54 protein-coding genes and 1 pseudogene are annotated in these 55,874 nt (G+C 68.6%); 41 read left to right on the top strand and 14 right to left on the bottom strand.

Annotated features, from left to right (window positions below; all coding sequences use genetic code 11):
- The first annotated feature begins 10 nt into the window (after positions 1–10).
- The 3 genes from HV742_RS20950 to HV742_RS20940 all read left to right on the top strand — a co-directional run bounded on the left by HV742_RS20950 (position 11) and on the right by HV742_RS20940 (position 3,486).
- Positions 11–802 carry an enoyl-CoA hydratase/isomerase family protein gene (locus HV742_RS20950; RefSeq protein WP_175146273.1) on the top strand — a complete coding sequence of 264 codons (792 nt, stop codon included), beginning with the start codon at positions 11–13 and terminating at the stop codon, positions 800–802.
- A gap of 5 nt (positions 803–807) precedes the next feature.
- On the top strand, positions 808–2,349 hold the full coding sequence (locus HV742_RS20945) for a malonate--CoA ligase (RefSeq protein WP_175146272.1): 1,542 nt from the start codon (positions 808–810) through the stop codon (positions 2,347–2,349).
- Positions 2,350–2,511: 162 nt separating this feature from the next.
- On the top strand, positions 2,512–3,486 hold the full coding sequence (locus HV742_RS20940; protein ID WP_049072725.1) for a Bug family tripartite tricarboxylate transporter substrate binding protein: 975 nt from the start codon (positions 2,512–2,514) through the stop codon (positions 3,484–3,486).
- A 27-nt stretch (positions 3,487–3,513) separates the two neighbouring features.
- Here HV742_RS20940 and HV742_RS20935 read toward each other — a convergent pair whose 3' ends face one another.
- Entirely contained in the window at positions 3,514–4,470 is a 957-nt protein-coding gene (locus HV742_RS20935; RefSeq protein ID WP_059272160.1) for an aldo/keto reductase, read from the bottom strand.
- A 242-nt stretch (positions 4,471–4,712) separates the two neighbouring features.
- Between HV742_RS20935 and HV742_RS20930 the strand changes: the two genes are divergently transcribed.
- On the top strand, positions 4,713–5,684 hold the full coding sequence (locus tag HV742_RS20930; protein WP_049072728.1) for an ABC transporter substrate-binding protein: 972 nt from the start codon (positions 4,713–4,715) through the stop codon (positions 5,682–5,684).
- A gap of 28 nt (positions 5,685–5,712) precedes the next feature.
- Here HV742_RS20930 and HV742_RS20925 read toward each other — a convergent pair whose 3' ends face one another.
- Positions 5,713–5,865: a hypothetical protein gene (locus HV742_RS20925; protein WP_155755470.1), complete on the bottom strand. Its 153-nt coding sequence runs from the start codon at positions 5,863–5,865 to the stop codon at positions 5,713–5,715.
- Positions 5,866–6,074: 209 nt separating this feature from the next.
- Between HV742_RS20925 and HV742_RS20920 the strand changes: the two genes are divergently transcribed.
- Together HV742_RS20920 and HV742_RS20915 are read left to right on the top strand one after the other, a co-directional pair.
- Entirely contained in the window at positions 6,075–6,965 is an 891-nt protein-coding gene (locus tag HV742_RS20920; RefSeq protein ID WP_049072730.1) for an ABC transporter permease, read from the top strand.
- Position 6,966: 1 nt separating this feature from the next.
- On the top strand, positions 6,967–7,761 hold the full coding sequence (locus HV742_RS20915) for an ABC transporter ATP-binding protein (protein WP_026384195.1): 795 nt from the start codon (positions 6,967–6,969) through the stop codon (positions 7,759–7,761).
- Positions 7,762–7,863: 102 nt separating this feature from the next.
- On the opposite strand, the gene HV742_RS20910 is transcribed toward HV742_RS20915, so the two are convergent.
- The 4 genes from HV742_RS20910 to HV742_RS20895 all read right to left on the bottom strand — a co-directional run bounded on the left by HV742_RS20910 (position 7,864) and on the right by HV742_RS20895 (position 13,133).
- Positions 7,864–8,568 carry an aspartate/glutamate racemase family protein gene (locus HV742_RS20910; protein WP_302478804.1) on the bottom strand — a complete coding sequence of 235 codons (705 nt, stop codon included), beginning with the start codon at positions 8,566–8,568 and terminating at the stop codon, positions 7,864–7,866.
- Between the two features lie 28 nt (positions 8,569–8,596).
- Positions 8,597–9,847: an NAD(P)/FAD-dependent oxidoreductase gene (locus HV742_RS20905; protein ID WP_175146271.1), complete on the bottom strand. Its 1,251-nt coding sequence runs from the start codon at positions 9,845–9,847 to the stop codon at positions 8,597–8,599.
- Positions 9,848–9,984: 137 nt separating this feature from the next.
- Positions 9,985–11,622, bottom strand: coding sequence for an NAD(P)-binding protein (locus HV742_RS20900; protein ID WP_175146270.1), 1,638 nt, complete (start codon positions 11,620–11,622; stop codon positions 9,985–9,987).
- Complete coding sequence (locus HV742_RS20895) at positions 11,622–13,133, bottom strand: polyamine aminopropyltransferase (protein ID WP_175146269.1); 1,512 nt, start codon at positions 13,131–13,133, stop codon at positions 11,622–11,624. The genes HV742_RS20900 and HV742_RS20895 overlap by 1 nt, the downstream gene beginning before the upstream one ends.
- A gap of 96 nt (positions 13,134–13,229) precedes the next feature.
- On the opposite strand from HV742_RS20895, the gene HV742_RS20890 reads away from it, so the two are divergent.
- From HV742_RS20890 to HV742_RS20855, 8 genes are all read left to right on the top strand, one after another.
- Entirely contained in the window at positions 13,230–13,616 is a 387-nt protein-coding gene (locus HV742_RS20890; protein WP_049072739.1) for a DUF350 domain-containing protein, read from the top strand.
- 43 nt (positions 13,617–13,659) lie between these two features.
- Positions 13,660–14,700: an SPFH domain-containing protein gene (locus HV742_RS20885; protein ID WP_049072741.1), complete on the top strand. Its 1,041-nt coding sequence runs from the start codon at positions 13,660–13,662 to the stop codon at positions 14,698–14,700.
- 13 nt (positions 14,701–14,713) lie between these two features.
- Complete coding sequence (locus HV742_RS20880) at positions 14,714–16,183, top strand: DUF4178 domain-containing protein (protein ID WP_175146268.1); 1,470 nt, start codon at positions 14,714–14,716, stop codon at positions 16,181–16,183.
- 3 nt (positions 16,184–16,186) lie between these two features.
- A complete protein-coding gene (locus HV742_RS20875; RefSeq protein WP_162876642.1) occupies positions 16,187–16,357 on the top strand; it encodes a hypothetical protein in 171 nt (56 codons plus the stop codon).
- Positions 16,354–16,704 carry an adenosylmethionine decarboxylase gene (gene speD / locus HV742_RS20870; RefSeq protein WP_049072743.1) on the top strand — a complete coding sequence of 117 codons (351 nt, stop codon included), beginning with the start codon at positions 16,354–16,356 and terminating at the stop codon, positions 16,702–16,704. The genes HV742_RS20875 and speD overlap by 4 nt, the downstream gene beginning before the upstream one ends.
- 126 nt (positions 16,705–16,830) lie before the next feature.
- Positions 16,831–17,589, top strand: a complete 759-nt coding sequence (modA, locus tag HV742_RS20865) for a molybdate ABC transporter substrate-binding protein (RefSeq protein ID WP_068950406.1) — start codon at positions 16,831–16,833, stop codon at positions 17,587–17,589.
- Between the two features lie 31 nt (positions 17,590–17,620).
- Positions 17,621–18,304, top strand: coding sequence for a molybdate ABC transporter permease subunit (gene modB / locus HV742_RS20860; RefSeq protein WP_175146267.1), 684 nt, complete (start codon positions 17,621–17,623; stop codon positions 18,302–18,304).
- Positions 18,301–18,987, top strand: a complete 687-nt coding sequence (locus tag HV742_RS20855; RefSeq protein ID WP_175146266.1) for an ATP-binding cassette domain-containing protein — start codon at positions 18,301–18,303, stop codon at positions 18,985–18,987. The genes modB and HV742_RS20855 overlap by 4 nt, the downstream gene beginning before the upstream one ends.
- Positions 18,988–19,077: 90 nt before the next feature.
- On the opposite strand, the gene HV742_RS20850 is transcribed toward HV742_RS20855, so the two are convergent.
- Positions 19,078–19,872 carry a TOBE domain-containing protein gene (locus HV742_RS20850; protein WP_049072749.1) on the bottom strand — a complete coding sequence of 265 codons (795 nt, stop codon included), beginning with the start codon at positions 19,870–19,872 and terminating at the stop codon, positions 19,078–19,080.
- A gap of 199 nt (positions 19,873–20,071) precedes the next feature.
- Here HV742_RS20850 and HV742_RS20845 point away from each other — a divergent pair, with 199 nt between their 5' ends.
- From HV742_RS20845 to HV742_RS20790, 12 genes are all read left to right on the top strand, one after another.
- Entirely contained in the window at positions 20,072–20,668 is a 597-nt protein-coding gene (locus tag HV742_RS20845; RefSeq protein ID WP_175146265.1) for a DUF4136 domain-containing protein, read from the top strand.
- Between the two features lie 19 nt (positions 20,669–20,687).
- Positions 20,688–21,884: a DUF3734 domain-containing protein gene (locus HV742_RS20840; RefSeq protein ID WP_175146264.1), complete on the top strand. Its 1,197-nt coding sequence runs from the start codon at positions 20,688–20,690 to the stop codon at positions 21,882–21,884.
- A 151-nt stretch (positions 21,885–22,035) separates the two neighbouring features.
- Entirely contained in the window at positions 22,036–22,497 is a 462-nt protein-coding gene (locus HV742_RS20835; RefSeq protein ID WP_407061245.1) for a winged helix-turn-helix domain-containing protein, read from the top strand.
- Positions 22,498–22,768: 271 nt separating this feature from the next.
- Positions 22,769–24,013, top strand: a complete 1,245-nt coding sequence (locus HV742_RS20830; protein ID WP_049072751.1) for an efflux RND transporter periplasmic adaptor subunit — start codon at positions 22,769–22,771, stop codon at positions 24,011–24,013.
- Between the two features lie 63 nt (positions 24,014–24,076).
- Positions 24,077–27,298 carry an efflux RND transporter permease subunit gene (locus HV742_RS20825; protein ID WP_049072752.1) on the top strand — a complete coding sequence of 1,074 codons (3,222 nt, stop codon included), beginning with the start codon at positions 24,077–24,079 and terminating at the stop codon, positions 27,296–27,298.
- On the top strand, positions 27,295–28,782 hold the full coding sequence (locus HV742_RS20820) for an efflux transporter outer membrane subunit (RefSeq protein ID WP_059272139.1): 1,488 nt from the start codon (positions 27,295–27,297) through the stop codon (positions 28,780–28,782). Before HV742_RS20825 ends, HV742_RS20820 begins: the two co-directional genes overlap by 4 nt.
- Complete coding sequence (gene pdxJ / locus HV742_RS20815; RefSeq protein WP_054503224.1) at positions 28,779–29,519, top strand: pyridoxine 5'-phosphate synthase; 741 nt, start codon at positions 28,779–28,781, stop codon at positions 29,517–29,519. Before HV742_RS20820 ends, pdxJ begins: the two co-directional genes overlap by 4 nt.
- A gap of 35 nt (positions 29,520–29,554) precedes the next feature.
- A complete protein-coding gene (gene acpS, locus HV742_RS20810; RefSeq protein ID WP_175146263.1) occupies positions 29,555–29,992 on the top strand; it encodes a holo-ACP synthase in 438 nt (145 codons plus the stop codon).
- 38 nt (positions 29,993–30,030) lie between these two features.
- A complete protein-coding gene (gene nagZ / locus HV742_RS20805) occupies positions 30,031–31,086 on the top strand; it encodes a beta-N-acetylhexosaminidase (protein ID WP_049072757.1) in 1,056 nt (351 codons plus the stop codon).
- A complete protein-coding gene (gene uvrC, locus HV742_RS20800; protein WP_049072758.1) occupies positions 31,049–32,878 on the top strand; it encodes an excinuclease ABC subunit UvrC in 1,830 nt (609 codons plus the stop codon). Before nagZ ends, uvrC begins: the two co-directional genes overlap by 38 nt.
- 79 nt (positions 32,879–32,957) lie before the next feature.
- Positions 32,958–33,530 (top strand): CDP-diacylglycerol--glycerol-3-phosphate 3-phosphatidyltransferase, encoded by a 573-nt coding sequence (pgsA, locus tag HV742_RS20795; RefSeq protein WP_049072759.1) that lies wholly within the window; start codon positions 32,958–32,960, stop codon positions 33,528–33,530.
- A gap of 197 nt (positions 33,531–33,727) precedes the next feature.
- Positions 33,728–35,014: an MFS transporter gene (locus HV742_RS20790; protein WP_059272135.1), complete on the top strand. Its 1,287-nt coding sequence runs from the start codon at positions 33,728–33,730 to the stop codon at positions 35,012–35,014.
- Between the two features lie 118 nt (positions 35,015–35,132).
- On the opposite strand, the gene HV742_RS20785 is transcribed toward HV742_RS20790, so the two are convergent.
- Entirely contained in the window at positions 35,133–36,209 is a 1,077-nt protein-coding gene (locus HV742_RS20785; RefSeq protein WP_054416395.1) for a tartrate dehydrogenase, read from the bottom strand.
- 139 nt (positions 36,210–36,348) lie between these two features.
- Between HV742_RS20785 and HV742_RS20780 the strand changes: the two genes are divergently transcribed.
- Both HV742_RS20780 and HV742_RS20775 read left to right on the top strand, forming a co-directional pair.
- Entirely contained in the window at positions 36,349–37,257 is a 909-nt protein-coding gene (locus HV742_RS20780) for a LysR substrate-binding domain-containing protein (RefSeq protein WP_049072764.1), read from the top strand.
- Positions 37,258–37,607: 350 nt separating this feature from the next.
- Entirely contained in the window at positions 37,608–38,612 is a 1,005-nt protein-coding gene (locus HV742_RS20775; RefSeq protein ID WP_049072765.1) for a cytochrome-c peroxidase, read from the top strand.
- A gap of 72 nt (positions 38,613–38,684) precedes the next feature.
- On the opposite strand, the gene queF is transcribed toward HV742_RS20775, so the two are convergent.
- A complete protein-coding gene (gene queF, locus HV742_RS20770) occupies positions 38,685–39,509 on the bottom strand; it encodes an NADPH-dependent 7-cyano-7-deazaguanine reductase QueF (protein WP_059273064.1) in 825 nt (274 codons plus the stop codon).
- Positions 39,510–39,831: 322 nt separating this feature from the next.
- On the opposite strand from queF, the gene aceA reads away from it, so the two are divergent.
- A complete protein-coding gene (gene aceA / locus HV742_RS20765; RefSeq protein WP_020929020.1) occupies positions 39,832–41,151 on the top strand; it encodes an isocitrate lyase in 1,320 nt (439 codons plus the stop codon).
- A gap of 117 nt (positions 41,152–41,268) precedes the next feature.
- Here the strand turns inward: aceA and HV742_RS20760 are convergent, their stop codons facing one another.
- Positions 41,269–42,171 carry a LysR substrate-binding domain-containing protein gene (locus tag HV742_RS20760; RefSeq protein ID WP_175146262.1) on the bottom strand — a complete coding sequence of 301 codons (903 nt, stop codon included), beginning with the start codon at positions 42,169–42,171 and terminating at the stop codon, positions 41,269–41,271.
- A gap of 141 nt (positions 42,172–42,312) precedes the next feature.
- On the opposite strand from HV742_RS20760, the gene HV742_RS20755 reads away from it, so the two are divergent.
- Genes HV742_RS20755 through HV742_RS20745 form a run of 3 tightly spaced genes read left to right on the top strand, consistent with a single transcriptional unit; the run spans position 42,313 to position 44,050 of the window.
- Positions 42,313–42,858 carry a sugar ABC transporter gene (locus tag HV742_RS20755; protein WP_175146261.1) on the top strand — a complete coding sequence of 182 codons (546 nt, stop codon included), beginning with the start codon at positions 42,313–42,315 and terminating at the stop codon, positions 42,856–42,858.
- A 43-nt stretch (positions 42,859–42,901) separates the two neighbouring features.
- Entirely contained in the window at positions 42,902–43,192 is a 291-nt protein-coding gene (locus HV742_RS20750; RefSeq protein ID WP_437340596.1) for a hypothetical protein, read from the top strand.
- Between the two features lie 18 nt (positions 43,193–43,210).
- The gene (locus HV742_RS20745) at positions 43,211–44,050 is read left to right on the top strand and encodes an MBL fold metallo-hydrolase (protein ID WP_175146259.1); all 840 of its coding nucleotides are present in this window, start codon (positions 43,211–43,213) and stop codon (positions 44,048–44,050) included.
- Positions 44,051–44,070: 20 nt separating this feature from the next.
- Here HV742_RS20745 and HV742_RS20740 read toward each other — a convergent pair whose 3' ends face one another.
- A complete protein-coding gene (locus HV742_RS20740; RefSeq protein WP_175146258.1) occupies positions 44,071–44,859 on the bottom strand; it encodes an AraC family transcriptional regulator in 789 nt (262 codons plus the stop codon).
- A gap of 124 nt (positions 44,860–44,983) precedes the next feature.
- Between HV742_RS20740 and HV742_RS20735 the strand changes: the two genes are divergently transcribed.
- Positions 44,984–45,748: an alpha/beta fold hydrolase gene (locus HV742_RS20735; protein WP_063584005.1), complete on the top strand. Its 765-nt coding sequence runs from the start codon at positions 44,984–44,986 to the stop codon at positions 45,746–45,748.
- 28 nt (positions 45,749–45,776) lie between these two features.
- On the opposite strand, the pseudogene bioD reads toward HV742_RS20735, so the two are convergent.
- The 3 genes and pseudogenes from bioD to bioF all read right to left on the bottom strand — a co-directional run bounded on the left by bioD (position 45,777) and on the right by bioF (position 49,051).
- A pseudogene (bioD, locus tag HV742_RS32545) lies at positions 45,777–47,205 on the bottom strand (dethiobiotin synthase).
- Positions 47,202–47,867 (bottom strand): alpha/beta fold hydrolase, encoded by a 666-nt coding sequence (locus HV742_RS20725; RefSeq protein WP_175146257.1) that lies wholly within the window; start codon positions 47,865–47,867, stop codon positions 47,202–47,204. Before HV742_RS20725 ends, bioD begins: the two are co-directional and overlap by 4 nt.
- Positions 47,867–49,051, bottom strand: coding sequence for an 8-amino-7-oxononanoate synthase (gene bioF / locus HV742_RS20720; RefSeq protein ID WP_175146256.1), 1,185 nt, complete (start codon positions 49,049–49,051; stop codon positions 47,867–47,869). Before bioF ends, HV742_RS20725 begins: the two co-directional genes overlap by 1 nt.
- Positions 49,052–49,165: 114 nt before the next feature.
- Here bioF and HV742_RS20715 point away from each other — a divergent pair, with 114 nt between their 5' ends.
- The 8 genes from HV742_RS20715 to HV742_RS20680 form a co-directional block, all read left to right on the top strand.
- Complete coding sequence (locus HV742_RS20715) at positions 49,166–50,434, top strand: adenosylmethionine--8-amino-7-oxononanoate transaminase (RefSeq protein WP_068980057.1); 1,269 nt, start codon at positions 49,166–49,168, stop codon at positions 50,432–50,434.
- Positions 50,435–50,618: 184 nt separating this feature from the next.
- Positions 50,619–51,593, top strand: a complete 975-nt coding sequence (locus HV742_RS20710) for a P-type ATPase actuator domain-containing protein (RefSeq protein WP_049072778.1) — start codon at positions 50,619–50,621, stop codon at positions 51,591–51,593.
- Complete coding sequence (gene ccoS / locus HV742_RS20705; protein WP_006390533.1) at positions 51,590–51,751, top strand: cbb3-type cytochrome oxidase assembly protein CcoS; 162 nt, start codon at positions 51,590–51,592, stop codon at positions 51,749–51,751. The genes HV742_RS20710 and ccoS overlap by 4 nt, the downstream gene beginning before the upstream one ends.
- Positions 51,752–51,961: 210 nt before the next feature.
- Positions 51,962–53,449, top strand: coding sequence for a cytochrome-c oxidase, cbb3-type subunit I (gene ccoN / locus HV742_RS20700; RefSeq protein ID WP_049072779.1), 1,488 nt, complete (start codon positions 51,962–51,964; stop codon positions 53,447–53,449).
- Positions 53,450–53,459: 10 nt separating this feature from the next.
- Complete coding sequence (gene ccoO, locus HV742_RS20695; RefSeq protein WP_063581321.1) at positions 53,460–54,188, top strand: cytochrome-c oxidase, cbb3-type subunit II; 729 nt, start codon at positions 53,460–53,462, stop codon at positions 54,186–54,188.
- Complete coding sequence (locus HV742_RS20690) at positions 54,188–54,364, top strand: cbb3-type cytochrome oxidase subunit 3 (RefSeq protein WP_080977556.1); 177 nt, start codon at positions 54,188–54,190, stop codon at positions 54,362–54,364. The genes ccoO and HV742_RS20690 overlap by 1 nt, the downstream gene beginning before the upstream one ends.
- A complete protein-coding gene (gene ccoP / locus HV742_RS20685; protein ID WP_063584012.1) occupies positions 54,361–55,314 on the top strand; it encodes a cytochrome-c oxidase, cbb3-type subunit III in 954 nt (317 codons plus the stop codon). The genes HV742_RS20690 and ccoP overlap by 4 nt, the downstream gene beginning before the upstream one ends.
- 74 nt (positions 55,315–55,388) lie before the next feature.
- A partial coding sequence (locus tag HV742_RS20680; RefSeq protein WP_175146255.1) for a 4Fe-4S binding protein occupies positions 55,389–55,874 on the top strand: 486 nt, incomplete at its 3' end.

Raw genomic sequence — 55,874 nt, 5'->3', positions numbered from 1 at the left:
GCGAGGGGACATGACGGACAACACGGCAGGCCGTGTGCTGCTGCAACGCGACGGGCAACTGGCCTGGGTGACGCTGTCGCACCCGGGGCGCCTGAACGCCATCACCGTGGGCATGTGGCGCGAACTGCGCGACGTCTTCACGCGCATCGCCGCCGACGACGCGCTGCGCTGCGTGATCGTGCGCGGCGAGGGCGGCAATTTCGCCGCGGGCGCGGACATCCGCGAGTTTCCGGCCGAGCGCGCCGATGCCGCGGGCGTGCAGCGCTATCACCGCGAGATACTGGCGCCCGCATTGATGGCCGTGGCGCAATGCCCGCAGCCGGTGGTGGCGCAGATCGAAGGCGTGTGCGTCGGCGGCGGGCTGGAGATCGCCTGCCAGTGCGACCTGCGCATCGCCGGCGAATCGGCGCGCTTTGGCGTGCCGATCAACCGGCTGGGCTTTCCCATGGCGCCCGACGAGATGCGCGGCCTGCTGGCATTGGCCGGCCGCGCCGCGACGCTGGCCATTCTGCTCGAAGGCCGCGTGTTCGGCGCCGCCGAGGCGCGCGACCTGGGATTGCTGACGCGCATCGTGGCCGATGCCGAGGTGGCCGCGCAGGCCCGGCGCAGCGCCGAACGCATCTGCCAGGGCGCGCCGCTGGCCGCCCGCATCAACAAGCGCCTGTCGGCGCGCCTGGCGCAGGGCGGCGCCTTGACCGAAGCCGAATACCAGGATTATTTCTCCTACGCCGAGAGCCGGGACCACAAGGAGGGCGTGCGCGCTTTCCTGGCCGGCGTAGACCCCCACTTCTCCGGAGACTGAAAACGGTGAGCAACGCCAATCTATACGCTGTGCTGGAGGGCGGATTCCCCGCCGATCGCAAACAGGTCGCGCTCGAAACCCCCGAGCTGGCCTACACCTGGGACGACATCGACCGCGCCACGGCCTGCCTGGCCAACCTGCTGGCCTCGCTCAAGCTGCCCGAGGGCGCGCGGGTCGCGGTGCAGGTCGAGAAATCGCCCGAAGCCCTGTTGCTGTACCTGGCCACGCTGCGCGCCGGCCTGGTGTACCTGCCGCTGAACACCGCTTATCGCGAAGCCGAGATCGAGTATTTCCTGGGCAACGCCGAGCCGGCCGTGGTGGTCTGCGCCGGCAAGAACCGCGACTGGGTCCAGCGCGCCGCCGACAAGGCCGGCTGCGCGCATGTGTACACGCTCGACGAAGATCGCACCGGCACGCTGCTGGAAGCCGCCGGCGGCCTGTCGCAGACCTTCAGGACCGTCAAGCGCAAGCCGGACGACCTGGCCGCCATCCTCTACACGTCCGGCACCACCGGCCGCAGCAAGGGGGCGATGCTGTCGCATGGCAACCTGGCGTCCAACGCGCAAGTGCTGCACAAGCACTGGGGCTGGCGCTCGGACGACGTGCTGCTGCACATGCTGCCGATCTTCCATGTGCACGGCCTGTTCGTGGCCTCGCACGGCGCGCTGCTGGCGGGGGCGAAGATGATCTGGCTGCCCAAGCTGGACGCCGACCAGGCGCTGCGCTACCTGCCGCAGAGCACGGTAATGATGGGCGTGCCGACCTACTACGTGCGGCTGCTGGCCGACAAGCGCTTCAATCGCGACGTGTGCGCCAACATGCGCCTGTTCATCTCGGGCTCGGCGCCGCTGCTGTCCGAGACCTTCAACGATTTCCGCGAGCGCAGCGGCCACGCCATCCTGGAACGCTACGGCATGAGCGAGACCGTCATGCTGACCTCCAATCCGTATGACGCGGCCGATGGCGAACGCCTGGCCGGCACCGTGGGCCGGGCGTTGCCGGGCGTGCAGGTGCGGGTGGTGGACGATGCCGGCATCGCGCTGGCGCCGGGCGAGATCGGCAACGTGCAGGTGCGCGGACCCAACGTGTTCTCGGGCTACTGGCGCATGCCGGAAAAGACCCGCGAGGAATTCACGCAGGACGGCTGGTTCAAGACCGGCGACGTGGGCCGCTGGGGCGGCGAATCCGCCGGCCGTGACGTGCCTGCCGACTACCTGTCGATCGTCGGCCGCAGCAAGGACCTGATCATCTCCGGCGGCTTCAACGTCTATCCGAAAGAGATCGAGACGCTGATCGACGACATGCCGGGCGTGGCCGAGTCGGCCGTCATCGGCGTGCCGCATGCCGATTTCGGCGAAGCGGTGGTGGCGGTGGTGGTGCCCAAGGACGGCGCCACGCTGGACGCCGCCGCGATGCAGGCCGAGCTGAAGGCGCGCATCGCCAACTTCAAGGTGCCCAAGCGCGTGCACATCGTTGACCAGCTGCCGCGCAACACCATGGGCAAGGTGCAGAAGAACGTGCTGCGCGAAACCTATCAGGCGCTGTAGCGTCGTCATGCCAGGCCGGTCCACGCAGACCGGCCATTTTTTTCCAAGGAGCCCGACCCCTTTCCAGAACGATTCCCGAACCAGGCAGCATCCCAACCCAAGAACACAAGAGACGAGACGCGGGAAACGCGCCGTCCCCACGCTGCAGCAAGAGGAGACAATATGAAATACCGCATGTTCGCCGCGACCCTGCTGGCCACGCTGGCCGCCGGTTTCGCCGGCACCGCCAGCGCCGCGTCCTGGCCGGAACGGCCCATCACGCTCATCGTGCCCTTTCCCGCCGGGGGCGGCACCGATACCTTCGCCCGGCCGCTGGCCCAGCAGTTGACGATGCAACTGGGCCAGTCGGTGGTGATCGACAACAAGGGCGGCGCCGGCGGCACCGTCGGCGCGGGCGTGGCCGCCAAGGCGCGGCCGGACGGCTACACCTTCTTCATGGGGGGCGCGCACCATGCGCTGGCGCCGTCGCTGTACAAGAGCCTGAACTACAACATCCAGAAGGACTTCGTGCCGGTGGCGCTGGTGGCGCAGCCGCCGCAGGTGGTGGTCATCAATGCCACCAAGCTGCCCGTCAAGACGCTGCAGGAATTCATCGCCTACGCCAAGCAGCATCCCGGCGACATCAACTTCGGCACGGCCGGCAAGGGCAGCACCCACCACCTGGCCGGCGAACTGTTCGCCATGCAGACCGGCATCAAGCTGGTCGACGTGCCGTACCAGGGCGCTGGGCCGATGCTGACCGCGCTGATTGGCGGGCAGGTGGACCTGGCGTTCGACGGCCTGGGCTCGTCATCGGGTCATATCCGCTCGGGCGCGATCAAGCCGCTGGCGGTGGCCGCCGACAAGCGCTCGCCGTCGCTGCCGGACGTGCCGACCGCGGCCGAGGCCGGGGTGCCGAACTACGTGGTGTCGACCTGGTACGCGATCTGGGCGCCCGCGGGCACGCCGCAGGAGGCGGTGGACCGCATGACGGCGGAAATCACCAAGGCCCTGAACACGCCGAAGATCAAGGAGACCTGGGAGAGCAACGGCACCGCCATTCCGACCCTGACCGGGCCGGCCTTCGGCAAGTTCGTCGACAGCGAGGTGTCGCGCTGGGCCAAGGTGGTGTCGGACTCGGGCGTCAAGCTGGATTGACGCCCGCGGCGCGGGCGCGGGCGCGCGTCAGCGCCAGTCGCTGGCCAGGCTGAGCCTGGCCAGCTGGTCGCGCGTCAGCGTCAGGCTGGCGGCCTTGACCAGTTCGTCCAGCTGCGCCAGCGACGTGGCGCTGACGATCGGCGAGGTGATGCCGGGCTGCGCGATCTGCCAGGCCAGCGCGGCCTGGGCGGGCGTACAGTTGGCGTCCTCGGCGACTTCATCCAGCGCCTTGAGGATGCGGTAGCCGCGGTCGTTCAAGTAAGTGTCGACGATCTTCTTGCCGCGCGCGCTCTTGCCGACGTCGGCCGGGCCGCGGTACTTGCCGCTGAGAAAGCCGCTGGCCAGCGCGTAATAGTTGATGGTGCCCAGGTCCTGCGCCTTGACCAGCGCCTGCAGGTGCCCCTCGAACGGTTCGCGGCTGTACAGGTTGTATTCCGGCTGGATGCTCTCGTAGCGCGGCAGGTTGTGGCGTTCGCTGGCGATCAGCGCTTCGGACAGCCGCACCGCGGTGTAGTTGGAGGCGCCGATGGCGCGCACCTTGCCGGCTTCGATCAGCTTGGCGTATTCGCCCAGCGTGTCGGTCAGCGGCGTGTCGGGGTCGTCCTTGTGCGACTGGTACAGGTCGACGTGGTCGGTCTGCAGCCGCGCCAGCGACGCGTCCAGCGCGCGCCGGATGTAGGCCGGCGCCAGGCCCTTGGCGTCCGGGCCCATCTCCATGCCGACCTTGGTGGCGATCAGCACGCGGTCGCGCTTGCCCGAGCGCTTGAGCCACTTGCCGATCAGGGTTTCGGATTCACCGCCCTGGTTGCCGGGCACCCAGCGCGAATAAACGTCGGCGGTGTCGATGAAATTCAGGCCGGCGTCAACCAGCGCGTCCAGCAGCGAGAACGTGCCGGCCTCGTCGACGGTCCAGCCGAAGACGTTGCCGCCGAAGGTGAGGGGAGGAATCTGCAGGCCGGAGCGGCCCAATGCGCGTTTGATCATGATGTGGCCCTTTGGATGTCGCGGATGTCGTGTCGCGCGGGCGCGGCGCTTTTAGTATATTGGCGCCGCCCGCCCCGGCATGGGGCAGTCGCGCCGCGCATGCACCATTTCAGGGATTCCCCCCAAGTGAATTTGTGTTGCGACACGTTAGACTATACGGCTTTACGGCTGTCCGGACCGTGGGGAAGCCCGCGGAACAGCCGTAATAATGAACAAATACCAAGGGTTCAAGGAGCTTACCTATGCTGATCGGAAAAAAACATTTTCTGACGGTTGGCGCAATGGCGCTGGCGATGGCGATCGCCGCGCCGGTGGCGGCGCAGCAGAAGTCGGTGGCGGTCACCGCCATCGTCGAGCACCCGGCGCTGGACGCCGTGCGTGACGGGGTGCAGGACGCCCTCAAGCAAGCCGGCTACGAGCCGGGCAAGAACCTGAAGTGGCAGTACCAGAGCGCCCAGGGCAACACCGGCACCGCCGCCCAGATCGCGCGCAAGTTCGTCGGCGACAAGCCCGACGCCATCGTCGCCATCGCCACCCCGTCGGCCCAGGCCGTCGTGGCCGCCACCAAGGACGTGCCGGTGGTGTATTCCGCCGTGACCGACCCGGTCGCCGCCCAGCTGGTCGCCAGCATGGACGCCTCGGGCACCAACGTCACCGGCGTGTCGGACCTGCTGGCGCTGGACAAGCAGGTCGAGCTGATCAAGAAGATCGTGCCCAACGCCAAGCGCGTCGGCATGGTCTACAACCCGGGCGAGGCCAACTCGGTCGTGGTGGTCAAGAAACTGCAGGAAATCCTGCCCAAGTCGGGCATGAGCCTGGTCGAAGCCGCCGCCCCGCGTTCGGTCGACGTGGCGTCCGCCGCGCGCAGCCTGATCGGCAAGGTCGACGTCATCTACACCAACACCGACAACAACGTGGTCTCGGCCTACGAATCGCTGGTGAAGGTCGGCAACGACGCCAAGATCCCGCTGATCGCCTCGGACACCGACAGCGTCAAGCGCGGCGGCATCGCCGCCCTGGGCATCAATTACCGTGACCTGGGCGTGCAGACCGGCAAGGTCGTGGTGCGCATCCTCAAGGGCGAGAAGCCCGGCGCGATTCCGTCCGAAACCATCTCCAAGCTGGAGCTCTACGTGAACCCGGGCGCCGCCGCCAAGCAAGGCGTGACGCTGTCCGACGCGATCATCAAGTCGGCCGCGGTGGTGGTAAAGTAAAGCGCAAGTCGTTCGGCCCCGCCCGTGCCTACCCGGCATGAGCGGGGTTTTGTTTTATCTTGTTTTCTTGTGTTTGCCCCGCGCCGGTACGCGGGGTCCACAGGGCGGCAGCATCCACAAGGTGCGCGCGGCCCGGCGCGATGGCGTTGGCCTTGAACGGCAGGTTGGTCACGGACCGCATGCCGCGTTTTGCTCCCCGGAGCGTCCCTCAAGCAGCCCGCTTGCGGCCCTGGCCGCCAAGCCCGGCAACGCCTTGGCAGGAATCGAGAGAAAATCGCACGGCAGGAAACGTTTATTGCGAAAGCTCGGGTAAAACTGACCCCGAAACGCAAGAAGTTGGACGTTCCTAATCTCTAATATGCTCGTTCCCTACCTGATTGGATTTGACCCATGTCATTGTTCTCGTTGTTAGGCGCACTGGAGATCGGCCTGATCTTCAGCCTGGTGGCCTTGGGCGTATTTATCTCCTTTCGCCTGCTGCGCTTTCCGGACCTGACCGTTGATGGCAGTTTCCCGCTGGGCGGCGCCGTCTGTGCCACGCTGATCGCCTCGGGCACCGACCCGTTCGTGGCCACCATCGCCGCCACCTTCGCCGGCGCCGCCGCCGGGCTGGTCACCGGCTGGCTCAACGTCAAGCTCAAGATCATGGATCTGCTGGCCAGCATCCTGATGATGATCGCGCTGTATTCCGTGAACCTGCGCATCATGGGCAAGCCCAACGTGCCGCTCATCACCGAACCCACCGTCTTCACCATCCTGCAGCCGGGCTGGCTGTCGGACTACGTGGCGCGGCCGCTGATCCTGGTGGTCATCGTGATCCTGGCCAAGCTGGCGCTGGACTGGTTCTTCGCCACCCAGACCGGCCTGGCGGTGCGCGCCACCGGCTCGAACGGCCGCATGGCCCGCGCGCAGGGCGTGAACACCGGCCGCATGATCCTGGGCGGCATGGCGCTGTCGAACGCGCTGGTCGCCATGGCGGGCGCGCTGTTCGCGCAGACCCAGGGCGGTTCCGACATCTCCATGGGCATCGGCACCATCGTCATCGGCCTGGCCGCGGTGATCGTCGGCGAAAGCATCCTGCCGTCGCGCAAGCTGGTGCTGGCCACGCTGGCCGTCATCATCGGCGCCATCGTCTACCGCTTCTTCATCGCGCTGGCGCTGAACAGCGATTTCATCGGCCTGAAGGCGCAGGACCTGAACCTCGTCACCGCGGTGCTGGTCACGATCGCCCTGGTCATTCCCATGCTCAAGCGCCGGCTGGTCGGCAAGAAGGGGCGCTGATATGTTGTCCGCAAAAGACCTCAAGATCACTTTCAACGCCGGCACGCCGATCGAGACGCGGGCGCTGCGCGGGCTGTCGCTGGACATCCCGTCGGGCCAGTTCGTCACCGTCATCGGCTCCAACGGCGCGGGCAAGTCGACCTTCCTGAATGCCGTGTCGGGCGACCTGCCGGTCGATTCCGGCCGCATCGAGATCGACGGCGCCGACGTCACGCGCCAGCCGGTCTGGGCCCGCGCCTCGCGCGTGGCGCGCGTGTTCCAGGATCCGATGGCTGGCACCTGCGAAGACCTGACCATCGAAGAGAACATGGCGCTGGCGCAGTTGCGCGGCGCGCGCCGTGGCTATGGCCGCGCGGTCAAGGCCTCGATGAAGGAAGGTTTCCGCGAACGCCTGGCCACGCTCGGCCTGGGCCTGGAAAACCGCCTGACCGACCGCATCGGCCTGCTCTCGGGCGGCCAGCGCCAGGCCGTGAGCCTGCTGATGGCGGCGCTGCAGCCGTCGCGCATCCTGCTGCTGGACGAACACACCGCCGCGCTCGACCCGCGCACCGCCGACTTCGTGCTGCAACTGACGGCGCGCATCGTGGCCGAAAGCAAGCTGACCACCATGATGGTCACGCACAGCATGCGCCAGGCGCTGGACGTGGGCGACCGCACGGTGATGCTGCACCAGGGCCAGGTGGTGCTGGACGTGTCCGGCGATGAACGCCGCGGCATGGACGTGCCCGACCTGCTGGCCATGTTCGAGCGCGTGCGCGGCGAGAAGCTGTCGGACGACGCCTTGCTGCTGGGCTGAACGGACGCTCCGGAAGCCGCCAGGCGCAAGACCCGGCGCGGATCCCTCGGGATCACGCCGGGTTTTTTCATGCCGGCGCGCGGCGCCCGCGCGGATTGGCGGTCAGGCCGCCAGCGCGCGCCAGCTGCGCAGCAGCAGCGTCTCGATGTCGTGCACTGGCAGGCCGGTGGCGCGCGCCACGGCCTCGCGGTAGGGCGGCATGTTGGTGCATTCGAGCACGATGTCGGTCAGGTCCGGGGCGCGCCGCGCCAGCCGTTCGGCCGCCTCGACCACGTCGCGTTCGACCCGCGCCAGATCCATGTCCGGCGCGTTTTCCAGGATGCGCGCCTGCATCTCGCAGCCGGGCGCCAGGCCTTCGACCACGGCGTTGGCGGGCACGCCGGCCGCATCCTGCAAGGCGCGATCGAGCGAGGCCGCATCGAAGGTGACGATGCCCACCCGCGCCAGGCCATGGCATTGCAGCAGGCTGGACGACACGACTGGCACCGGCACGGCGGCCTGCAAGGCGTCCTGGTAGCGCGCCAGGAAACCGCAACTGGTGGAGATCAGCGCCGCGCCGTCGCGCGCCAGACCCACGGCGGCATCGATGAACGGCCGCAGGAAGGCCGGGTCGGCTTCCTGCACGATCTTGCGCGGCGAGGCGCCCGGCACCGTGACGAAGCGCGCCGGGATGCCGGCGCGGGCGTAGGTCTCGGGGTTGCCGACGTCGCCGGGCGGGCGCGGAAAGCGCGTGTCCAGCATCAGCAGGCCGAGAAAGGCGCCTGGGGCCGCGGGCGCGGCTGGCAGAGTTGCATCGTTCGTGGCCACGCGAGGCTCCCGTGAATGTCGATACGCCCTAGAGGAATCGTCCCGGACGGAAGGCGTCGTGGCGGCCGGTGGCGTCGCCGTCGGTCATCAATTCCCCTAGTATCTGCGCGGTGCCGGGCGCCGTGCTGAAACCGATGTGCTGGTGGCCCAGCGCCAGCCACAGGCCGGGATGGCGCGGCGCCTGGCCGATCATCGGGCGGCTGTCCGGCAGCGTCGGGCGGCGGCCGAGCCAGGCCCGCGGGTCCAGCCGCTCGCCCAGGTCGATGGCCTCGCGCGCCCGGGTTTCCGCCAGGTCCAACTGGATGGGACGGGCAGGCGCGTCGCAGTCGTCCAGCTCGACGCCGGTGGTCAGCCGCAGACCGCGCGCCATCGGCGACAGCACGTAGCCGCCGCCGGTGTCGTAGATGGGGCGGCCCAGCGCCGGGCCGCCGGCGGCGCCGTAATGCATGTGATAGCCGCGCTCGAACGCCAGCGGCAGGTCGATGCCGGTGGTCTTGAGCAGGGCCTTGGACCACGGGCCCAGCGCCACCACCAGGTCGGGCGCCGTCAGCGTTTCCGTGCCGGCGTCGCCTTGCACGATCCAGCCACGTCCGCCATCGCGGCGGATGGCGGCGGCCCGCAGTGTGCGGAAGACGCCGCCCGAGCGCTGGAACAGGTCGGCGTAGGCCGTGGTCACGGCGCCGGGATCGTCCACCGAATAGGAACCCTGGATCCACAGCGCGCGCGGGAAGATCGGCGCCAGGGCCGGCTCCAGTTGCGCCAGTTCGGCCGGGGCCAGCGCCTGGGTCGGCACCTGGTGGCGGGCGTAGGCCTCGCGCGCCAGGGCGCCGCCCTGCCACGCCTGTTCGCTGCGGAACAGGAAGATCCAGCCGCTGTCGCGCAGGCGGTGGCGCGCGCCGGCCGCGTCCAGCAGGCGCAGGTGTTCGGCGGCGGAGCGCCGGATCAGGCCGTCGAGCGCCGCCGTGGTTTCGCCGAACACCGACGGCCGGGCGCGCGCCAGGAAGCCCGCCGCCCAGCCCAGGTTGCGGGCCAGGTACGCGGCGCGGTAGCGGAATTGGACGGTGTCGTTGCGCAGCAGCCGGGGCAACTGGCGCCACAGGCCGGGATGGTTGAAGGGCATGAGGGAGCTGCGGGCCAGGACGCCGGCGTTGCCGGATGAGGTTTCCCGGCCGGGATCCTGGCGGTCGACCAGGGTGACCTGCATGCCGCGCCGCTGCAGTTCCAGCGCGCAGCAGACGCCGACGATGCCGGCGCCGAGCACTATGACTTGCTTTCCCATCGTCGCTGTCGCTGCTTGAGTCGGTATGGAACCAAGGGAGGTGAGCGGACGATTGTAGGGCAGCGGGCGGGCGCCAGCGAAGGCGGGCATTCCAGGATTGCGACGCGGCGGCCACCAGGCGGGTGGGCCGGCGCTGGTCACGCCGGCGGCCGCTGCCCCAGGATGCGGCCGGCCGCCGCCACGCCCCACCACGCGGCTTCTTCGAACACCGAATAGCCGGACAGGTCGGCATGGGCGAACAGCACCGGGCCGTCCACCTCGCGCAACGCCGCCAGGCCGGCGTTCGATAGATAGCCGCAATAGGGCGAGGCCATGGCATGGCCGCGCACCGTGATCTCCAACTGCCGGGCGCGACGCCAGAACTCGTCGCCATAGGCGGCGACCAGGTCGGCGGCGGCCTCGTCGCGCAGCGCCTCGGGGCGGGCCTCGGCGAGCCATTGCCGCGCGGCCTGTGGCGTCTGGTTGCTGAGGGCATGGTAGGCGGTGAACACCGTGCGCGGCGAACGCGCCACGCGCAGCAATTGGTGGGTCGAGACCACGTAGCCCAGCGCCTGGCCCTGGTAGACCACGTTGTCCCACGATAGCGGTTCGCCCGGCGCTTCGCGCGGATAGCCGTCCATGACGAAGTTCGACACCAGCCAGGGCGCGTGCGGCGACGCATGCGCGGCCGGATCGTAACCGTAGGCGCGGATGTCGGGCAGCAGGCGCTGGGCCACGAACAGCGGCATGGCGCAGACCGCGCGTTGCGCTTGCAGCGTAAAGACGCGGGCGGCGGGCCCCGGCGCCAGGCAATCGATGCGCGGGCCGGCCGCGCTTTCCTGCAACCGCGCGGCGGTCCCGGGCAGCAGCCAGCCCTCATGGCCGAGACGGGCGCTGATGGCGTTGCGCAGCCGTTGCACCAGCGGCGCCAGGCCGCCGGGCCAGGTCAGCACCGCGCCCTCGGCGGCGTTGGCGGCATGGCCGTCGCGGCTGGCGAAGTAGTGCAGCCCGGCCCAGGCCGAGACCCGGTCGTAGGGCGCGCCGTAGTCGTCGCGGCAGCAGTAGTTCAGGTACCAGTGCAGGGCGGGGGAGGTGTAGCCTTCGCGGTCCAGCCACTGCTTGAATGTGAGCGCGTCCAGCGCGCGCCAGACAGGGTCGCGCGAGGACAGCACGATCGGGATGCAGAAGACCTTGCGGCCGTCGTTGCCGATCGCGCCGTGCAGCCGGTCCACCAGCGCCAGGAACTTGCGGTGCTGTTCGAGATCGGCCTCGGGCAGCCCGTGCATCGGCAAGAGACCGTCTTCCCAGCGGCCGTCGCGCAGCAGCCGTTCCTGCGGCGAGTGCGCCAGGATGGCCTCGTCGTAATAGGGCCGCTCGCCGAAGGCGTCGCGCTCGGCGATGCCGAAATCGGCCAGCATCTCGCGCACGTGGGTGGACTGCATCGACGGCAGCGGCAGGTAGTGCGCGCCGAGCGGGTAGTCGAGCCCGTCGCGGGCGCCGGCGGCGGCGTTGCCGCCGTACTCGGGGCCTTGGACCACGACGAAATCGGTGAAGCCTTCGCGCGCTAGTTTCCAGGCGCACGACAGGCCGGCCACGCCGGACCCCAGGATCGCCACCTGGCAGCGGCGGGCGCCGGCCGACGGCGGCAGCGCCGCGCCATCGCGCAGCGCGTGACCGGCCTGCATGCCCGGGTAGCGCACCTCGGGCGTGGTCTCGACCACGCGTGAACGGTAGTAACCCGCCGTGCCGGCGGCGGCGGCGGTGGCGACGCCCAGCAGGAAGGTGCGGCGCCGCATCAGCGGATGACCTTGCGCCAGTCCTCGTCGAAGTACCGCACGAGCGATTGTTCGTTCAGGCGGTTCGGCGGCATGGCCAGCGCCGGCATGTCGGCGGGAAAGTGGAACAGCTCGCGCAGCGTGGCCGGATCGAGGTAGCGGGTCGGCACGGTGACGGCGTCCGGCGGCGTGTAGTCGCGGCGCTTGCCGGCCAGGATGAAGCCCCAGTCGCCGAACGACGGCACGTAGGCGTGGTACGGCCAGGTGTTCAGGCCGGCTTCCTTGAGCGTGGAGTCCACGCTCCAGAACGAGCGCGGCGCGAAGTAGGGCGAGGTCGACTGGATCACCATGTAGCCGTTCTCGGCCAGGTGCCGCGCCATCAGGTGGTAGACCGGCACCGAGTACAGCCGGCCCAGGCCGAAGTTGGACGGATCCGGAAAGTCCACCACGATGAAGTCGTAGACCTCGGCGTGGCTTTCGAGCCAGCGGCCGGCGTCGTCGTTGATGACGGTGACGCGCGGATCGGTCAGCGAGCCCTGATTCAGTTTCGTCAACGGTTCGGAGCGCGAGAACAGGCCGGTCATGGCCGGGTCCAGGTCCACCAGCGTGACACGCTCAACGTGCTTGAATTTGAGGATCTCGCGCACCGCCAGGCCGTCACCGCCGCCCAGCACCAGTACGTTGCGGGCCCAGGGCAGGGCCTGCAGGCCCGGGATCACCAGCGACTCGTGGTAACGGTGTTCGTCGCGCGACGAGAATTGCAGGTTGCCGTTGATGTACAGCCGCAGGTCGTCGTGCCAGCGCGTCACGATCAGGCGCTGGTAGGGCGTGGTCTCGGCGTGCACCACGTCGTCGCCGTACAGGCCCTTCTCGGCCCAGGCCGTCATCTGGCCGGAAAACAGGAAGCCCAGCGCCAGCAGCCCCAGCACCACGCCGCCGCGTATGGCACGTTCGGCAGGGCGCCGGATCTCGCCGCGGAACAGCCAGGTGGTCCACAGCGCCACGCCGGCGTTGAGCATGCCGAACAGGAAACTGGTGCGCAGCAGGCCCAGCTTGGGCGCCAGCAGCAGCGGAAAGATCAGCGACACGGCCAGCGCGCCGAGATAATCGAAAGTCAGCACGCGGCTGACGATCTCGCGGAACTCGGCCTTGCGCTGGTTGAAGACGCGCATCACCAGCGGGATCTCCATGCCGACCATCAGTCCGATGATGAAGACGCCCGCGTACAGCGCCGCGCGAAACGGCGCCGACAGCCAGGCGAACACCAGGAACAGGACCGCGGCGGAAACCCCGCCCAGCAAGGCGACGGCCAGTTCGACGTCGATGAATCGATTCAAAACGTCGTCGTCTCTTACATATTTTGACAACCACGATCCGATGCCCATCGCGAACAGATAGCAGCCGATGACGGACGAGAACTGGAGGATGGAATCGCCCAGCAGATAGCTGGCCAGCGCGCTGCTGATGAGCTCGTAGCCCAGGCCGCAGGAAGCGACGATCAATACCGACAGGATGAGGACGCGGTCGCGCATGAGGGTTCCGACTCGAAAAATGCGTTCGCAGTATATCGAAGGCGGCGTATATACTGCGCGCAATCAGGGCCTGGAGGGGCGATTATGGGAGAAGCGATGCATCCGGCGGTGACCTATCTGATCTACATTGTTTCGGCGCTGGTCATGCTGGGCATTTTCACCGCCGTCTACACCACGGTGACGCGCTACAAGGAATTCGAACTGATCCGCCAGGGCAACATTGCCGCGGTGCTCTCATACAGCGGCGCGTTGGTCGGTTTTTCGTTCACGCTCTGCTCCAGCATCGCCATCCATGCGAGCTTCGTCATGTTCCTGGTCTGGGGCGTGGCCGCCATGGTGGTGCAACTGGTCGTCTATGCCGTCGTGTCGCGCGCCATCCAGGGCCTGCACGAGGCCATCGAGGAAAACAACATCGCCATGGGCGGCCTGATCGGTTCGATCTCGCTGGCCGCCGGCGTGGTCAACGCCGCCTGCCTGACCTGAGCGGCCCGCGCGTCGACCCATCTCTGACACAGGAGAACTAGCCATGAGTCTCGGTTCATTTATCCGCAAACAGTTCATCGACATCCTGCAATGGAACGAGGACGGCGACGGCGTGCTGGCCTGGCGCCACCCGATGCAGGATTTCGAAATCCAGTACGGCGCCAGCCTGACCGTGCGCGAGTCGCAGATGGCGGTGTTCGTCAACGAAGGCAAGGTGGCCGACGTGTTCGGCCCCGGCATGTACAAGCTGACCACCCAGACGCTGCCGGTGCTGACGTACCTGAAGAACTGGGACAAGCTGTTCGAGTCGCCCTTCAAGTCGGACGTGATCTTCTTCAGCACCCGCCTGCAACTGGGCCGGCGCTGGGGCACGGCGCAGCCGGTGACGCTGCGCGACAGCGAATTCGGCATGGTGCGGCTGCGCGCCTTCGGCGTGTATTCGTACCAGATCACCGATCCGGCCAAGTTCTACCGCGAGATCAGCGGCACGCGCGACGTCTACACCGTCGATGACCTGGAAGCGCAGTTGCGCAACATGGTGGTCGCGGCCATGACCACCGCGCTGGGCGGCTCCAAGGTGCCGTTCCTGGACATCGCCGGCAACCAGGGCCTGATGTCGCAGAGCATCGGCGAACAGCTCGGCCCGGTGTTCGAGCGCTATGGCGTCAAGCTCGACAACTTCACGGTCGAGAACGTGTCGCTGCCGGAAGAACTGCAGAAGGCGCTGGACACGCGGATCTCGATGGGCATGGCGGGCGACCTGGGCAAGTTCACCCAGTACCAGACCGCCACCTCGATCCCACTGGCGGCGCAGAACGAAGGCGGCATCGCCGGCATCGGCGCGGGCCTGGCGGCCGGCGCGGCGCTGGGCCAGACCATGGCGGCCGGACTGGGCGTGGCCGCGGGGCAACCGGCGGCCGGCGCCCAGGCGGCAGCTGGCACGGCCGCGGGCGCGGCGGCCGCTTCGGGCGCCGACCCGGTGCAGCGCCTGCAGCAGCTCAAGGACCTGCTCGACAAGGGCCTGATCACGCCGGCCGACTACGACGCGGCCAAGGCCGAAGTCCTGAAGAAACTCACCAGCTGAGCGCCGCCCGCCCATGCAGCAGGTCCTGTGTCCGCAGTGCGGAGCACCCGTCAAGTTCACTTCCACGGCATCGGTCATGGCGGTCTGCGGCGCCTGCCGCAGCACGCTGCTCAAGGACGCCGAGTCGGTCAAGCGCATCGGCGAGACCGCCGATGTCCTGGAAGACTATTCGCCGCTGTGCCTGGGCGCCGCCGGCCAGTTCGAGGGCAAGCGCTTCGACCTGATCGGCCGCATCCAGCTGCGCTACGAGGACGGCTTCTGGAACGAGTGGTACCTGTGGTTCGATGACGGCTCGGACGGCTGGCTGTCGGACGCCTCCGGCCAGTACGCCATTACCCGCCGCCGCAAGGTCAAGACGGTGCAGGGCCTGCCGGCCTTCGCCGACATCTCGCCCGGCGACGACATGAAGCTGGACGGCCAGCGCTTCACGGCTTCCGACGTGCGGCGCTGCCGCGCTGGCGGCGCGCAGGGGGAACTGCCGTTCGTGCCGGGCGATGGCTGGGAAGCCAAGGTGGCCGATTTCCGCAGCCTGGATGCGTTCCTGACGCTGGACTTCTCCGATGGTCCCGAACCCGAGCTCTACATCGGCAAGGCCTTCGACCTGTCGGGCATGCAGGCGGCGACGCTGCGTTCGAACGAACAGGTCGAGGAAACCGCCGGGCGCTTCCGCGGCCAGATCAAGGCCCTGGACTGCCCCAGCTGCGGCGCGCCGATCAGCTTCGTCGCCGCCATGGCGACGCAGGTGGTGTGCCCGTCGTGCGCGGCCACGGTCGACTGCGCCGGCGAGACCGCCGAAGTCATCGGCAAGGCGCGCAAGATCAACGCCATCAAGACCACGCTGGCGCTGGGCGCCACCGCCAAGATCGATGGCGCCGCCTACACCCTGATCGGCCTGATGAAATGCGCCGATCCGGATCCCGAAGAGCCCTCGGACTGGATCGAATACCTGTTGTTCAACCCCGCCAAGGGCTTCATCTGGCTGGTGGAGACGGACGAGGGCTGGGAGCGCGTGCAGGTCTGCGATACCTGGCCCAGCTACAACAACGCCACCAGCGTGCGCTGGCGCTCCAAGCTGTACCAGAAGCTGTACGACTACACCTCGCGCGTCGACCTGGCGCTGGGCGCCTTCAACTGGCGCGTCAGGGTCGGCGACAGCACCAAGATCACCGACTACAAGGCCGGCAACCTCAAGCTCACCCGCGAACAGGGGCCGGCCGAGGTGGGCTGGTCGGCCGCTGCGCCGGTGGCGCCGGCGCAACTGGCCCAGTGGTTCGACAATCCCGAACTGGCCAGGCAGAAGGCGATGCCGCGCTCGGCCTCGCTGGGCGGTTATCGCAAATGGGCCTGGTTCGCCACCATCGCCATGGGATTCCTCAACTTGGGCAACATCTTCAGCGGCCGCATCCTGCCGATCCTGATCGGCCTGGCCTTCCTGTGGCTGCCGGCCAGCCTCGCGGACAAGATGTCGGCAAAGGACGACTGAGGCATGGGCAAGTTCTTCTACGCCATCTACGCCCTGATCGTGGTCATCGCAGCCACCGGCGCCAGCTCGCCCGGCGCCCGCTTCACCAGCGGTGGCAGCGGCGGCAGCAGCAGCAGTTGGGGCGGCGGATCGTCGGGCAGCTCGGGCTGGTCGTCGGGCGGATCGCACAAGTGACGCCGCACGCGACGCCCGGCCGCCACATCCTGGCCGACTTCCGTGGCGTGGACGCCGGCCTGCTGGCCGACGCCCAGGCGCTCGAGCGCGAGCTGCTGGGGGCCGCCGAGGCCGCCGGCGCGCGCGTGCTGGGCGCCCACTTCCACCATTTCGGCGAAGGCGCGGGCGTGACGGGCGTGGTCATGCTGAGCGAATCGCACATCAGCGTGCATTCCTGGCCGGAGCACCGGTTCGCGGCGCTGGACATCTTCATGTGCGGGGCCGCCCGGCCCGAACTGGCGCTCGAGCGGCTGCGGGCCGCGCTGGCCCCCGACACGGTGCGCGTCACCACGGTCGACCGCGGCTGAGCGGGTTCCGGGTCGATTTCCTCCTTTCGTTGATCGGGCGCAAGTCGGCCCCGGGCACAAATTGACGAGCGTTATATACCTATATATATTTCGTCACCGAGATTGATCTTGTCCGAGGAGAGATACATGTTCCGCAAACACCCGGTCCTGGCGCTGTCGCTGGCCCTCGCCGCCGCCTGGGCCCCCAGCGCCCACGCCGGCGACCTGGTCGTGTCCGCCGCCGCCAGCCTGACCAACGCGTTCAAGGACGTGGCCCAGGCGTACGAGAAGGAGCATGCCGGCACCAAGGTCATCCTGAACTTCGGCGCTTCCGACGTGCTGCTGCAGCAGATCGTCAAGGGCGCGCCCGCCGACGTGTTCGCGTCCGCCGACCAGAAGGCGATGGACAAGGCCGTCGAGGAAAAGGCCGTCAAGCCCGAATCGCGGGTGGATTTCGCCGCCAACCAGGTCGTGCTGATCGTGCCGACCGACAGCAAGGCCAACATCACCGCGCTCAAGGACCTGACGCGCGACGACATCAAGCGCATCGCCTACGGCAACCCGGCCTCGGTGCCGGTGGGCCGCTACACGCAGGGCGCGCTGCAGGCCGCCGGCCTGTGGGACGCGGTGCAGGCCAAGAGCGTGCTGGCGCAGAACGTGCGCCAGAGCCTGGACTACGTGTCGCGCGGCGAAGTGGACGCGGGCTTCGTGTTCGCCACCGACGCGGCAATCATGCCGGACAAGGTCAAGGTGGCGGTGCGCGTGCCGTCGCAGACACCGGTCACCTATCCCATCGCCGTGACGGCGCGCGATGCCGCCGCCCAGGAAGCCAAGCGCTTCGTGGCCTACGTGATGTCGCCCGCCGGACAGGAAATCCTGTCACGCTACGGCTTCCAGAAGCCTTGAGGACGCGGGCGGGTAGCCCACGCGGTCTGTGATGAGTGATCCGGTATGGGTGCCCCTGCTGCTTACCCTGAAAGTGGCGGGCTGGGCAACGCTGCTGGCCGCCGTGGCCGGCACCGCGGCCGCCTATGGCCTGTCGCGCTGGCGCTGGCCGGGCCGCGACCTGCTGGATGCCGTCCTGACCCTGCCGCTGGTGCTGCCGCCCACGGTGCTGGGTTATTACCTGCTGGTGCTGCTGGGACGGCGCGGCGTGCTGGGCGAGAAGCTGGCGGCGCTGGGCATTGAACTGGTGTTCACCTGGCAGGGCGCGGTCATCGCCGCGTCGGTGGTGGCCTTTCCGCTGGTGTTCAAGTCGGCCCGCGCCGCCTTCGAAAACGTCGATCCCCAATTGGAAAGCGCGGCCCGCGTGCTGGGCGTGCGCGAGGTCGGCGTGTTCTTTCGCGTGACCTTGCCGCTGGCGGCGCGCGGCATCGTGGCCGGCGTGCTGCTGGCCTTCGCCCGCGCGCTGGGCGAGTTCGGCGCCACCCTGATGATCGCCGGCAACCTGCCGGGCCGCACCCAGACGCTGTCGGTCGCCATCTACGAGGCGGTGCAGGCGGGCGACGACGCCACCGCCAATTTCCTGGTGCTGGTCACGTCCATCACCTGCATCGTGGTGCTGCTGGCGGCGGGCAGGCTGGTGCCGATCCGTTCCAGCCGGCGCGGAGGCGGGCGATGAGCGTCGATCTGCGCATACGCAAGAACATGGTGTCGGGTGAGCGTCACTTTTCCCTGGACGTGGCGTTCTCGTCCAAGTCCAAGCGCATCGCGCTGTTCGGCCCGTCGGGCGCCGGCAAGAGCCTGACGCTGCGGGCGGTGGCCGGCCTGCTGCGGCCGGACGCCGGCCGCATCGAGATCAACGGCCGGGTGCTGTTCGATTCCGACGCGCGCCTGAGCGTCGCGCCGCAGGCCCGCCGCGTGGCCTACCTGTTCCAGGACTACGCATTGTTCCCGCATCTGACGGTGGCGCAGAACATCGCCTTCGGCTCGCGCCGCGGCTGGCGCAATCCGCCGCGGCGGGCCGTGTCGGCCGAGGCGCGGCGCTGGGTCGACGCCTTCGAGCTGGGCGCGATCCTGGGCAGCTATCCGCACGAGATCTCGGGCGGCCAGAAGCAGCGCGTGGCCCTGGCGCGCGCGCTGATGCTCAAGCCGGAGATTCTGCTGCTGGACGAACCATTTTCGGCGCTCGACTCGCAACTGCGCGGCAAGATGCGCCAGGAACTGGATACGTTGCAGCGCCAGCTGGACGTGCCGATGCTGCTGATCACGCACGACCCGGCCGACGTCGAGGCGCTGGCCGATGAAGTGTTCGAGCTGCGCGACGGCAAGGTGCGCCGCCGCGATGAGGATGTCGGGCTCTGACGGACAGGGGCGGCGTGCCGCGCGTGGATGTCATAGCCGCCCCGCCAGGGCGGCCGCTCGGGGGCGGGTGTCCGCCCGGTGGGCGCGCGGTCAGTCCAGCACGCCCAGGATCACGCTTGATGCCTTGAAAATGGCGACTGCGGGTGCGCCTTCGCCCAACCCCAGGTCCTGCGCGCTATCGTTGGTGACGATGGCGGCCAGCGTGGCGCCGCCTTCCAGCCCGATCAGGATCTCGCTGTTGACCGCGCCGGTGCGCACCGCCGTGATGGTGCCCGCCAGCTGATTGCGGGCCGACAGGCGCAGGCCGGCGCCTGGCGCGCCGACGATGACCGACGAGGCCTTGACCAGCGCCAGCGCTTCCTTGCCGGGAGCCAGCTCCAGTTCCTGCGTGCTTTCGCGCGTGATGGTGGCGGTGATGACCTGGCCGCCAGCGATGCGCAGCCGGATTTCGTCGTTGACGGCCCCGGGACGGACTTCCATCACGGTGCCCATGAGCTTGTTGCGCGCGCTGGTTTTCAGCATGAATCGCCTCATCAGGTCAATGTCGCCGCTGGCATCCAGGCCGGCGCGCGCCAGGTTTTCCATGAATCTGCGGTGCTCGGCTTCCAGCGCCCGGAAGGTCGCGATCAGGCCGCGGGCGCGGTCGGTCAGGCGCGTGCCGCCGCCGCCCTTGCCGCCGGCCGCCCGCAGCACCAGCGGTTCGCCGGCCAGGTTGTTCATGGCGTCGATGGCATCCCAGGCGCCCTTGTAGCTCATGCCAACCGCGCGCGCGGCGGCCGTGATCGAGCCGGTGGCGTCGATCTGCGCCAGCAGGTCTATGCGGTTCCTGCCGCCCCAGTTCTGGGCGCCGGAACGAAACCAAATCGAGCCGTCGAGTTCCAACATCGGTATCAGGTGTGGTCAGGGTCTGGAAGCAACCCCGAGTGTAATGGAGCCAGGTCCGCCGTCCTTTGAGATATATCCGATGAGAATGAGATGCTGTTGAAACTTTATCCGCTTCGCGGCACTATGAATGCGCTCAGGGTGTGTTGATGGATGTTGACATCGGGGGCCGGCTCGCGGCCCCGCCTTCTTGGAGATCGACATGAAAGCGCTGAAAATGCTGGCATCGGGTTCCATGGCGACACTGTTGGCGGCCTGCGCCTCCGGACCCACCGTCAAGGGCGACTACGATCGCCAGGCCGACTTCTCGCGGTACCGCACCTTTGGCTACATGTCGCCGTTGGGCACCGACAAGGCGGGCTACAGCACCCTGCTGACCGAGCGGCTCAAGGACGCCACCCGTGGCCAGATGGAAATGCGCGGCTATGTCTACGACGCCGCCAATCCCGACCTGCTGGTCAATTTCAATGGCAAGCTGCAGCAAAAGACCCAGGTGACCGAGGCGCCGCCGGCCATGGGGCCGTACTACGGCTACCGCGCCGGCTTCTACGGCGGCTGGCCCGGCTACGGCTGGGGCGACACCGTCTACCAGTACACCGAAGGCACCCTCAACATCGATTTGGTGGACGCGCGCCGCAAGCAGATGGTGTGGGAAGGCGTGGCCGTCGGCGAGGTACGGAACCCCGAAATGGCGACCTCGCCGCAGAGCATCGACAAGGCCGTGGCCGACATCTTCGCCAAGTATCCGTTCCGCGCCGGCGTGGCCGCGCCGCAGGGGCCGGACAAGACCAAGCCCTAGTATCCCAAGGAACCGCCGCATGAGTACTCGCCGCAAGGCCGCATCCCCCGACACCGGCGCGACGCCGTCCTATGAAACCGTGGCCCTGGTGCTGCAGGGCGGGGGCGCCCTGGGATCCTACCAGGCCGGGGTGTACCAGGGGCTGCACGAGGCGGGGATCCGACCCAACTGGATTTCCGGCATCTCCATCGGATCGATCAACGCGGCCATCATCGCCGGCTCGCCCGAGGACGAGCGGGTCGAGCGGTTGCGCGGGTTCTGGGAAAGCATCTGCCGGCCGGCGGGGTTCGCCTCGGTGCCCTGGGGCGACACCCTGGCCGGCATGTTCGAGGGGATTCCATTCGGTTTCGGCTCGCCGGCCATGAATGGCCAGCTGTCGGCCTTCCAGGCGCTGTTCTCGGGCCAGCCGGGTTTCTTCAAGCCGCGCTTCCCGCCGCCGTACTGGATGCATGGCAAGGGCGCGGCCTCCACCAGTTTCTACGACACCACGCCGCTGGCCGCGACGCTGCGCCAGTACATCGATTTCGACCTGCTCAATTCGGGCGCGGTGCGCGCCAGCTTCGGCGTGGTCAACGTGCGCAGCGGCAACTTCGCCTATTTCGACAGCCGGACGCATACACTCGGCCCCGAGCACATCATGGCCTCGGGCGCCTTGCCGCCCGGTTTCCCGTCGGTCGAGATCGACGGCGAGCATTACTGGGATGGCGGCGTGGTCTCCAACACGCCGCTGGCCCAGGTGCTGACCAGCGACACCATGCGCGACACGCTGGCGTTCCAGGTGGACCTGTGGCCCGCCCGGGGCGGCCTGCCGACCACGCTCGAAGAGGTGGCCGAGCGCCAGAAGGACATCCAGTATTCCAGCCGGACCCGCATGGTCACGGACCAGCTGCGGCGGGTGCTGAAGCTGCGCCATGGCTTGCAGCAACTGCTCGAGCGCCTGCCCGAAAAGGAACGCGGCGCGCCCGAGCTGGCCGAGATCCGTCGTCTGGCCAAGACGCCGGCCACTAACATCATCAACCTGATCTACGAGTCCAAGCATCGCGAGCGTTTCTCCAAGGACTATGAATTCGGCACCGAGGCCATGCGCGAGCACTGGGAATCGGGCCTGGCCGATATCCGCCAGACGCTGGCCAAGCCCGGCATCCTGGCGCGTCCCACCCAGGACAGTTGTTTTGTCACGCACGACATCCATCGCAACGGCACGCATACGTCTTGATCCAGGCACGGATTGACTAGGACGTGTCTGATTCCCGGGGCGGGGCGCCGCATAACGGCGTCAAGAACGGTAGTCTTTCGGCAAGACTTGAAACCTTGTTTCGGCGCCGGGCCACCGTCATTCCGGTGGCCCGGCCCGATGGAGACACCGCATGAGCCAGCCCGCCCCGTATTCCGCCCCGTCCGCCCCGCAATCCACGCCGTCCGGACCCGCCGCCGCGACGATGCCGCCGGGCGATCCCCAGGTGGCCGCAACCGCCGAGCGGGCCGGCGGACCCTTCCCGGTGCGCCTGGATGGCTGGTGGAGCCTGCTCTACCATGGCTGGACCCTGCTGACGCCACAGGGCACCCGGCTGGACCTGACCGAAGTCGAGCGCGCCTGCTTCCAGTGCCTGCTGCGCAACCCGCGCAAGGAACTGCTGCGCGAAGAACTGGCGCTGCTGCGTGAGGAACTGATGCTGCCGCGCCAGAGCACCAATCTGCGTGCGCTGAACGTGGCGATCTGCCGCCTGCGGCGCAAGGTGCGCCAGGCGGGCGGGCGCCTGCCGCTGCATACCGTGCACGGCGTGGGCTATGTGTTCCTGGGCAACCTGCAAGAAGTGGCCGACGTCTGATCGGCGTTGTTTTCTTCCCCTCCGCAACGCCGCGCGAGCCCGTGAAAATCCGTGATTTCCCCAATAACTGAGTTACATTAACGGGCTATTCACGTGTCATTGGCGGGGCGCAGGGTGTTGCTTTGATCGCAAACGTTTATTGCGGTCAAATACGGCGGTCGGACACGGCCGCGCAAGCCCGCGACCGCCCTTCGGCAACCGGACTCGGCAGTCGGCAGACGCCGTTACATTGTTGCGGTCGCTTGACGCGGTTAACTTCGCGGGGGTTTCAATGCGGTTTTCGCCTAAACGTGTCTCAGGTCTGGCTCTTTCCGGTGGTGTCCTCGCGCTGTTGTTGGCGGGCTGCGGTGAAAAACCGCAAATGAACCCTGGCATGCCCCAGGTCAGCGTCATCACGGTGCAGCCGCAGCGCACCCCCATCGTTTCCGAACTGCCCGGCCGCGTCGACGCGGTGCGCGACGCCCAGATCCGCTCGCGGGTCACCGGCATCGTGCAGAAGATCACCTTCGAGCAAGGGGGTGACGTCAAGGAAAACCAGCTGCTGTTCAAGATCGATCCGGCGCCCTACAAGGCCGCCTACGACCAGGCCACCGCGCAGCTCAAGCAGGCGCAGGCCAATCTGTTCAGCGCCAAGCTGCTGGCCGATCGCTACGCGCCGCTGGTCAAGGCCAACGCCGTCAGCAAGCAGGAATACGACAACGCCGTGGCGGCGTACCGCCAGGCCGAGGCCACCGTGGCCGCCGCCAAGGCGACGCAGGACAACGCCTCGATCAACCTCGGCTACACCGACGTCGTTTCGCCCATCACGGGGCGCATCGGCAAGCCGCTGGTGACCGAAGGCGCGCTGGTCGAGGCCACCTCGGCCACGCAGATGGCCACCGTGCAGCAGCTCGACCCGATCTACGTCGACTTCACCCAGTCCACCTCCGACCTCGCCGCATTGCGCCGCGCCTTCGCCAGCGGCAAGCTGCAGCAGGTGGGCAAGGACGCCGCGCGCGCCACCGTGGTGCTCGAGGACGGCACCGAGTACGACCGCCCCGGCAAGCTGCTGTTCACCGGCATCACCGTCGATCCCAGCACCGGTCAGGTCAACCTGCGCGCCGAGGTGCCGAACCCCGACGGCATCCTGCTGCCCGGCATGTACGTGCGCGTGCGCCTGGAGCAGGGCGTGGACGACCAGGCCCTGCTGGTGCCGCAGCAGGCCCTGCAGCGCACGGCCGACGGTTCGCAGAGCCTGATGCTGGTCAAGGACAACAAGATCGAACAGTTGCCCGTCACCACCGGCGGGGCCATCAAGAACGACTGGATCATCACCAGCGGCCTGAAGGCTGGCGACGTGGTCGTGGTCGAAGGCTTCCAGAAGATCCGACCCGGCGCGCCGGTGCAGGCCAGCCCCTGGAACAAGGCGGGCGGCGCGCCCGCCGCGGGCGGGCAGCCGGCGCAGCCCGGCGCCAAGCCCGCGGATCCGGGCGCCAAGCCGGCCCAGCCGGCGCAACAGGCCCCGCAGAAATCGTAAGCGGCTCGCAGCGCAACGCGCTGCGTTCCTCTTTGGTGAGCATCGCTTTCAGAGTCAGCCCACATGCCGCAATTTTTCATTGATCGACCAATCTTCGCCTGGGTAGTCGCCCTGTTCATCCTGTTGGCGGGGATACTGGCCATCCCGAACATGCCGGTGTCGCAGTACCCCGACGTGGCGCCGCCGGCCATCACCATCACCGCGACCTATCCGGGCGCGTCGGCCAAGGAAGTGGCCGAATCGGTCACCAGTATCATCGAGGACAAGCTCAACGGCGCCAAGGGCCTGATCTACTACGAGTCGGTCAGCGATTCCTACGGCACCTCGACCATCACCGCCACCTTCGCGCCCGGGCGCGATCCCGACCTGGCGCAGGTGGACGTGCAGAACCGCGTGTCCAACGTGATCGCCCAGTTGCCCGCCGCCGTGCAGCAGCAGGGCCTGAAGTACGAGCAGACCAGCACCGGCTTCCTGATGATCGTGACGCTGTCGTCCACCGACGGCTCGCTCGACCAGACGGCGCTGGCCGACTACATCACCCGCAACGTCCAGAACCCGGTGTCGCGGGTGTCGGGCGTGGGCCAGTTCCAGCTGTTCGCGGCGCCGCGCGCCATGCGCATCTGGGTCGATCCGGCCAAGCTGGTGGGCTTCAGCCTGAGCATGGCCGAGGTCAACCAGGCCATCTCGTCGCAGAACGTGCTGGTGTCCGGCGGCAGCATCGGCGCGCCGCCCAACCCCGACTCGCAGCGCATCACCGCCACGGTGGTGGCCAACGGCCAGCTCAGCACGGTGGAAGGTTTCGGCAAGATCGTGCTGCGCGCCAACACCGACGGCTCCAAGGTGCTGCTGCGCGACGTCGCCCGCATCGAGGTCGGCGCCGACAACTACCAGTTCGGCGCGCGCCTGAACGGCAAGCCGACGGCGGCCTTCGCCATCGTGCTGTCGCCTGACGCCAACGCGCTGGCCACCGCCCAGGGCGTGCGTCAGCAGATGGATCAGCTGTCCAAGTACTTCCCCGGCAACATCACCTACGCCATCCCCTACGACACCGCGCCGTACGTCAAGGTCTCGATCGAGCAGGTGCTGCACACCCTGGCCGAAGCCATGGTGCTGGTGTTCCTGGTGATGTACCTGTTCCTGCAGAACGTGCGATATACCCTGATCCCGGCGCTGGTGGTGCCGGTGGCCATGCTGGGGTCGTTCGCGGTCATGCTGGGGCTGGGCTTCTCGATCAACGTGCTGACCATGTTCGCCATGGTGCTGGCCATCGGTATTCTGGTGGACGACGCCATCGTGGTGGTCGAGAACGTCGAGCGGATCATGGCGACCGAAGGCCTGCCGCCCAAGGAAGCCACCAAGAAGGCCATGCCGCAGATCAGCGGCGCCATCATCGGCATCACGCTGGTGCTGGTGACGGTGTTCCTGCCGCTGGCCTTCATGAGCGGGTCGGTGGGCGTGATCTACCGCCAGTTCTCGGTGGCCATGGCCGTGTCGATCTTCTTCTCGGCGCTGCTGGCGCTGACCTTCACGCCGGCGCTGTGCGCGACCATCCTCAAGCCGGTGCCCAAGGGACACCACAACGACAAAAAGGGCTTCTTCGGCTGGTTCAACCGCAAGTTCGACGCCACCACGCATGGCTACCAGAACTGGGTCTCGCGCATTTTGCACAAGGGCGGCCGCATGATGCTGGCGTTCCTGGTGCTGGTGATCCTGCTGGGCTGGCTGTACCTGCGCCTGCCGTCTTCGTTCCTGCCGGAAGAAGACCAGGGCTACGTCATCAGCAACATCGAGCTGCCCACGGGCGCCAGCGCCAACCGCACGGTGGAGGTGATCGAGGAGGTCGAGGCCTATTTCCGCCAGATCCCCGCGGTCGAGAACATCATTACCGTGCAGGGCTTCAGCTTCAACGGTAACGGCCTGAACGCGGCCATCGCTTTCACCACGCTCAAGGACTTCAAGGACCGCAAGGGCAAGGGCGATTCGGCCGGCGCGATTGCGTTCAATGCATTCCAGAAGCAGCTCATGGGCATCCACGACGCCCAGGTGTTCACGCTCGTGCCGCCAGCCATCTCGTCGCTGGGCAACGCCACCGGTTTCGACCTGCGCCTGCAGGACCGCGGCGCGGCCGGCACCGAGGCGCTGGCCGCGGCCACCGGGCAACTGATGGGCATGGCCATGAAGAGCCCGGTGCTGTCGCAGGTGCGCATCACCGGCCTGTCGGCCGGCACGCAACTGACGTTGGACATCGACCGCGACAAGGCCGCCGCGCTGGGGGTGAATTTCGACGAGGCCGCCTCGCTGATCTCCACCGCCGTCGGTTCAGCCTACCTGAGCAAGTTCCCCAACCTGGGCCGGATGCAGAACATCTGGGTGCAGGCGGATGCGCCGTACCGCATGCAGCTGTCCGACGTGCTCAAGCTGAACGCCCGCAACACCCAGGGTGGCATGGTGCCGCTGTCGTCGTTCGTCACCGCCAAGTGGTCGCAAGGCCCGGTGCAGGTGGTGCGCTACAACAGCTACGAATCGATGCGGATCGGCGGCAGCGCCGCGGCCGGTTACACCACCGGCCAGGCCATGGAGGAAATGCAGAAGCTGGTGGGCCAGTTGCCGCAGGGCTTCGGCTACGAGTGGACCGGGCTGTCCTACCAGGAACGCCAGGCCGGCAACCAGGCCCCGATCCTGATGGGCCTGTCGCTGCTGGTGGTGTTCCTGGTGCTGGCCGCGCTGTACGAAAGCTGGGCCATTCCGATCTCCGTGATGCTGGTGGTGCCGCTGGGCATGCTGGGCGCGGTGGCGCTGGTCAGCGCGCTGGGCATGTCCAACGACGTGTACTTCCAGGTGGGCATGGTGACCGTGATCGGGCTGGCGGCCAAGAACGCCATCCTGATCGTGGAATTCGCCAAGGACCAGTACGCGCGCGGCATGGGGCTATATGAAGCGGCGGTGGAAGCCGCGCGCCTGCGGTTCCGGCCGATCCTGATGACCTCGCTGGCCTTCATCCTGGGCGTGGTGCCGCTGGCCATGGCCACCGGCGCCGGCGCCGCCAGCCAGCGCGCGGTGGGCCTGGGCGTGCTGGGTGGCATGCTGGCCGCCACGCCGTTCGCGGTGATTTTCGTGCCGACCTTCTTCGTGGTGGTGCTGGGCCTGTTCAAGACCAAGCCGCGCCTGCTGGGCGCCGAGCTGCGCGCCTTCGAGGAAGAGCAGGCGGCCAAGAAGGCGGCCGCGGGGCAGACCCCGCCGGACGCTCCCGCACAACCCAACGGTGGCCAGGAGGGCAAGGAATGAGCGCCCTGATGTTCAAACAGACCGCCTTGTCCGCCTTCGTGGCGGTGGCGTTGGCCGGCTGCTCGCTGGCGCCCGACTATAAGCGTCCCGACGCGCCGGTTTCCGGCAACTGGCCGGATCAGCCCAAGGTGCAGTACGGCGCATACGCCACGCCCATGTCGCTGGGCACGCAGCCCGCGGCGGCGGTGGCGCCGCAGGCCGGCACGCCGGCAGCCGACCTGGGCTGGCGCGATTTCTTCCGCGATCCGCGCCTGCAGCGCCTGATCGAACTGGCGCTGGTCAACAACCGCGACCTGCGCGTGGCGGTGCAGCGCGTCGAAGAGGCGCGCGCCCAGTACGGCGTGCAGCGCGGCGCGCAATGGCCCAGCATCGGCGCCGGCATCCAGGGCCAGCGCCAGCGCTTGCCCGAGAACATGCGCCAGCCGGGCGCCGGTTCGATCAGCAGTTCGTACCAGGCCGGCATCGGCCTGACCACGTTCGAGATCGACCTGTTCGGCCGCCTGCGCAGCCTGTCGGAAGCGGCGTACCAGCAGTACCTGTCGACCGAGCAGGCGCAAAAGAGCACCCACATCACGCTGATCGGCGCGGTGGCGCAGTCGTACTTCAACCTGCGCGCCGCCCAGGTGCAGCTGGAACTGACCCAGCGCACGCTGGCCTCGCGCCAGGAGTCGTACAACCTGGTCAAGCGCCGCTTCGATGGCGGCGTGGCGTCCGAACTGGACCTGAACCAGTCCAAGTCGCTGCTGGACACGGCATCGGCCGACCTGGCGCAACTGGCCCGGGCCCAGGCCCAGGCCGTCAATGCGCTGGTGCTGCTGCTGGGCACGCCGCTGCCCGAGGACCTGCCGCCGCCGGCCACGTTCGGCCGCGACCAGTTGCTGGCCACGGTGCCGGCCGGATTGCCGTCCGACCTGCTGGAGCGTCGTCCGGACATCCTGGCCGCCGAGAACAACCTGAAGTCGGCCAACGCCAACATTGGCGCGGCGCGCGCGGCGTTCTTCCCGACCATCTCGCTGACCGGGCTGTTCGGCGTGGCCAGCCCGTCGCTGGATACCCTGTTCAAGGGCGGCCAGGGCTACTGGAGCTTCTCGCCGTCGATCACCACGCCGCTGTTCGCCGGCGGCAGCATCCGCGAAGGCTTGAACCTGGCCAAGGCCCGCGACAACATCGCCGTGGCGCAGTACGAGCAGACCATCCAGCAGGCGTTCCGCGAGGTCTCGGACGCGCTGGCGGGCGAGGCTACCTATGGCGCGCAGCTGGACGCCCAGCGCGCGTTGCAGGATTCGTCGGCGCGCACCCTGGAACTGTCGAACCTGCGCTATACCAATGGCATCGACAGCTACCTGCAGGTGCAGACCGCGCAAGTGGACTTTTTCAATGCCCAGCTGGCGCTGGTGCAAACCGGCCTGGCCGCGCTGATCAACCGTGTGGAACTCTACAAGGCGTTGGGCGGCGGCTGGGAAGAAACAACGAAAGTGCAATGATAGAACTTGGTGTAAACATCGATCACGTCGCGACCCTGCGGCAACAGCGTCACACGACCTATCCCGACCCGGTGGCCGCGGCGCTGCGCGCCGAGGACGCCGGCGCCGACCTGATCACGCTGCATTTGCGCGAAGACCGCCGCCACATCCAGGACGCCGACGTCTACGCGATCCGGCCGCAATTGCGCACGCGCATGAACCTGGAATGCGCGGTCACGCCCGAGATGCTGGAGATCGCCTGCGCGGTCAAGCCCAATGACGTCTGCCTGGTGCCGGAAAAACGCACCGAACTGACCACCGAAGGCGGGCTGGAAGTGGCCGGCGCGCTGTCGGCGGTGACGGACGCGGTCGGCCTGCTGACCGAGACCGGCATCCGCGTGTCGCTGTTCATCGATCCCGATCCGGCGCAGATCGCCGCCGCCGCCCGCGCGGGCGCGCCGGTCATTGAACTGCACACCGGCGCCTATGCCGAAGCCGAGGGCGACGCCGCCCTGGCCGAGCTGGAGCGCATCCGCGTGGCGGTGGCCGAAGGGCTGCGCCATGGCCTGCGCGTCAACGCCGGCCATGGACTGCACTATGGCAACGTCAAGCCGGTGGCGGCGCTGGACGGCATTTCCGAACTCAACATCGGCCATGCCATCGTGGCGCAGGCGGTGTTCGACGGCTGGGAAAAGGCCGTGCGCGACATGAAGGCGCTGATGGTGCAGGCCCGCCTGGAAGCGCTGCGCGGCCGTTGAGCCCGGGCCCGATCCCCTTGAACGGCGCCGCAGCGATGTCCCAGCCCGAAGCCCCTCTCGCCGTCCCCGCGCCGGCCGCCATCGGCGGCATCGGCATGGACCTGCTGCGCATCGATCGCATCGAGCGCGCGCTGGCGCGCCACGGCGACCGTTTCGCCGAGAAGATCCTGGGGCCCGAGGAGCTGGCCAAGTTCCATGTCCGCCGCGCCCGCGACCCGGTGCGCGGCGTGCGCTTCCTGGCGACGCGCTTTGCCGCCAAGGAAGCGTTCTCCAAGGCGGTGGGGCTGGGCATGCGCATGCCCATGACCTGGCGCCGGGTGCAGACGCTGAACGCGCCCGGCGGCCGGCCGGTGCTGGTGATCGCCCCTGAACTGCTGGAATGGTACGTGCAGCGCTTTGGCGCCGCGCACGTTTCCATTACCGATGAATCCGACATGGCCGCCGCCTACGTGGTGGTCGAACGCAAGCCCTGACGCCCGCGGGCCGGCTTGCAACACAGAAGGACACGCCGATGGCCAAGAAGAAATCCCGGGCGCTGCCGCCCGGTCCCGTGATGGTCGATGTGGCCGGCACCGTGCTGACCAAGGAAGAAAAGAAACGCCTGCGCCACCCGCTGGTGGGCGGCGTCATCCTGTTCGCGCGCAATTTCGAGAACCGCCGCCAGCTGACCGAGCTGACCCGCCAGATCCACAAGGCGCGCAAGGAGCGCCTGCTGATCCTGGTCGACCACGAGGGTGGCCGGGTGCAGCGCTTCCGCGAGGACGGCTTCACGCCGCTGCCGGCGATGCGCGACCTGGGCGCGCTGTGGGACCGCGATCCGCTGACCGCCATGCGCCTGGCGACCGAGGCCGGCTACGTGCTGGCCGCCGAGCTGCGCGCCTGCGGCGTGGACATGAGCTTCACGCCGGTGCTGGACCTGGACTACGGCGTCAGCAAGGTGATCGGCAACCGCGCTTTCCATCATGACGCGCGGGTGGTGACGATGCTGTCGCGCGCGTTGATCCAGGGCCTGGCGCTGGCCGGCATGTCGGCCTGCGGTAAGCATTTCCCGGGACACGGCTTCGTCGGCGCGGATTCGCACCACGAGATCCCGGTCGATCCGCGTCCGCTCGAACGCATCCTCAAGGACGACGCCGCGCCCTACGCCTGGCTGGGCGACGCGGTGCTGCCGTCGGTGATGCCGGCGCACGTGATCTACCCCAAGGTCGACAAGCATCCGGCCGGCTTCTCCAGGCGCTGGGTGCAGGACATCCTGCGCACCCGCCTGGGCTACGATGGCGTGGTGTTCTCGGATGACCTGACCATGGAAGGCGCGTCCGTCGCCGGCGATATCCTGGCGCGCGCCCAGGCCGCGCTCGGCGCCGGCTGCGACATGGTGCTGGTGTGCAACCGGCCCGACCTGGCCGACGAGCTGCTGGCGCGGCTCGAATTCGACCACGCGCCCGAGTCCGTGGCCCGCATCCGCCGGTTGATGCCGCGTTTCGACGCGCTCGACTGGGATTCCCTGCAGGCCGAAAGCCGTTACCAGAATGCCCGACGACTTCAATCTCAAATCGTTCCTGGCTGACCTGCCGCATCTGCCGGGTGTCTACCGGCACCTGGATGCGGCCGGCGAGGTCATGTATGTCGGCAAGGCGCGCGACCTGAAAAAGCGCGTCTCGTCGTATTTCCAGAAGAACCTGTCCAGCCCGCGCATCGCCCAGATGGTGGCGAAGGTGGCGCGGCTGGAGGTCACCGTCACGCGCTCCGAGGCCGAAGCGCTGATCCTGGAAAACAACCTCATCAAGAGCCTGAAGCCGCGCTACAACATCCTGTTCCGCGACGACAAGTCATACCCGTACCTGCTGATCACCGGCCATGACTGGCCGCGCATCGCCTATTACCGCGGCGCCACCAACAAGCGCGGCCAATACTTCGGCCCGTTCCCCAACGCCTGGGCGGTGCGCGAGACCATCCAGATCCTGCAGAAGGTGTTCCGCCTGCGCACCTGTGAGGACACCGTCTTCGCCAACCGTTCGCGGCCCTGTCTGTTGCATCAGATCGGGCGCTGTTCGGCGCCCTGTGTGGGCGCCATCCAGGCGCAGGACTACGCTTCGGACGTGCAGCGCGCGGTGCGCTTCTTGAACGGCGAGGCCAAGGACGTGATGGGCGAGATCGAGGCCCGCATGCTGGAGGCCGCCGAGGCGCTGCGCTTCGAGGAGGCCGCCGCGCTGCGCGACCAGATGGGCTCGCTGGCGCGGGTGCTGCACCAGCAGACCATGGAGAACGTCAGCGGCGAGGACACCGACATCGTCGCGGTCGCCATTGCCGGCGGCAAGGTCTGCGTCAACCTGGCCATGGTGCGGGGCGGGCGCCACCTGGGCGACAAGCCGTTCTTCCCGACCCACGCCGAAGGCGAGGCCGCGCCGCAGGTGCTGGAAGCCTTCGTGGCCCAGCACTACACCGACAACGCGCTGCCGCCGGTGCTGGTCTGTTCGCACGCGCTGCCCGACGCCGGCCTGATCGACCTGCTGGTGGAGCAGGCCGGGGGCCGCCCGTCGCGCGTGCTGACCCGGCCGCAGGGCGCGCGCCGCGCCTGGCTGGAGCAGGCGCTCAAGAACGCCGAGATGGCATTGGCCCGCGCCCTGACCGAATCCGGCGCCCGCGCCGCCCGCACCCTGGCGCTGGCCGAGGCGCTGGACCTGGACACCGACGAGGCGGCGCTGGACGCGCTGCGCATCGAGTGCTTCGACATCAGCCATACCGCCGGCGAGGCCACCCAGGCCTCCTGCGTGGTGTTCGAGCACCACGACATGCAGCCCTCGCTATACCGCCGTTACAACATCGCCGGCATTACCCCGGGCGACGACTACGCCGCCATGCGCCAGGTGCTGACGCGGCGCTTCGCCAAGGTGGCCGACGGCGAGGCGCAGATGCCCGGGCTGGTGCTGATCGACGGCGGCAAGGGCCAGGTCGAGGTGGCGCGCCAGGTATTCGCCGAGCTGGGCCTGGACATCCAGGCGCTGGTGGGCGTGGCCAAGGGGGAAGGGCGCAAGGTCGGCCTGGAAACCCTGGTATTTGCCGATGGCCGCCCGCCGGTGGCGCTGGGCGGCGAATCGGCCGCCCTGATGCTGATTGCCCAGGTGCGCGACGAGGCCCACCGTTTCGCCATCACCGGCATGCGCGCGCGTCGCGCCAAGACCCGCAACGTGTCGCGGCTGGAGGAGATCGAAGGGGTCGGGGCACGCCGGCGGCAGCGTCTGCTGGCCCGCTTTGGCGGATTTTCGGGGGTGGCCTCGGCCAGCATCGAGGACCTGGCGTCGGTGGACGGCATTTCCGAGGAATTGGCCGAACGGATCTATGAGGCGCTGCGCGGATAGGGCCCGGACGGCCGGTTCGTGGCCGCCCGGCGGCCCCGAGACAGCCAGTGCAACCCGGCTGATGTAGCATACGGACACTATGCCAATTAACGTACCCATCATCCTGACGTGGCTGCGTATCGCCATGATCCCGCTGGTAGTCGGGCTGTTCTACCTGCCTGAAAGCTGGTTGTCCGTGCCGGTGCGCGACACGTTCGCCGCCTGGGCCTTCATCATCGCCGCCCTGACCGACTGGTTCGATGGCTGGCTGGCGCGCCGCTGGAACCAGACCTCGGCGTTCGGGGCGTTCCTGGATCCGGTGGCCGACAAGCTGATGGTCTGCGCCGCGCTGATCGTGCTGCTGGACCTGAGCCGCGTCGATGCCTTCATTTCGCTCATCATCATCGGCCGCGAAATCACCATTTCGGCGCTGCGTGAATGGATGGCCAAGATCGGCGCCAGCGCCAGCGTGGCGGTGCACCGGCTGGGCAAGTTCAAGACCGCCGCGCAGATGGTGGCGATTCCGTGCCTGCTGTACAACCAGCCGATCTACGGCGTGTCCAGCAAGCTGCTGGGCGACGTGCTGATCATCGTTGCCGCGGTGCTGACGGTCTGGTCGATGCTGTATTACCTGCAGCGCGCCTGGCCCGCGATCCGCGAGAAAGCGCAGTAACCATCACGGCGGCCCGGCTTGCGTGCGGGGCCGCCAGGACAGACCAAGAGCGAAGCCGGCGGGGCGTGGACCGCGACCGGCCCGGCCGCGCGCCGCATTCGCCACAGGGACAACGCCGGCCCGGCCGGACGTTGCTGGAGACAACCCGCGCGCCGCCCCAGGCGGCCGCCTTTCGCCGCTGCCCGCGGCCTTGCGCAATGACTACCGCTGCATCCTCCCTGGCCTCGGACGCCGCCGTCCGCCGGCGCGACTGGCAGATCATCCTCCTGATCGGCGTGGCCCACGCCTCGTCGCATTTCTTCCAACTGGTCCTGCCGTCGCTGTACGTGTCGCTTGGCAACGAGTTCGGGCTGGACTTCGCCCGCCTTGGCCTGCTGGTGTCGACCTTCTACGTGGTCTCGGGCATTGGCCAGGCCTCGTCCGGCTTCGTGGTGGACCGCATCGGCGCGCGGCCGGTGCTGTGGTTCGGCCTGGCCTGTTTCGTGCTGTCGGGGCTGCTGATCGGCTCGGCCACCGGCTACCCCATGCTGATGGCGGCGGCCGTGGTCGGCGGCATCGGCAATTCGGTGTTCCACCCGGCCGACTATTCCATCATCAACCACCGCGTCACGGCGCCGCGCCTGGGCCACGCCTTTTCGGCCCATGGCCTGACCGGCAACCTGGGCTGGGCGCTTACGCCCGTGTTCATGACCTCGATCACGTTGCTGGCGAACTGGCGCGTGGCGGCCTACAGCGCGGCCGCGCTGGTGGCCTTCGTGCTGCTGCTGACCGTGCTCGGCCGCAACCTGCTGGGCGGCGCGGAACCGGCCCAGGCGGACGACGCCAAGGCCGGCGCGCGCGCCGCGCCCAAGCCGCAGGAAAGCGTGTTGACGACCCTGGCCACGCTGCTGTCCAAGCCGGCGCTGTGGGGCGCGTTCCTGTTCTTCGCCTGCACCTCGATCGCGCTGTCATCGGTGCAGAACTACACCATTCCGCTGCTGGGCCAGCTGTACGACCTGTCCAAGGTGGCGGCCAGCTCGGCGCTGTCCGGCTACATGGTGGCGTCGGCGGCGGGCATGGCGGCCGGCGGCTTCCTGGTGTCGGCCAATCCACGCACCGAACGCACGGTGATGGTGGCGCTGATCCTGGCCGGCCTGACGCTGGTGGTGCTGGCCCTGGGCCTGGTGCCGGCGCTGTTCGCCGCGCCGGTGGTGGCGCTGGCCGGTTTCTGCTCGGGCGTGGCCGCGCCGTCGCGCGACATGCTGATCCGGCGGGTGACGCCCAAGGGCTCGACCGGCTCGGTCTATGGCCTGGTGTATTCCGGCATGGATGTCGGCTCGGCGCTGGGGCCGCTGGCCTTCGGCCTGCTGTTGGACGCGGGGTTGCGCCAGGGGCCGTGGATCGGCGCGGGCGTGGCATTCACCGCCGCCGCGCTGCTGGCGCAGTGGATCGCGGTGCAGGCGCGCCGGGCGGATCCCGCCGCCGCGGTGCCGGCGCGTTCCTGACACGCCCGCCGCGCGCCATGGCCGCAAGCAGAACGCCGCCCTCGGGCGGCGTTCTGCTTTGGGGGACGGCGGATTCGCCGTCGCTCCCGGGGGGAGAGGGCGTTTGTCGCGCCCGGGATCAGCCTTGTGCCTCGATATGGGCGGCGATGGCGCGGCCGATGTCTTCGGTGCGGGCCTTGCCGCCCAGGTCGGGCGTGCGCGGGCCGTCCTTCAGGCAGTGCTCGATGGCCGCCAGGATGGCGTCGTGCGCGTCCTGGCTGCCCAGGAACTGCAGCATCAGCGCGCCCGACCAGATCATGGCGATCGGGTTGGCGATGCCCTTGCCGTAGATGTCCGGCGCCGAGCCGTGCACCGGCTCGAACAGCGAGGGGAAGGCGCGCTCCGGATTCAGATTGGCCGAGGGCGCGATGCCGATGGTGCCGGTGCAGGCCGGGCCCAGGTCCGACAGGATGTCGCCGAACAGATTGGAGGCCACCACCACGTCGAAGCGCTGCGGCTGCAGCACGAAGCGCGCGGCCAGGATGTCGATGTGCTGCTTGTCGGTCTTGACGTCCGGATACTGCTGGCCGACGGCGTCGGCGCGCTCGTCCCACCACGGCATGCTGATGGCGATGCCGTTGCTCTTGGTGGCGATGGTGAGCTGCTTGCGCTGGCGGCGGTTGGCCAGCTCGAAGGCGTAGCGCATGACGCGGTCGGTGCCGTGGCGGGTGAAGACCGATTCCTGGATCACGATCTCGCGCTCGGTGCCGGAGAACAGGCGCCCGCCCAGGTTGGTGTACTCGCCCTCGGTGTTCTCGCGCACGATGAAGAAATCGATGTCGCCCGGGCGCTGGCCGGCCAGCGGGCAGGGCACGCCCTCGAACAGGCGGACCGGCCGCAGGTTGATGTACTGGTCGAACTCGCGGCGGAATTTCAACAGCGAGCCCCACAGCGACACGTGGTCCGGCACCGTGGCGGGCCAGCCGACCGCGCCGAAGTAGATGGCGTCGTAGCCCTGCAATTGTTCCTTCCAGTCGGGCGGCATCATCTCGCCGTGCTGCGCGTAGTACTCGCAGTTGGCCCAGGGGAAGGTGTCGATCTGCAGCGTCAGGCCGAAGCGGCGGGCGGCGGCCTCGACGGCGCGCAGGCCTTCGGGCAGGACTTCATTGCCGATGCCGTCGCCGGCGATGGCTGCGATTTTGTGAACGTGGGACATGGAGAGCGACCTGAAAAGGGAAGAGGAAAGAACGCACCGCGCCGCGCCATCGGGCGCGTTGCAGGCAATGGCAGCCATGGTAGGCGCGCCTACAGTCCATCTACAATGATCCATCGCGTGAAATGAATATGCACGAATCATGAATAATGACCTGCTGCCTGCCGACCTGCGCGTGTTCAACGCGGTGGTGCGCGCCTCCAGCTTTTCCCGGGCTGCTGAAGACCTGGGCATGTCGGCGGCCTACGTCACCAAGCGCATCCGGCTGCTCGAAGCCAGCCTGGGCACGCCGCTGTTCCATCGCACCACGCGGCGCGTGGTCGTCAGCGAAGCGGGCGAGCGTGTCTACCACTGGGCCCAGCGCATTCTGGACGACGTCGAGCACCTGGTCGAAGAGGTCGGCGTCACGCGCCGCGAACCGCGCGGGCTGCTGCGCATCTGCAGCAGTTTTGGCTTTGGGCGGCGAGTGGTGGCGCCGGCGCTGTCGGCGTTCGTGTCGCGCCATCCCCAGGTGCAGGTGCGCTTCGAGGTGTTCGACCGGCTGGTCGACGTGGCCGCCGAGGGCTACGACCTGGACGTGCGGGTCGGCGACGATATCGCGCCGCACGTGATCGCGCGCAAGCTTGCCGCCAACCACCGGCTGCTGTGCGCCGCGCCGTCTTACCTGGCCGAACGCGGCGTGCCGCGCAAGCTGGACGACCTGGCGGCGCACGATTGCCTGGTGATCAAGGAGCGCGACCATCCCTTCGGCGTCTGGCGCATGCGGCGCGGCGAGCGCGAGCACACCGTCAAGGTGCGCGGACCGCTGTCGGCCAACAATGGCGAGATGGTGGTGCAGTGGGCGGTGGACGGCCGCGGCATCATTCTGCGCTCGGCCTGGGATGTGGGGCCGCTGATCGCCGCCGGCAAGCTGGTGCCGGTGCTGCCGCAATACCGCCAGGAGGCCAATATCTGGGCCGTGTATCCGGCGCGGCTGAACGCTTCGGCCAAGGTGCGCGTGTGCGTGGATTTCCTGGAGGCGCATCTGCGCCAGCTTGACGCGAACGACTGACGCGATCGGCCCGCGCGGCGCGCTGGCCAGGCGGATCGAGGCAGCCAATCGGGGCCGCCTATCGAGGCGGCCTCTAGGCCGCTAATCTAGGCCGCTAATCGAGGCCGCTAATCGAGGCCGCGAATCGATGTCCGCGCTCGATGCACGCGCTCGATGCACGCGCTCGATGCACGCGTCCGCGGCGGGGCATGGGGCGGCGACAGGTCGGCGTGTTCGGATTGCGTCAGGTCAAGCGGCCTTGGCGGGGCGAGACGGCGCGCTGGCGCCCTTGACGCATCGCAAGCCGCCCGCCGGCCCGCTCCGCTGTAATGACCTTGCTGAGGATAAGGTTATTTCAACAGGAGAAAGCCATGAGAAAGAAGCACGCGATGCTCGCGGCGGGTGTCGTCATTGCGCTATGGGCGGGCCAGGCGTCGGGTGCGCCTCGCCAGGAACCGATCCAGCCGATCGAGGCGGCGGTGGTCAAGGACCCGGCCAAAGTGGAACTGGGCAAGAAGCTGTTCTTCGACCCGCGCCTGTCGCGCTCGGGCGCGATCTCCTGTAATTCCTGCCACAACCTGGGCATGGGCGGCTCGGACAACCTGAAGGCGTCGATCGGCCACAAGTGGCAGCAGGGTTCGATCAACTCGCCCACGGTGCTCAATTCCAGCCTGAACATCGCCCAGTTCTGGGACGGCCGCGCCAAGGACCTGCGCGAGCAGGCCGGCGGCCCGATCGCCAATCCGATGGAAATGGCCTCCACCCATGAACTGGCGGTGCAGGTGCTCAATTCCATTCCGGGCTACCGCGCCGAGTTCAAGCAGGTGTTCGGCAAGGACGGCATCACCATTGACGAGGTGACGGGCGCGCTGGCCGCCTTCGAGGAAACGCTGGTGACGCCGAACTCGCGCTTCGACCAGTGGCTCAAGGGCGACGACAAGGCGCTGACCGTCCAGGAACTGGCCGGCTACACGTTGTTCAAGAACAGCGGCTGCGTGGCGTGCCACAACGGCGTGGCGGTGGGTGGCAACTCGTTCCAGAAGATGGGGCTGGTGGCGCCGTACCAGACCGACAACAAGGCCGAGGGCCGCGCCGCCGTCACGGGCAAGGACGCCGATCGCTTCAACTTCAAGGTGCCGACGCTGCGCAACGTGGCGCTGACCTATCCGTACTTCCATGACGGCGAGGCCGCCACCTTGACGCAGGCGGTGGACGTGATGGGCCGCCTGCAATTGGGCCGCACCTTCACGCCGGACGAGAACGCGCAGATCGTGGCGTTCCTGAAGACCCTGACGGGCGACCAGCCGGCGATCCAGTACCCGCTGCTGCCGCCGTCGGCGGACGACACGCCGCGGCCGGCGCCGTTCGTGAAGTAGGGAGGGGGCGGCGTCGTCGGGGGAGCCGCCCGTGAAGGGCGTCGTTCGCGTCGGGGCGGACGACGACCGTTTTTACTGGCGCACCGTGCGCACGTCAGCCGGCGGCGCCGTCTCGACGTTGCTGCGCCACGGGTTGATGTCCAGCCCGCCGCGCCGCGTGTAGCGCGCATAGACCGTCAGTTGCTCGGGCGCGCAGGCCTGCATGATGTCGGTGAAGATGCGTTCCACGCAGTGCTCGTGGAACTCGGCGTGCTGGCGGAACGAGATCACGTAGCGCAGCAGCGACTCGCGGTCTATCGGCTTGCCGCGGTAGCGGACCTGCACGCTGGCCCAGTCGGGCTGGCCGGTCACCGGGCAGTTGGATTTGAGCAGGCGCGAGCACAGGGTTTCCTCGACCACCTCGCCGGCGCGCGTGCGCAGCAGCTCGGGCGCCGGCTCGTAGGTGTCGATCTCGATGTCGAGCTTATCTATATAGATACCGTCCAATTCGCCCATGCGCAGTTCGCCAAAGCGCTGCGGCAGGATGAAGTCCAGCCCCACGGGGGCGCCGGCGGCGGCGCTCAGGTCGCGCTCCAGGCGGCCGCGCAGGGCGGCCGAGTTGACCAGCCGGGTCTGGTTGAACGAATTCAGGTACAGCTTGAACGACTTGGACTCGATGATGTTGGGGCTGTCGGCCGGCACCGAGAACGTCGCCATCGCCACCCGCGGCTTGCCCTTGGCGTCGAGCCAGGACAGCTCGTAGGCGTTCCACAGATCGACTCCGGTGAACGGCAGGGGCCCGCTCGCCAGGTTGAGCGCCTCGCGGTTGTGGGCGCGGGCGATGGGGAACAGCAGCGAGGGGTCGTATTGCGAGACGTAGGTCACGCTCTGGCCCAGCGGGCCGTGAGACAGCGTCATGGAAAGGTCGTCGGAAAACGTGGAGATGACCGCATTGTAGGCGGTTGCGAACGCTTCATTTTTCGCATCATGAAACGCTGCTCCCGGCATGTGAAAGTTCGTGCTGCGCCGCCGCGCGAGGCCATTTCACGGATGACAATTGCGTTCCGTAATGCGGAATGAATGAAATAACTTATTGATTTATATAAATAATATTTTTCCTCTTATATAAGAGGCGCGGCCACATTGCTCCGCAGCACAGGCATAGACTTTCTCCAACGATTCACGCAATGCAACCCCGAAGTTTTCTTGCCTTTTCAGCCATAGACCAAGGAGCATGACCATGAGCCACCGCGAAACCGAAATCCGCAATCTGCAGAAAGACTGGGCCGAGAACAGCCGCTGGCAGGGCATCAAGCGCGACTACAGCGCCGAGGATGTCATCCGCCTGCGCGGCTCGATCGCCGTCGAGCACACCCTGGCCCGCCGCGGCGCGACCCGCCTGTGGGAGCAACTGCACAGCGAGCCTTTCGTCAATTCGCTGGGCGCCCTGACCGGCAACCAGGCCATGCAGCAGGTCAAGGCCGGCCTCAAGGCCATCTACCTGTCGGGCTGGCAGGTGGCCGGCGACGCCAACCTGGCCGGCGAGATGTACCCCGACCAGTCGCTGTACCCCGCCAACTCGGTGCCGCAGGTCGTGCGCCGCATCAATAACTCGCTGACCCGCTGCGACCAGATCCAGTGGATGGAAGGCAAGAACCCGGGCGACGAGGGCTACATCGATTTCTTCGCGCCCATCGTGGCCGATGCCGAAGCCGGTTTCGGCGGCGTGCTGAACGCCTTCGAGCTGATGAAGGCCATGATCGAGGCCGGCGCCTCGGGCGTGCACTTCGAGGACCAGCTGGCGTCCGTGAAGAAGTGCGGCCACATGGGCGGCAAGGTGCTGGTGCCGACCCGCGAAGCCGTGGCCAAGCTGGTCTCGGCGCGCCTGGCGGCCGACGTGATGGGCACGCCCACCGTGCTGCTGGCCCGCACCGACGCCGACGCCGCCGACCTGGTGACCAGCGACGTGGACGAGAACGACCGTCCTTTCATCACCGGCGAGCGCACGGTGGAAGGCTTTTTCCGCACCCGCGCCGGCATTGACCAGGCGATCTCGCGCGGCCTGGCCTACGCGCCGTACGCCGACCTGATCTGGTGCGAAACCTCCACGCCCAATCTGGAATACGCCCGCAAGTTCGCCGACGCGATCCATCGCCAGTTCCCGGGCAAGCTGCTGGCGTACAACTGCTCGCCGTCGTTCAACTGGAAGAAGAACCTGGACGACGCCACCATCGCCAAGTTCCAGCGCGAGCTGGGCGCCATGGGCTACAAGTTCCAGTTCATCACGCTGGCCGGCTTCCACGCGCTGAACTACGGCATGTTCGAATTGGCCCACGGCTACGCCCGCCGCCAGATGAGCGCCTTCGTCGAATTGCAGCAGAAGGAATTCGCCGCCGCCGACCTGGGCTTCACCGCGGTCAAGCATCAGCGCGAAGTGGGCACCGGCTATTTCGACGCCGTGACCCAGACCATCGAGGGCGGCCAGTCCTCGACCACCGCGCTGACCGGTTCGACCGAAGAGGCGCAGTTCGAGCACGGCAAGGAGCAGAAGGCCGCCTGAGCCGGACGGGATTGATTGTGCAGTTGCAGTTGTAGTGCTGTTGTAGGGTGGATTCAGGGTGCCTTCGGGCACCCTCTTTTTTTTGGGCGGGCACCGTCGCGCGATGGGAGCGGCGTCCTACGGCCCGGCTGCCGCCGCGTTACCCGCTTCTTCCTTTAGCCATTCGGTGAACGCCTGGATAGGGGGCGGGCTCAGGGTGAACGGTTCGGGGAGCACCAGACAGAAGGCCTTGGAGACGGTTTTTGCCTGGGGCCATGGCGCTACCAGCCGGCCCATGGCGATTTCGGTTTCCACGTAGAGGCGCGGCACCAGCGCCACGCCCAGGCCGGCCAATGCCGCTTCGATCAGCATGGCATGCAGGTCATAGCGCACGCCCAGCGCCGCGTTGGCCAGGGGGATGCCGGTTTCCCGCGCAAACCGCTGCCAGGCGTCCGGATTCTGCCGCCGATGCAGTCGCGGCAGGGCGTCCAGGGCCATCGGACCGGCGTCGCCTTCCACCAGCGCGGGATGGCACACGGGGATCAGCACTTCGTCGAGCAAATGCTGCGTATGCATTCCAGTCCAGGCCGGATGCGCGAAATGGATGGCGGCGTCGAACCCGCTGCCGGCCAGGGCAAACGGCTCCAGGCGCTCGGCCAGATGCACGGCGATGTTCGGGTGCCGCCGCTGGAATCGCGGCAGGCGGGGAATCAACCAACGCATGGCGAAGGTGGGCACCGTGGCGATGTCAAGGTTGGCGCTGTCCTGCTGTTGCCCGATCAGGTACTGGCTGTCCCGATCCAGCCGGTCGAGCAGTTCGCGCACCTGGTCGGCGTAGCGCGCGCCGTTGGGCAGCAGCCGGACGCGGTTACCGATCCGCTCGAACAATGGAACGCCGAGGAAGGCTTCCAGCCGGCCGATCTGGCGGCTGATGGCGCCTTCGGTGACGGCCAGTTCGTCGGCCGCGCGGGCGAAGCTGCCATGGCGGGCGGCCGCCTCGAAGGCCATTAAGGAAGTATTGCTGGGAATCCTGCGGCGCATGGGGCGAGTTCCGGTTTGCCTTGATGTTTGCTCACTGAAGCATACCGAAAAATCGTTTTATGGCGTCTTTTTCCGGCCCTACCATGATGAAACCTCAATCAAGGCGCCGGCCACGAAACATGGCCGGCCGCGACCGAACCCATGATCTACACCGTCGAATGCAGTTTCTCGGACCCCGCCAGCGAAGGGGCCTGGAATGATTTCTACAGCCTGAAAAAGCTGCCCGCGCTCATTTCCGTGAGCGGTTTCCAGACCTCGCAGCGCTTTCAGGCGCTGAGCCCGGGTTGCCCGACCTACCTCGCCGTCCATTCGATCGCCGGGCTCGAGGTGTTGCTCGGCGAGGAGTATCGGCAGAAGGGCGGCGGCAACTTCGCCCGCTGGCAGCCGCACATCACGGACTGGCACCGCAATCTCTATGCCGGCCTGGCGCAAGCCCCCGCCATTGCCGCGGACGAAACCCTGCTGGTGAGTGACGTCGGCGCCGAGCCGCTGGTCGCGCTGGGCCTGACGCCCGCCGCCATGCGCGCCGTGGCGCTGGACAAATCGCCCGGCCACCGGTGGCTGGCGAAGTGCCCGCGTGGCGCGAATATCGAAGCCCCCGCATTGCCGTCCGGCGTGCACCGCTATGCGCCGATGACGGCACAGCTGACGAATGCGCGCGGGGCCGGACGCGATGCGTCGAAGTAGCGCCGCCATGCCCAACGTGACATTTTTCTTCGCGGCGCCATGCATGCCGGCCGACCGCGATCTGGCGGAGTTGGCCGAGGCATGCACAGCGCTGTGCGTTGACGTGCTCGGCGCGGCGCTGGAGAACGTGCACATCATCTACCTGGCGGTGCACCCCGGGCGCGGACTTCCGGCGTTCGCGGAAGTCCAATTCCGGCTCGAACCGTTCCGCCCGCCCGCCGTGATGGAGGCCTTCATGGCGGGGGTGGATGAGACCATCCTGCGCATCACGGGGCTGACCGCGCGCATCCGCTGCTTCGGCCATGCGGCAGGAGCCATCCATGCGCGCCATTGAGCATTCTGGAGGATCGCCATGCCACCCATGACCTTGCCAAGCCTGCGGATCGGTGAGTTTTCGATCACCGCCATCAGTGACGGATACCTGTCCGCCGCCCTTGAATCGCTCTCCAACATCGACCCGGAGGATGCCGCCAGGCTGCAGCGCGACGCGGGCGTCTCCGACCCCGGCGCCATCCATATCAATGGCTATCTGGTGCGGGGCAGGGGCCGCACGCTGCTGATCGATGCGGGCGCGGGCGGATTCAAGCAATGGGGCGGCAAGCTCCTGGCCAACCTGGCGCTGGCCGGCGTGCAACCCGGCGACGTCGATACGGTGCTGCTGACCCACGCGCATCCCGATCACATTGGCGGATTGCTGGATGCCGCGGGGCGGGAAGTCTTTGCGCGGGCCGAGCTGGTTGTGCATGCGCGGGAGGTGGCGTTCTGGCAAGACGATGGCAATCTCGCGCGGGCCAGCGAGCGCGCACGCGGCAACTTCCAGTTCGCCCGCAAGGTGTTCGGCGCGTATCGAGCCAGGATGCGCACGTTCACGGGCCGCGAGGTCCTGCCCGGCATCGACGCGGTGCCCCTGCCAGGGCATACCGCCGGGCATTCCGGCTTCCGTATCGAGTCCGACGGACGGAGTGTGCTGGTCTGGGGGGACATCGTGCATTTTCCGCAGATCCAGATCGCGCGCCCCGATGTGTCGATCGCCTTCGACCAGGATCCGACCCTGGCCGCCGACACGCGCTCGGCGCTGCTGGACATCGTCAGCGCGGACGGACTCCTGATCGCCGGCATGCATCTTGGCGAACCCGGCTTTGCCCGTATCGCGCGCCAGGGCGACGGCTACCGCATCGCCTACGAGACCTGAGTGGGACGGCCCCGGTTGTTTCAGGCGGCGCGGCCGTTCGAGGCCAGGTAGGCACTGGGCGCCTGGCCCAGCGCGCGCCGGAACGCGCTGGTGAAGGCGCTCGCGCTGGCGTAGCCCAGGTCCAGCGCGACGCGGGTGACGGGCTGGCCCTGGCTCAGGCGCTCGATGGCGGCCAGCAGGCAGGCCTGCTGGCGCCAGGCGCCGAAGCTGATGCCGGCTTCGGCGCGGAACTGGCGGGTGAAGGTGCGCCGGCTCATGCCGGCCGCGGCCGCCATCGTGTCAAGGTCCGTCGTGATCGACGGCGCCGCCCATAGCGCGCGGCAGGCGCGCGCCAGGCGCGGGTCGGCGGGCAGCGGCGCGTGCAGCGACAGCGCCGGCATGGCGGCGATTTCGGCCGCCAGCAGCGCCATCAGCTTGCCGGCGCGGCCGTCCAGGTCGTAGAGCGCGGGCAGGTCGATGGCTTCATCGAGCAGGTGGCGCAGCAGCGGCGAGACGGCGTGGACCCGGCATTCGGCGGGCAGGCCCAGGTCCTGCGCGGCGCGCGCGGTGAGAAAGGTGTTGAGCATGGTCACCGCGCCGCTCATGGTCATCTGGTGATCCATGCCCGCCGGCACCCAGCAGGCGCGTTGCGGCGGCACCAGCCAGCGGCCCGTCGGCGTGGCCACGCTGATGGCGCCGCGCGCGGCGTAGGCGAACTGGCCGCGGCGGTGGGCGTGCAGCGGGAAGGTCAGGCCGGCCGGGTAGTCGCAGGCCGTCACCACCACATCGCGCGGAATGTCCTCGTAGGGGTCGACCAGGGTATTGCGCATGGCCTGGATTCTACAGCGGATGACCCGATATCGAAGGCGGGCCGGCTTTGCCGGGCCTAGGATGTCGGCATTGCCAATCGCGTCCGCCGCCCCGGCGGCGCATCGCCAGATCCCAGGAGCCGACATGGCCAACACTTTCCATCGCGTGGGCCACGGCCCGCATCCTGTCATCGTGCTGCACGGCTGGTTCGGCGACGCGCGCGCCTTCGAACCGATCGAACCCTGGCTGTCGGGCGCGGACTTCAGCTACGTCTTCATGGACTACCGCGGCTACGGCGGCATGCGCGAGGCGGCCGGCGAACATTCGATCGACGAGATCGCCGCCGACGCGCTGGCGCTGGCCGACGCGTTGGGGTTCGAGCGCTTCAGCCTGGTGGGCCATTCGATGGGCGGCATGGCGATCGAGCGGGTCGCGGCGCTGGCGCCCGAGCGGGTGCGCGCGCTGGTGGCGGTGGCCCCGGTGCCGTGCGGCGGCGTGGCCATGGCGCCGGCCACGCGCGCGCTGTTCGACGGCGCGGCCGCGGACCTGGCCGCGCGCCGCGCCATCATCGACCGCAGCACCGGCGGGCGCCTGCCGGCGGCATGGGTGGCGTGGAAGGCCGACTATTCCGCCGCGCATTCGTCGGCCGCCGCGTTCGCCGCGTACCTGCCCGCGTGGGTTGGCACCGATTTCAGCGACCGCATCGACGGCCGCCATCCGGTGCTGGCCCTGGTGGGCGAGCACGATCCCGTGTTCACGCCGGCGCTGATGGCCGCGACCTATGCGCGGCGCTATCCGCGCACGACAGTCGAGGTGCTGGCCAATGCCGGGCACTATCCGATGAATGAAACGCCGCTGGCGCTGGCGGCGGCCATTGAGCGCTTCCTGCGGACCGCCGCCGGGGACTGAGCGCGGCGCTGCGGTCAGTCCGTTGCCGTCAACCGGCGGCGCGCATCGCCGCCAGGCATTCCGCCAGCGGCGGCACGGCGCGCGCCAGCGCCTCGACGGCGGCCGCGTCGACGCGGTCCTGCGGGGGGATCTCGGCCAGCACGCGCACATTGCCGAAGCGTTCGATCGCCTCGCGATTGCCGGCCGACAGCGGGCCGCTCATGATCACGCCCAGCACCGGGATGGCGCGGCGGCGCAGCGCCTCCAGGCTGAGCAGGGTGTGGTTGATGGTGCCCAGGCCGCTGCGCGCGGCCAGCACCACCGGCATGCCCAGGCGCGCGATCAGGTCGATCATCATGTGGCTGTCGTCGATCGGCACGTACAGGCCGCCGGCCCCTTCGACGATCAGGGGCGCGGTCGTGGCGGGCGGCACGATGGCGGTGGCGTCGATCACCGCGTCTTCCAGCGGCGCGGCGGCCCACGGCGACAGCGGCGCCTGCAGCACGTAGGCCGGCAGGTGCAGGCGTTCGGGCGGCAACTGCGCCAGGCGCGCGACAGTCTCGGTGTCACCCGGCTCCTCGGCCACGCCGGTCTGCACCGGCTTCCAGTAGTCGGCCTGCCAGGCGCGCGCCAGGATGGCCGAGACCAGGGTCTTGCCGATGCCGGTGTCGGTGCCGGTGACGAATACGCCGTGGGCGCGGGAGTCAGTCATGTTTCTTCCAGATTCCATAGGCCAGGTGATAGGTCACCGTGGCGCCTTGTTGGTCGAACTGCGCCAGCACCCGCCGCAATGCGGCCGGGCCCAGCGGCGCCGTGCCGGGCGCGGGCGTGGTGGCGCCGATGCCCTTGAGCGCCTTCAGGAAATGCAGGCCGTCAGGATGATCTTGTATCAGCCGTTCACTGTGCACGCCACCGGCCAGATCGGCCATGGCCGGACGGATGGCGCCGCTCGGCGGATAGCGTGGCGTGGCGGCGACCAGGCCGACGGCGTCATGGGCGGCGCGCCATTCCTCGAACGTGCCTTCGGCCAGCGTCGCCACCGCCAGGTGACCGCCGGGCGCGAGCAGGCCGGCCAGGCGGCCCAGGCCGCCGTTCAGGTCGGCGAACCACTGCACCGCCAGGCTGGAGCAGATCAGGTCATACCCGCCCGGCAGGTCCCGGGGGTGCTCGCCGTCCAGCACCTGGTAGCGGGCGGTGCCGGGCAGCGGCGGACCTTGTCGCGCCCGCGCCAGCATGGCGGGCGAGATGTCGGTCACGGTCCAGTCCGCCGGCCCCAGCCGGGCGGCCAGCGCCCGCGTCAGCAGGCCGGTGCCGCAGCCGATCTCCAGGATGCGCGGATGCGGCGGCAGCGGCAGCCGGCCGATCGCGTCGGCCAGCCGTCCGGCGGTGATGCGCTGGGCGGGGGCATGGTCGTCGTAGTGCGCGGCGGCGGCGCCGAAGCGCGCGCCGACCCGGGCATTGCGCAGGTGGGCGCTCATGCGGCGGGCGCCACGCGGGCCAGGAAGGCGCGGATGCGCCGCGCGCACCAGTCGGTGTCGGTCAGCGGCAGCAGGTGGCCGCCGTGCTCCCGCCAGTGGATCTCGATGGCGGCGCCGAAGCCCGCCGTCGTCATCGGCGCGGTGGCGATCGGGTCGGCCGCGCCCGCCAGCGCCAGCAGCGGCACCGGCAGCGCCGCCAGCGCGGCGCGCTGGTCGGCGTCGCGCAGGAGCCGCAGGTCGCGCGCCAGCGGTTCGACCTGGGGGACGCCGATGGCGCTGGTGTCGCCGCAGCGCTGGCGGAAATCGCGCAGCACGGTTTCGGGCTGCGCCGCCAGGCGGTTCAACATGCGGTCCAGCATGCGGGCCGGCACGCCTTCGGGGAAGTCGGCGGCCGCGCCGAAGCGGGCAAAGCCGTTGATCGCCACCAGGCCCAGGCAGCCGGGCGGCGGTTCGCCCAGCAGCCGCAGCGCGCCCAGCGAGTGGCCGATGGCCAGCACCGGGCCGGCGGGCGCGGGCGTATGGGCCGGACCGAAATAGCCGGCGTCGGCCATGGCCTGCGGCCAGTCGGCCAGCGCGGCGGCCAGCGGCCCCCAGAATGCGGCGTCGAAGGCCCAGCCATGCACGAACAGCAGGGTGGGGCGGACAGGAGCGGCGGCCGGCATCAGGCGAGCGTGGCCGTCAGGCCGTCGATCAGTTGGTCGACATCGGCGTCGCGGTGTGCCGCGCTCAGGGCGATGCGCAGGCGGCTGGTGCCGGCCGGCACGGTGGGCGGGCGGATCGCCACGGCCAGCAGGCCGCGTTGTTCCAGCGCCGCCGCCAGCGCCAGGGCGCGGGCCTCGTCGCCGACGATGGCGGGCACGATCTGGGTGGACGAGTCTCCGCTGTCCACGCCCAGGCCGCGGAGCGCGGCGCGCAGGCGTTCGCCCGAGGCGGCCAGCCGGGCGCGTTCGGCGTCCAGCGTCGGCACCAGGTCGAGCGCGGCGTCCATCGCGCCCAGCACGGAAGGCGGCAGGGCGGTGGTGTAGATGAAACCCGAACAGGCGTTGACCAGGTAGTCGCAGAGCGCGCGCGAGCCGGCCACGTAGGCGCCGAAGCCGCCCAGCGCCTTGCTGAAGGTGCCCATGGCCAGGTCGATACCGCCCGGCGCCAGCCCCGCCAGCCCCATGCCGCCCGGTCCCAGCACGCCGGTGGCGTGGGCTTCGTCCAGGTAGACGAAGGCCTGGTAGCGCTCGGCCAGCGCCGCCAGCCGCGCCACGTCGGTGCGGTCGCCGTCCATGCTGAAGACGCTTTCGGTGATGATGAAGCGCGCGGCGGGCCGCGCTGACGGGTCGGCGCGCGCCGCCAGCAAGGCTTCCAGGTGGTCCAGGTCATTGTGGCGGAAGCGGATCTGCCGCACGCCCGCCGCCTGGCAGCCGTGGTGCAGGCTGGCGTGGTTGAGCTTGTCGGCGTAGACCTGCACCTCGCCCTGGCCTGCGGCCGCGCGCAGCAGCGCGGGCAGCACGGCGGCGTTGGCCTGCCAGCCGGAGGCCAGCAGCAGCGCGGCCTCGGTGCCCTTCAGGCGGGCCAGCTTGGCCTCGACCTGCTCGTGCAGGTCGAGATTGCCGCACACCAGCCGCGAGGCCTGCGCGCCGGCGCCGTGGCGGGCGGCCCATTCGCGCGAGCGCTCGATCAGCAGCGGGTGCTTGGACAGGCCCAGGTAGTCGTTGCTGGAGAAGTTCAGCGCCGGGACGCCGTCCAGCGCGATGCGGCCGGCGGGCGCGGCGGCGGCGGTGCGCAGCCGGCGCCGCACGCGGCGCGATTCGGCTTGCGCCAGTTCGGAAGAAAAGAGGGGATCCAGCTTGGACATCACGATTTCCTGCGGCGGCCGGCGGCGGGGGCGTCCCGCGGTCGGGCCGCGGCCGTTAACAGCGCCGTCAGGCCCCCGGCCGTAGAATGCGAGCCATTGTAGTGGAGGTGAAACATGCAGACGCCTGACTGGGTGGCCCGGGGCCAGCCGCATATCTGGCAGCCCTACGCCCAGATGAAGACCGCGACGCCGCCGTTGCCGGTGGTGCGCAGCCACGGCAGCCGCCTGGAGCTGGCCGACGGCCGCCAATTGATCGACGGCGTGGCGTCCTGGTGGACCGCCTGCCACGGCTACAACCACCCGCATATCGCCCAGGCGGTGCGGGCGCAGCTGGACGCCATGCCGCACGTCATGTTCGGCGGCCTGACCCATGAACCCGCGCTGACCCTGGCGCGGCGCCTGGCGGCCCTGCTGGGACCGGGGCTGGACCGCGTGTTCTACACGGACTCCGGCTCGGTGGCGGTGGAAGTCGCCATGAAGATGGCGGTACAGTTCTGGCTCAACCAGGGCGAGCGCGGCCGCAGCCGCTTCCTGGCCTTTCGCGGCGGCTACCACGGCGACACCTTCGGCACCATGGCGGTGTGCGACCCCGACGAGGGCATGCACAGCCTGTTCCGCGGCATGCTGGCCGAGCACGACATTGTCGACCTGCCGCGCGACGACGCCGCCATGGCCCGGCTCGACGCCTTCCTGGAGACGCGCGGCCCGCAACTGGCCGGCATCCTGGTCGAACCGCTGGTGCAGGGCGCCGGCGGCATGCTGCTGCACGACCCCGAGGTGCTGCGGCGGCTGCGCCGGCTGGCCGACCGCCATGGCCTGCTGCTGATCTTCGACGAGATCTTCACCGGCTTCGGCCGCACCGGCACCCTGTTCGCGTTCGAGCAGGCCGGCATCCGCCCCGACATCATCACGCTGTCCAAGGCGCTGACCGGCGGCACGCTGCCGCTGGCCGCCACGGTGGCCAGCAGCCGGGTGTTCGACGCCTTCTGGTCGGACGATCCCTCGCACGCCCTGATGCACGGCCCGACCTTCATGGGCAACGCGCTGGCCTGCGCCGCCGCCAATGCGTCGCTCGACCTGTTCGAGAGCGAGCCGCGCCTGGCGCAGGCGCGGGCGCTGTCGACCGCCCTGGCGGCGGGGCTGGCGCCGTGCCGCGAGCTGGCCTGGGTGCGCGACGTGCGGGTGCTGGGCGCGATCGGCGTGGTCGAGCTGGACCGCATCGACGACCGCGAGGCCCTGAAGCGCCGCCTGGTCGAGGCCGGCGTCTGGGTGCGGCCGTTCGGCAATGTGGTGTATTTGACGCCGGCGCTGACCATCGCCCCGGACGAGCTGGACACGCTGATGCGGGCGGTGATCGCCGTGCTGCGCGCCCAACGGCCCTGAAGGCGGGCGCCAGCGGGCGGCCCCGCGGGCCAGGGGAGCTTTCGCGGATCCTCTGGCAATGCCGCGCCTGCGCTTGTGGGACGGCAATTCTGCAAGGCCGCCGCGCGCCGTGCCCGGGCAAATCGCCCGGCGTGCCTTGATCCAGGTCAAGGCGAGCGCCGGCGGCGCTGGGTAGCATCGGCGCATGCGAGCAAAATCCATCTTCGCCGTCCCGCCATCCCTGTCCGACGCCGAGCGCCAGCAGCGCCGGCATGCGCTGGTGCGCCTGTCGCTGGCGTGGCTGGCGATGATGCAGGTGATGATGTTCGCCTGGCCGGGCTACCTGCGCCACGAGGGCATCCCCAAGGACGCCCTTGATACGCTCGACTGGGCCATCGTGCTGATGAACTGGGCCAGCCTGGCCCTGACGGTGCCGGTGGTGCTGTATTCGGCCTGGCCGATCTGGCGCCACGCCGGCGCCAACCTGCGCCAGGGCCGCGCCGGCATGGACGTGCCGGTGGCGCTGGGCATCGTCGCCGCCTTCATTCCCAGCGTGCACGCCACCTACACCGGCCACGGCGAGGTCTATTTCGATTCGGTCACCATGTTCGTGGCCTTCCTGCTGACGGCGCGCTACCTGGAACTGTGCGCGCGCCAGTCGTTCGGCGGCAGCGCCGGCGGCCAGCGCCACGCCCGGGTCGAGGCGCAACGCCAACTGCTGGGCGCCGGCGCCGACCGGCTGGCCTCGCGCTTCGTCATGGCGCAGGTGGCGCTGGCGCTGGGCGCGGCGGCGGTCTGGGCCTGGATCGATCCGGCCCACAGCATCCCGGTGATGGTGGCGCTGCTGGTGATGAGCTGTCCCTGTGCCATGTCGATGGCGGTGCCCACCGCCATGGCGTCGGCCCATGCGGCGCTGGCGGCGCATCCGTCCATGCCCGACGCGGCGCTGGACGCGCTGCTGGCCGAGGCGCAACGCAAGGCGCGCCAGAACCTGCATGGCTCGCTGGCCTGGCACCTGCTGATGACGCCGCTGGCGCTGGTCGGCTGGGTCACGCCCTGGCTGGCGGCCATCACCATGCTGCTGTCGTCGCTGGCGGTGGCCTACAACTCGTGGCGGCTGTCGCGCCGCGACTGGTCCGGCAGCCCGGCGCCCGACGGCGCGCTGGAAGCCGCGCCATGACCATCCTCTACCTGTTGCTGCCCCTGTCGCTGCTGTTCGTGCTGGCGATCGGCGTGTCGCTGTGGTGGGCCGTGTTCAACGGCCAATACGACGACACCGACAACGCCGGCACCGCCATCCTGCGCGACGACGATAGCGGGCCGGCCTCGCGCGGCTAGGATCGCGCGATCCCTCCAGGCGTCTCGCGGCGGCCGTTCGCTGGCCGCCCGCCCGGCCTTGGCCGGCGTCCGCGCCATCGACGTTGCCGCCGCGCCGCGGGTTCCCCTGCGCGAGCAATGGGGTTTGACGCACATCAACCCCGCTTTACCCGCGACCCCCCATCATTGAAACCTGGAGCTACTTGTTTCTTTTTGTTTGGGGGAAGGGTGATGAACGATTGCGCCGCAATCGCAAGCAAGGCCGACACCTTCAACTACAGGATCGTGAGGCAGTTCGCGCTCATGACCGTGGTCTGGGGCATTGTCGGCATGGCTGTGGGCGTTTTTCTCGCCGCGCAGCTGATTTGGCCTCAGTTGAATTTCGACACCGCCTGGCTCAGCTACGGCCGCCTGCGTCCGCTGCACACCAACGCCGTGATCTTCGCCTTCGGCGGCAGCGCGCTGTTCGCAACCTCGTACTACGTGGTCCAGCGCACCTGTCAGACCCGCATTTTCTGTGACAAGCTGGCCGCGTTCACGTTCTGGGGCTGGCAGGCGGTCATCGTGGCCGCCGCCATCACCCTGCCGCTGGGCTACACCAGCAGCAAGGAATACGCCGAACTCGAATGGCCCATCGACATCCTGATCACGCTGGTCTGGGTGGCCTATGCCATCGTGTTCTTCGGCACCATCATCAAGCGCCGCTCCAAGCACATCTACGTGGCCAACTGGTTCTTCGGCTCGTACATCCTCACCATCGCCATCCTGCACATCTTCAACAACATCGAGATGCCGGTGACGCTGTGGAAGTCCTACTCGGCCTACGCCGGCGTGCAGGACGCCATGGTGCAGTGGTGGTACGGCCACAACGCGGTGGGCTTCTTCCTGACCACCAGCTTCCTGGGCATGATGTATTACTTCGTGCCCAAGCAGGCCGGCCGTCCGATCTATTCGTACCGCCTGTCCATCGTCCACTTCTGGGCGCTGGCCTTCACCTACATGTGGGCCGGTCCGCACCATCTGCTGTACACCTCGCTGCCCGACTGGACCCAGTCGCTGGGCATGACGTTCTCGCTGATCCTGCTGGCGCCGTCGTGGGGCGGCATGATCAACGGCATCATGACGCTGCAGGGCGCCTGGTACAAGCTGCGCACCGATCCGATCCTGAAGTTCATGGTGACCGCGCTGTCGTTCTACGGCATGGCCACGTTCGAAGGCTCGATGATGTCGATCCGCACCGTGAACGCCCTGTCGCACTACACCGACTGGACCATCGGCCACGTGCACTCCGGCGCCCTGGGCTGGGTCGCGATGATCTCGTTCGGCTCGCTCTACTACCTGATCCCGCGCCTGTATGGCCGCGAGAAGATGTACAGCGTCAAGGCCATCGAGCTGCACTTCTGGATCGCCACCATCGGCGTGGTGCTGTACATCGCCGCGATGTGGATCGCCGGGGTGCAGCAGGGCCTGATGTGGCGCGACACCGCCGCCGACGGCACGCTGGTCTACAGCTTCGTCGAAGAACTCAAGACGCGGGTGCCGTACTACCTGATCCGTCTGCTGGGCGGGGCGCTGTTCCTGTCGGGCGTGCTGGTCATGGCCTGGAACGTGTGGAAGACGGTGCGCGGCGCGCAGGCGGTCAACCCCGCCATCCCGCAGGACGATCCCCACACCACCCGCGCGCCGGCTGTCGCCGCGCCCGCGCCGGCCACCGTTTGACGAGGACATCATGGCCAACAAGCAACAAGGCTTTTTCTCTCACCAGACGCTCGAGAAGAACATCGGCTGGATGATCATCGCCAGCATCTTGGTGGTGTCCTTCGCCGGGCTGGTGCAGATCGTGCCGCTGTTCTTCCAGCACAGCACCACGCAGCCGGTGGCGGGGGTCGAGCCCTACAGCCCGCTGCGCCTGATGGGGCGCGACGTCTACATCCGCGAAGGCTGTGTCGGCTGCCACTCGCAGCAGGTGCGCCTGCTGGCCGCCGAAGTGCAGCGCTACGGCTCGTACTCGCTGGCCTCGGAGTCGGTGTTCGACCATCCGTTCCTGTGGGGCTCCAAGCGCACCGGTCCCGACCTGGCGCGCGTGGGCGAGCGCTATTCCGACGACTGGCACCGCATCCACCTGCGCAACCCGCGCCAGGTGGTGCCCGAGTCCAACATGCCGGCCTATCCGTGGCTGGAGAAGACCGTGATCACCGGCCAGAACGTCGACCAGCGCATGCGCGCGCTGCGGGCCCTGGGCGTGCCGTACACCGACGAAGAGATCGCCGCGGCGCCCAAGGCCATCGAGGGCAAGACCGAAGAGGACGCGCTGGTGGCTTACCTGCAGGGGCTGGGCGTGGGCGTGCGCAAGGCGCAGCAGGCCAAAAAGGCGGAAGAGGCCAAGAAGGCCGAGGAAGCCCGCAAGGCCGCGCAGCCGGCGGCCGCCGCTACGCAACCCGCGGCGTCGGGAGGCTGATCATGGCTTTGCTGAGCGCAATCGTCACCGCCATTTCGATGGCAACCTTTTTCGGCATCGTCTGGTGGGCCTGCTCGCGCGGCCGCCAGCATGCCAACAGCGAATCGGCCATGCTGCCGTTCGCGCTGCCCGATGAGTTCGGGCCGGCACAACAAGATGGAGCGGATCGGTCATGAGCGATTTCGTCAATGGCTTCTGGGGGTATTTCATCTCGATCGTCGCCGTCGGCGGCGTGGTGTGGTGTGTGTGGCTGCTGTACACGCAGCGCCGCTGGCTCAGCACCAAGCCGGCCAACGGCCAGGTCGAGGACACCGGCCACGTCTGGGACGGCGACCTCACCGAACTGAACAACCCGGTGCCCGGCTGGTGGACCTGGATGTACCTGCTGGCCTGCGCCTTCGCGCTGGGCTACCTGTTCTTCATGCCGGGCCTGGGGTCGTACAAGGGCCAATTGGGCTACAGCAGTGCCAACGAGGTGGCGCAGCAACAGGCCAAAATGGCCGAGGCCGTGCGCCCGATCTATGCGCGTTTCGAGACCATGACGGTGCCGCAGATCGCCGCGGATCCGGGCGCCCGTGAAATCGGCCAGCGCCTGTTCCTGAACACCTGCTCGCAGTGCCATGGTTCGGACGCCAAAGGCGGCCCCAGCTTCCCCAACCTGACCGACGGCGACTGGCTGCACGGCGGCTCGCCCGAGGCCATCATGCAGACCATCACCAATGGCCGCATCGGCGTGATGCCGCCCTGGAAGTCGGCCATCGACCCCAAGACCGCCGGCGACATCGCGCAGTACGTGCGTTCGCTGTCGGGCCTGACGGCCGACCCGGTCCGGGTGTTCCGCGGCAAGCGCGAGTTCGCCAATTTCTGCGTGGCCTGTCATGGTGTCGACGGCAAGGGCAACCAGGCGCTGGGCGCGCCCAACCTGACCGATGACGTCTGGCTCTATGGCAGTTCGGAAGCCACCATCGTCAAGACCATCCTGGATGGGCGCGAGAACCGCATGCCGGCGCACGGCGACATTCTGACCCCGGAACAGATCAAGATCCTGACGGCATGGGTCTGGGGCCTGTCGAACAAGCCGGACGCGCAACCGCAACCAGCCTCGGCCGCCGCCTCGGCCAACTAGGCGTCGCCACATAGGTGGGGGCAGGCCGCGACGGCAGCCCCCATATCGCATGGACTTACCGCACGGAGCAGCACATGGATGATGGGTCAACCGCAAGCGTCAGCAGTCCGCCTGGCGGCGACCCGCCACCCTGGCGGCCGCACGTGCGGCCGCCGCGTCCGGGCCAGGAAACGCTGGAACAGACCCTGGCCGGCGTGCGCAGCAAGATCTATCCGCGCTCGGTCAGCGGCATCTTCGCGCGCTGGCGCATCGCCTTCGTCTTCCTCACCCAACTGATCTTCTACGGCCTGCCGTGGCTGCAATGGAACGGCCGCCAGGCGGTGCTGTTCGACCTGGGCGCGCGCAAGTTCTACCTGTTCGGCCTGGTGCTGTGGCCGCAGGACGTGGTCTACCTGGCGGTGCTGCTGGTGATCTCGGCGCTGGCGCTGTTCCTGTTCACCGCGGTGGCTGGGCGGCTGTTCTGCGGCTACGCCTGTCCGCAGACGGTCTACACCGAGATCTTCATGTGGATCGAGCGCAAGGTCGAAGGCGACCGCGTCGCCCGCATCCGCCTGGATGAA

Source organism: Achromobacter ruhlandii (assembly GCF_902859695.1).
GTDB classification, from domain to species: domain Bacteria; phylum Pseudomonadota; class Gammaproteobacteria; order Burkholderiales; family Burkholderiaceae_B; genus Achromobacter; species Achromobacter ruhlandii.
Note: the sequence above shows the minus strand (reverse complement) of the source record. Positions and strands in the feature narration are given on the sequence as shown.

Bases quoted from the DNA above. Each gene is read 5' to 3' on its own strand.
- HV742_RS20950 (WP_175146273.1), top strand. From the start codon at position 11: ATGACGGACAACACGGCAGGCCGTGTGCTGCTGCAACGCGACGGGCAA.
- HV742_RS20940 (WP_049072725.1), top strand. From the start codon at position 2,512: ATGAAATACCGCATGTTCGCCGCGACCCTGCTGGCCACGCTGGCCGCC.
- HV742_RS20935 (WP_059272160.1), bottom strand. From the start codon at position 4,470: ATGATCAAACGCGCATTGGGCCGCTCCGGCCTGCAGATTCCTCCCCTC.
- HV742_RS20930 (WP_049072728.1), top strand. From the start codon at position 4,713: ATGCTGATCGGAAAAAAACATTTTCTGACGGTTGGCGCAATGGCGCTG.
- HV742_RS20925 (WP_155755470.1), bottom strand. From the start codon at position 5,865: ATGCGGTCCGTGACCAACCTGCCGTTCAAGGCCAACGCCATCGCGCCG.
- HV742_RS20920 (WP_049072730.1), top strand. From the start codon at position 6,075: ATGTCATTGTTCTCGTTGTTAGGCGCACTGGAGATCGGCCTGATCTTC.
- HV742_RS20915 (WP_026384195.1), top strand. From the start codon at position 6,967: ATGTTGTCCGCAAAAGACCTCAAGATCACTTTCAACGCCGGCACGCCG.
- HV742_RS20905 (WP_175146271.1), bottom strand. From the start codon at position 9,847: ATGGGAAAGCAAGTCATAGTGCTCGGCGCCGGCATCGTCGGCGTCTGC.
- HV742_RS20900 (WP_175146270.1), bottom strand. From the start codon at position 11,622: ATGCGGCGCCGCACCTTCCTGCTGGGCGTCGCCACCGCCGCCGCCGCC.
- HV742_RS20895 (WP_175146269.1), bottom strand. From the start codon at position 13,133: ATGCGCGACCGCGTCCTCATCCTGTCGGTATTGATCGTCGCTTCCTGC.
- HV742_RS20890 (WP_049072739.1), top strand. From the start codon at position 13,230: ATGCATCCGGCGGTGACCTATCTGATCTACATTGTTTCGGCGCTGGTC.
- HV742_RS20885 (WP_049072741.1), top strand. From the start codon at position 13,660: ATGAGTCTCGGTTCATTTATCCGCAAACAGTTCATCGACATCCTGCAA.
- HV742_RS20880 (WP_175146268.1), top strand. From the start codon at position 14,714: ATGCAGCAGGTCCTGTGTCCGCAGTGCGGAGCACCCGTCAAGTTCACT.
- HV742_RS20875 (WP_162876642.1), top strand. From the start codon at position 16,187: ATGGGCAAGTTCTTCTACGCCATCTACGCCCTGATCGTGGTCATCGCA.
- modA (WP_068950406.1), top strand. From the start codon at position 16,831: ATGTTCCGCAAACACCCGGTCCTGGCGCTGTCGCTGGCCCTCGCCGCC.
- modB (WP_175146267.1), top strand. From the start codon at position 17,621: ATGAGTGATCCGGTATGGGTGCCCCTGCTGCTTACCCTGAAAGTGGCG.
- HV742_RS20855 (WP_175146266.1), top strand. From the start codon at position 18,301: ATGAGCGTCGATCTGCGCATACGCAAGAACATGGTGTCGGGTGAGCGT.
- HV742_RS20850 (WP_049072749.1), bottom strand. From the start codon at position 19,872: ATGTTGGAACTCGACGGCTCGATTTGGTTTCGTTCCGGCGCCCAGAAC.
- HV742_RS20845 (WP_175146265.1), top strand. From the start codon at position 20,072: ATGAAAGCGCTGAAAATGCTGGCATCGGGTTCCATGGCGACACTGTTG.
- HV742_RS20840 (WP_175146264.1), top strand. From the start codon at position 20,688: ATGAGTACTCGCCGCAAGGCCGCATCCCCCGACACCGGCGCGACGCCG.
- HV742_RS20835 (WP_407061245.1), top strand. From the start codon at position 22,036: ATGAGCCAGCCCGCCCCGTATTCCGCCCCGTCCGCCCCGCAATCCACG.
- HV742_RS20830 (WP_049072751.1), top strand. From the start codon at position 22,769: ATGCGGTTTTCGCCTAAACGTGTCTCAGGTCTGGCTCTTTCCGGTGGT.
- HV742_RS20825 (WP_049072752.1), top strand. From the start codon at position 24,077: ATGCCGCAATTTTTCATTGATCGACCAATCTTCGCCTGGGTAGTCGCC.
- HV742_RS20820 (WP_059272139.1), top strand. From the start codon at position 27,295: ATGAGCGCCCTGATGTTCAAACAGACCGCCTTGTCCGCCTTCGTGGCG.
- pdxJ (WP_054503224.1), top strand. From the start codon at position 28,779: ATGATAGAACTTGGTGTAAACATCGATCACGTCGCGACCCTGCGGCAA.
- acpS (WP_175146263.1), top strand. From the start codon at position 29,555: ATGTCCCAGCCCGAAGCCCCTCTCGCCGTCCCCGCGCCGGCCGCCATC.
- nagZ (WP_049072757.1), top strand. From the start codon at position 30,031: ATGGCCAAGAAGAAATCCCGGGCGCTGCCGCCCGGTCCCGTGATGGTC.
- uvrC (WP_049072758.1), top strand. From the start codon at position 31,049: ATGCCCGACGACTTCAATCTCAAATCGTTCCTGGCTGACCTGCCGCAT.
- pgsA (WP_049072759.1), top strand. From the start codon at position 32,958: ATGCCAATTAACGTACCCATCATCCTGACGTGGCTGCGTATCGCCATG.
- HV742_RS20790 (WP_059272135.1), top strand. From the start codon at position 33,728: ATGACTACCGCTGCATCCTCCCTGGCCTCGGACGCCGCCGTCCGCCGG.
- HV742_RS20785 (WP_054416395.1), bottom strand. From the start codon at position 36,209: ATGTCCCACGTTCACAAAATCGCAGCCATCGCCGGCGACGGCATCGGC.
- HV742_RS20780 (WP_049072764.1), top strand. From the start codon at position 36,349: ATGAATAATGACCTGCTGCCTGCCGACCTGCGCGTGTTCAACGCGGTG.
- HV742_RS20775 (WP_049072765.1), top strand. From the start codon at position 37,608: ATGAGAAAGAAGCACGCGATGCTCGCGGCGGGTGTCGTCATTGCGCTA.
- queF (WP_059273064.1), bottom strand. From the start codon at position 39,509: ATGACGCTGTCTCACGGCCCGCTGGGCCAGAGCGTGACCTACGTCTCG.
- aceA (WP_020929020.1), top strand. From the start codon at position 39,832: ATGAGCCACCGCGAAACCGAAATCCGCAATCTGCAGAAAGACTGGGCC.
- HV742_RS20760 (WP_175146262.1), bottom strand. From the start codon at position 42,171: ATGCGCCGCAGGATTCCCAGCAATACTTCCTTAATGGCCTTCGAGGCG.
- HV742_RS20755 (WP_175146261.1), top strand. From the start codon at position 42,313: ATGATCTACACCGTCGAATGCAGTTTCTCGGACCCCGCCAGCGAAGGG.
- HV742_RS20750 (WP_437340596.1), top strand. From the start codon at position 42,902: ATGCCGGCCGACCGCGATCTGGCGGAGTTGGCCGAGGCATGCACAGCG.
- HV742_RS20745 (WP_175146259.1), top strand. From the start codon at position 43,211: ATGCCACCCATGACCTTGCCAAGCCTGCGGATCGGTGAGTTTTCGATC.
- HV742_RS20740 (WP_175146258.1), bottom strand. From the start codon at position 44,859: ATGCGCAATACCCTGGTCGACCCCTACGAGGACATTCCGCGCGATGTG.
- HV742_RS20735 (WP_063584005.1), top strand. From the start codon at position 44,984: ATGGCCAACACTTTCCATCGCGTGGGCCACGGCCCGCATCCTGTCATC.
- HV742_RS20725 (WP_175146257.1), bottom strand. From the start codon at position 47,867: ATGCCGGCCGCCGCTCCTGTCCGCCCCACCCTGCTGTTCGTGCATGGC.
- bioF (WP_175146256.1), bottom strand. From the start codon at position 49,051: ATGTCCAAGCTGGATCCCCTCTTTTCTTCCGAACTGGCGCAAGCCGAA.
- HV742_RS20715 (WP_068980057.1), top strand. From the start codon at position 49,166: ATGCAGACGCCTGACTGGGTGGCCCGGGGCCAGCCGCATATCTGGCAG.
- HV742_RS20710 (WP_049072778.1), top strand. From the start codon at position 50,619: ATGCGAGCAAAATCCATCTTCGCCGTCCCGCCATCCCTGTCCGACGCC.
- ccoS (WP_006390533.1), top strand. From the start codon at position 51,590: ATGACCATCCTCTACCTGTTGCTGCCCCTGTCGCTGCTGTTCGTGCTG.
- ccoN (WP_049072779.1), top strand. From the start codon at position 51,962: ATGAACGATTGCGCCGCAATCGCAAGCAAGGCCGACACCTTCAACTAC.
- ccoO (WP_063581321.1), top strand. From the start codon at position 53,460: ATGGCCAACAAGCAACAAGGCTTTTTCTCTCACCAGACGCTCGAGAAG.
- ccoP (WP_063584012.1), top strand. From the start codon at position 54,361: ATGAGCGATTTCGTCAATGGCTTCTGGGGGTATTTCATCTCGATCGTC.